The organism is Bradyrhizobium sp. Rc3b (assembly GCF_900114915.1).
In the GTDB taxonomy this organism is placed as follows: Bacteria; Pseudomonadota; Alphaproteobacteria; order Rhizobiales; family Xanthobacteraceae; genus Bradyrhizobium.
Genome location: NZ_FOUS01000024.1, coordinates 57672 through 111578, shown reverse-complemented (window position 1 = coordinate 111578; position 53907 = coordinate 57672). Strand labels below are relative to the sequence as shown.

Sequence of the window (53907 nt, the reverse complement as noted above, 5' to 3'; positions counted from 1 at the left end):
CTCTGCGGTTGCTCCGCGGACGGCCCACGCTCCCGGGTTTGAGCATCCACGGCCAACACCTTTCTCGGGACTCAACCGGCGGCAGGTGGCAACGAGCCGCCTCGCCCGCCGCGAGCCTAACCGCAGCACCGAAGCATGGTTCCGCATCGCGAGAGGCCCGCCGCCATTCGTGAATGCCTGCTCAAAAAGGAAGCGCGGCACAGTTGCGTGCCGCGCTCGTCTCTGACGTCTCACGGGAAGCCCGCCTGTCTCAGTGCGTCTTCGTCTCGTGCCATTTCTCGAGATCGGGCTTCTCCTCGTCCGATCCCTGCTCCTTTTCCGGATTGCCCTTCCAGGGCTTGTCCGTCTGCCGGTGCGAACCCCAGTCGTTCTGCTGCCGGGGATCGTCGTTGGGCCGTTCCTTGCTCATCGATCTCCCTTTCCGGGAACGTCAAGCGAAGGGAACACCGTAATAGGAGTTGATGCCGCGCACAGCTGCGTCATCACCCCAGTTCCAATCGCTTCGTTCGCCATATTTCGGGGCCCCTTCCAGTTCCTTGGTGGTGATGCCGGTGACATACCCGCCAAGCTCCGTGTCGTATTTCAGCGACTGCCAGGGCAACGGATAGTGGTCGTTGCCGAGGCCCAGGAATCCGCCGAAGCCGAGCACGGCGTAAGACACCCTGCCGCTGACCTTGTCGATCATCACGCGTTCGATCGAACCGATCCGGTTGCTGTCGGCGCCGTAGACCGACGTTCCCTCGACCTTGTCGCTGCCGATCAGCCGTCCCATCTCGCTGCGGCCCAGCTCGCCTTGATTCAGCATCTTAATCCTCCACTCAGCCAATATGAATCAACCGGATGAGCAAGCGATCGTTCCGGCGCAGATGTTCCCGGAAGCGAGCCAGGAACATCGCAGGGAAGGAGCCGTTCTCTGAACTTCACGCACAACCGAGAGCCACGCGCGATGTCTCAGACCGTCTCCGACTTCATCGTCCAGCGTCTGCATCAATGGGGCGTGCGACACATCTTCGGCTATCCCGGCGACGGCATCAACGGCGTGTTCGGCGCGATGAGCCGGGCCCAAGGCAAGGCAGAAGAGATCGGCTTCGTGCAGGCGCGGCACGAGGAGATGGCGGCATTCATGGCCAGCGCCTACGCAAAATTCTCAGGGCAGCTCGGCGTCTGCATCGCGACCTCGGGCCCAGGTGCCTCGCATCTCATCACCGGGCTCTACGATGCGCTGCTCGATCACCAGCCGGTGCTGGCGATTGTCGGCCAGCAGGCCCGCAACGCTCTCGGCGGACACTATCAGCAGGAGCTCGACCTTCTCTCGATGTTCAAGGACGTCGCCGGCGCCTACGTCATGCAGGCATCCTCGCCTGCGCAAGTGCGACACCTGATCGACCGAGCGGTGCGGATCGCGCTGGCGCGGCGGACCCCGACCGCGATCATCCTGCCCAACGACCTGCAGGAAGAAGCCTTCGAGAGCCCGCCACGTGCACACGGCACGCTGCATTCCGGCATTGGTTACAGCGCGCCCAGCATTATGCCGCGTGAGGCCGATCTCGATCGCGCCGCGGAAGTGCTGAATGCCGGCAGGAAGGTCGCGATGCTCGTCGGCGCCGGCGCGCTTGGCGCAACCGACGAGGTGATCGCCGTCGCTGACCGCCTCTCGGCCGGCTGCGCCAAGGCGCTGCTCGGCAAGGCAGCGCTGCCCGACGACCTGCCGTGGGTCACCGGCTCGATCGGCCTGCTCGGCACCGAGCCCAGCTACAACATGATGATGGAATGCGACACGCTGCTGATGGTCGGCTCCGCCTTCCCCTACGCCGAGTTCCTGCCGAAGGAAGGCGCGGCGCGGGGCGTGCAGATCGACATCGACGCCGGCATGATGTCGATCCGCTTTCCCATGGAGGTCGGCCTCGTGGGCGACGCCGCCGAGACGCTGCGCGCACTGTTGCCGCGGCTGAAACCCAAGAGCGACGGCGCCTGGCGCCAGGGTATCGAAGACGACGTCACGACATGGTGGAAAACGCTGGATGGCCGGGCACATCAGCCGGCAGCGCCGGTCAATCCGCAGCTCGTCGCCTGGGAATTGTCCCCGCGCCTGCCCGACCGCGCGATCATCACCAGCGATTCCGGCTCCTGCGCCAACTGGTTCGCCCGCGACCTGAAGATGCGGCGCGGCATGACGGCCTCGCTCTCCGGCGGCCTCGCCTCGATGGGCGCCGCGGTGCCCTATGCGCTCGCCGCGAAGTACGCCCATCCGGACCGTCCGGTGATTGCCCTCGTCGGCGACGGCGCGATGCAGATGAACAACATGGCCGAATTGATCACCGCTGCGAAATACTGGCGCTCCTGGCGCGACCCGCGCTTCATCGTCTGCGTCTTCAACAACGAGGACCTCAACCAGGTGACCTGGGAGCAGCGCATCATCAACGGCGATCCCAAATTCGAAGCCTCGCAGCGCATTCCCGACGTCTCCTATTCACGCTTCGCCGAGCTCATCGGCCTGCGCGGCATCTTCGTCGACAGCCCGCAGCTGCTCGGCTCGGCCTGGGAGCAGGCGCTGGGAAGCGAGATGCCCGTCGTGCTGGAGGTGAAGACCGATCCCGAAGTGCCGCCGCTGCCGCCGCATATCACGCTTCAGCAGGCCAAGAACTTCTCGCTCGCCCTCTTGAAGGGCGATCCGAACGAAAGCGGGATGATCAAGGGAGCAGCGCGGCAGGTGCTCGAAACGATCCTGCCCGGAAAGCAATGAGGTCAACCATGAGTGACTTTCGCGACATCCAGCACGGCGTCAACGATCCCGTCGACGGCGTCGACGTGAAATACCATTTCAACGACAACAAGACTCCGCACGAGCGCGCGCAGCACCATGCCGATGTGCGTGCCGACGCCACGGCCGCCCCCGCCGAGCCGTTTCTGCCCGAGCGGCTTCGACGCAAACCGACCGATCCCATCAATCCGCGCACCGGGCGGAATCCGACGGATTAGTCGTTAGGAACCTCGGTGCATGCGACGTGTTGATCGGCGCAACACCACGCGGCAAGAGGCCGCGCGCCCACGGAGGGACCGAACCATGAAACGTACCATCATCGCCCTTGCCTGCGTGCTTGTCGCCGGGCCCGCGATCGCCCAGTCGCTGGGCGAGAAGACCGGCGTCAATTCGGCGCTCGGCGTCGCGCCAACGACTGCCGACTTCGTCAAGCAGGTCGCCATCAGCGACATGTTCGAGATCGAGTCGAGCAACCTTGCCACGCAAAAGGGCAACGCGCAGGAGAAGAGCTTCGCGCAACAGATGGTGACCGACCACACCAAGACCAGCACCGAGCTCAAGGGCCTCGTCGGTGACGGCAAGGTGCAGGCGACCCTGCCGACGGCGCTCGACAGCTCGCACCAGAGCAAGCTCGACAAGCTCAAGAGTGCGAATGGCAAGGACTTCAGCTCGGACTACAATTCCTATCAGGTGAGCGCCCATGAGGATGCCGTGTCGCTGTTCGAGCGCTACGCCAAGGGCGGCGACAATTCCACGCTGAAGGATTGGGCCGGCAAGACTCTGCCGGCGCTCAAGCACCATCTCGACATGGCCAAGGAGCTCGGCAAGGCGCCGAGCGTCGGCCAGGCGAAGTAAACCTCGAACGCGGGCGCCGGCTTTGCCGGCGTCCTCTGCGTCCCGGCACCGATGCCTGTCTCCCGTGGATTGCGATCACGGACGTCGCGGAGAGCATCGTGGCCCAGCAGGACAGGACCCCAATATCCAGCCGGCACGTCGTTCGCGCCGCGAGCATGTCGCTCGCCGCGGCACGCTGGCGTCTTCCACCGCGAAAGGAGATCCGCACATGGCCGAGCAGCCGCTGATCGATCCCGTCGGCCGCTTTCCGAAGCCGCCGTTCAAAAAGCAGTCGCAGCCCTGGCCGGGCCTCGCCGGCAAGATGGAGCCGCGGCCGGACCATGGCGAGACCAGCTACAAGGGCTCCGGTCGGCTCGCCGGCCGCAAGGCGCTGATCACCGGCGGCGATTCCGGCATGGGCCGCGCCGCCGCCATTGCCTATGCGCGCGAAGGCGCCGACGTCGCCATCAATTACCTGGCGGCAGAAGAGCCGGATGCGCAGGAGGTGATCGCGCTGATCAAGAAGGAAGGTCGCACCGGGCTGGCGATCCCCGGCGATCTCCAGGAGGAAGCGTTCTGCAAAAGGCTGGTCGAGCAGACCGTGCGAGATCTTGGCGGTCTCGACATCATCGTCAACAATGCCGCCCGGCAGCAGGCGCGCGCCTCCATCCTCGACGTCTCCTCGGAGGACTTCGACGCAACCATGAAGACCAACATCTACGCGCCATTCTGGATCATCAAGGCGGCGCTGCCGCATCTCAAGCCAGGATCCTGCATCATCGGCACGACCTCCGAGCAGGCTTACGATCCCTCGCCCGATCTCTACGATTATGCGCAGACCAAGGCAGCGACGATGAACTATGTGAAGGCACTGGCCAAGCAGCTGGCGTCGAAGGGCATCCGCGTCAACGGCGTGGCGCCCGGGCCGATCTGGACGCCGCTTCAGGTCTCCGGCGGCGCAACGATGGAGAAGCTCGAGAAATTCGGCGGCATGACGCCGCTCGGCCGCCCCGGCCAGCCGGTCGAGCTCGCCTCGATCTACGTGCAGCTTGCCGCCGCCGACGCCAGCTATGCGACCGGCCAGGTTTACGGGGCGGCGGGTGGATCGGGGCAGCCTTAGCAGAGCTGGGACGCTCGCTGGAGCTCAGGAACCATCTTTGTCTCCAAGCTTTTACAAATCTGTCATGGAGGAAATATCGCCGGCTCACCGATGGCGCTCGTAACAGTCAAACCCACCCGGATCGATACGGCGATCGCGAACGAGATCGCACACAACACCAACTCGGGGCTTGAGCATACCACCCAGATATTGACCTGGGGGGCCGACGAGCATGTGCTCATCGCGCTGGCCGCTGCGGGATGGCTCTACACCCGGCTGCGGCACCCGCAGCAGCGTCCCGTTGCAGATCACGTTCTGATGGTCTCGCTGGCGACGGCCATACTGCCGCACGTTCTGAAGTCCGTGTTCGATCAGACCAGGCCGGACCGGCTGACCGTCACCGGTCATTGGCGCGGCGTCCCCTTCTCGGGGCGATCCCGCGACGCATTTCCCTCCGGTCACGCCGTGCATATGGGCGCGCTCGCCTCGGCGGCCGGCCTGTTGCCGCCTGCCCGGCGTCGGGCGGTCCGCGCCCTTGCCGTGGTGCTATCGTTGACGCGCGTCGTGGTGCTGGCGCATTGGGCCAGCGATGTGGTGGCGGGCTTTACGCTTGGCGTCGCCGTAGAGCGACTGTTCAGGCCGTTCACGCTGGCGAAACGGCGGCCTAAAGCCTCGCGGGTCCGGTCATGACCGAATATCTCCTGCGCTTCATCGCCGGCGGCCTGATCGTCTCTGCCTTCGCGATCCTGGGCGACATGCTTCGACCGAAGAGCTTTGCCGGTCTGCTCGGCGCGGCGCCGTCGGTCGCGCTGGCCACCCTCAGCATCGCCGTCGTCCAGCACGGCCCGCGATATGTCGCCGCCGAAAGCTGGACGATGATCTATGGTGCCATCGCACTCGGCTGCTACAGCCTCGTCGTCTGCCATCTCCTGATGAGGTTTCACTTCTCCGCTCTGCCAGCCACCACCCTCGCTTTTGCCGCATGGCTCGTCGTCGCCTTCGCTCTGCTCGCGGGTTTCGGAGGTGCTGCCTGATGCTGGTCAAACTGTCTACATCGGCGCTCAAACAGACGCGGTGGTACGAGTATGGTATCCGCTTTCTGCTCGGCGGACTGGCGACCGTCCTCGCGGGGGCCGTGACCACAGGTTTCGGCGTCTCCGTCGGCGGCCTCTTCCTCGTGCTCCCCGCCATCTTCTGCGCCAGCGCAACGCTGATCGAAAGCCATGAGCGCCGCGCCAAGGAAAAGGCCGGCCTCAGCGGAGACAGACGCGGGCAGCAGGCCGCGGCGCTCGATGCCGCCGGTGCCGGCCTGGGAAGCATCGGCCTGGCGGCATTTGCTGCAGTCTTTTATGTCGTGGTTTCGACAACCGTGATCGGCGCATTCGTGGCCGCCATCCTGGTATGGGCGGCCGTGTCGGTGTCGGCGTGGTGGCTGCGACGAAAGCTTCGCATCACCTCGCGCACCACGCAGACCGAACGCATGGGGCCATCAGCGAGGGGCCGCGGCCTCTTCCCGTAGCTTCAGAAAACCATACATTTCGGCGGCCGTCTGAAGCTGATCGATGCGCGCCAGAATAACGTCACGCTGGGGGCCGTCCGCCAAGCCCGACAGTTCGTGCTCCAGCCGCAGCTTCTGCGCCCCGAGACGCTGCTCGAATGTATGTGGCTCAGATCGTCTTCGCATCTTCCGTCCTCGGTGGCTGCAGCCCCGGGCTGTTGGCCCAGCGCTCGACTTGTTCGATGACCTTCTGGTGGCTGGGACGCACCGGCTTGGGGGCTTCCGGCTCTTCGGAAAGCTTTCGGGGCAACCTGACTTCGTCCGTCATGGCTTCTCTCCCTTTTCCAAGAGAATGCGCCACCGCCAAAGTCGTTTCAATAATAACCTATTGATTTTGCTATACTTTCTTACTCATTTGGCGTCTTTTTCGACTCTTGTGGAACTCCCGCCAAGTTAGTTTGTTGAGTAACCTACTCAATCTACTCAATTGCGTGATCGACCATGAACGACCTTCGCGCCGAGCGCCTTCAGGTCATGCTCTCGCCGGACGAGTTGGCCGCCGTTGACGATTTCCGGTTCAAACATCGCATGCCGACGCGTGCGGCAGCGGTCCGCGAACTGCTCAGGTTCGGACTGGCCGCCGTCGGCGTCGACGCAGGTGCGGGTGTGAAGTCGAGCAGCTTCGGCGTGTTCGGCCGCGGACTTGACGGACATACTCAGGAAGATCCCGAGAACGGCACAGGGGGCTGACCCGCAAGAACCGTTCATAAGCGAACGACCCCGGCACCGTGGGTGCCAGGGCCGTCCTTGGAGATTGCTTCCGGCGCACCGGGGGCATGACAGCCGGAAGCAACCTATCGACGCCTTGCGCGAGGATTCGTTCCTCGCGCTAATCCGTTGCGTCTAAAGCGCGATGCGATGAGGATGAATCGTCATCGCGCTTTAGGTTGTTGTTTAGGCATGATCCTTTCCGGAAGACCGCTGCGCGCTTCTCCGGATCATGCTTTAGCCGCTCGGCGCGTCGCCGGAATCGTCCGGCGTCATGCCTGAGCCCGGGGTCTTGCTGTTGTCGTTCAGCTTGGGATCGCGCGTCGCCTCCCGCGACGGTGAGCCTTTCGAACCCGTCTTTTGCGGATCCGTCTTGTGCACGGACTGCGCGCGCTGCTTGTCGCGCGGCTGTTCCTCCGCCCGCTTGTCCTTGACGATGCCGTGGTCGGAATGGGCCATGATGTGCTTCGCCTCTCCTGATGTGTCGAAGCGGTTACGCACTGCGGCGTCGAATGTTCCGGCGCGGCGTTAGCTGTGCGCCGCGTGGACCGCAGCCGATGCCTTCTCCAGATGAACCTGGCGCACCGTCGTCACCGTCGCGAACGCAACCGAGACACCAAAGGCGAGAATGAGTGAAAGAAGAGCCAGACGTGGAGCCATCACAAAACCTCCTTCTGGAAGCGAAAACCAACGCGATCGACTATTCCCTGATCATCCTGGATTGGTCACTTGTGTTCCGTGAGCGGCCTCACACGCGGATTCACGAAGAGAGGGCCCTCACGCATCCTGCTTTTGAGGGAAACGGACCACGACGGGAGGAATTTCGCCATCAAGCCAATCCTGCTCGTGAGCGAGCGCCGTCCAGGCGTCCGCCATGCGCGAAAAGCGCTTATGAGCGGGTTGTCCCTCGGCGCGCTCAGCGAGCTGAAGACAGTTGTCGGCATTATCCCTGAAGATGTCAGACTGTTTCATGTTGAAGACGTGGGGACGGAACTCTCGCGTCGCAACCCGCTTTCCGGATCGTAATGTTCAGGGAACTTCGCACGCGATTCGCTGTTTGATATCGATGCGAGTTCCTGTCGCGATCGTCCTGGCATTCATCAGCACCGCCGCGCTTGCCGACAGCACCGGTGAACGAAAGTCTGGCGACCGCCCTCCGAGCGCGACCGACGTCATCAGCGGCCTCTATGATTTCAGCCGCTTCCAGCAGGGCCTCCTTGAGAGCACCGATCTGAAGGGCAACGCCGAGGTCAAGAACCTCGCCGCCTTGCGTGCCGAGGAAGCTGCCAAGCGCGACAAGGCGCTGAAGCAGATCCAGGAGGCGATCGGCGCGGAGCCGCGCGTCGGCAAGACGACGTCCGTCGGCGCCAGCCTGATCGAGCCCGAAACCTCGGACGGACCGACTTACGTCCGAAGCTTCTATGCCTCGCAGATTCCGGAATACGAATCGGCCATCAAGCTGCTCGAAAGCTACCTGAAGGCGCCCGACAATGCGGCGCTCGCAACGTTTGCGCGCGAGCAGCTCCCGATGCTGCGCGCGCAGGTCAAGAACGCCGAGCGCACCATGGCGGACAAGTAGCCTCGTTACTTGGAGTTCTTACTTGGAGTTCGGATGATGTTGCTGGCTCTGCGGCCGCACGGTGCGATCGCTCTCCGGCATCTTGTCCCGACCCGCATCGCCATTGTCATCCTTGCCGCCCGAAGATGAGGTGCCGCTTCCGCTCGGGTTCGACCGGGTCGCCGCCCCCGTGGTCGGTGAATCCGCCTTCGGGCTGGCGGAGCTCGCGGCGGGATCGCCGGTCATCGACCCCCGGCCGCTGGGCGCCCCGCCCTGTGCCAAGGCTGACCCGGCAAACAGCATGACGACGATCGCAGCAAGTCCTGCTTTCATATCCCTTCTCCCTGTTTTGGGGCTAACCGCGAGGCTCGGCGCTCCGTTCCGAAGGGGCCTTCCGGGGACCGACAATGGGGCGGGTCGCCGATGCCGTTTCTTTTTTGGACCCCAATGGAACCAATTCAGCGGATTGCGGTTAATGCCGTCGGGCTGAGCAAGACAGGTTCCATACCTCGCGTCACACGTTGGCGCTTGATTTCGAATTTGGCTGACGCTCTATTTTGACAATTGCGTCTTGCCGTGGATTCGGCCGACACCTGCGGGGGAATCAGTATGAGCGACCTCGATCCCGGATCTGCATCACGGTCCGGTCGTCGCGTCCCAAAGCCAAAACCCAATGGTGTATCGGATCCGGATTCCCGGGCCGAATTGCTGCTCGCCCTGCAGGCCATGCGTAGCGGCGATTTCTCCGTCCGGATGAGCGGCGACTATCTCGGCATCGACGGCAAGATCGCCGACACTTTTAATGAAATCATCGCCGCCAACCAGCGCATGGCGCAGCAGCTCGAGCTGGTCGGCCAGGTGGTCGGCCGCGAGGGCAAGACGCGCCAGCGCGTGAAATTCGGCCTCGCCTCCGGCTCCTGGGCCGACATGGAAGGCTCCGTCAACACGCTGATCGACGATCTGCTGTGGCCGACCCGCGAGGTGACGCGTGCGGTCGCCGCGGTGGCGCAAGGCGACCTGCTTCAGACCGTCAAGCTCGACGTCGATGGCCGTCCGCTCCGGGGCGAATTCCTGCAGTCGGCGACCATCGTCAACACCATGATCAAGCAGCTCGGCGTGTTCACCTCCGAGGTGACGCGCGTGGCGCGCGAGGTCGGCACCGAAGGCAAGCTCGGCGGCCAGGCCCAGGTGCCTGAGGTGACCGGCGTCTGGAAGGACCTTACCGAGAGCGTCAACTCGATGGCGAACAACCTGACCAACCAGGTTCGCAACATCGCCGAGGTGACGATCGCGGTCGCCAACGGCGACCTCTCCAAGAAGATCACGGTCGACGTCCGCGGCGAGATCCTCCAGCTCAAGGAAGCCATCAACACGATGGTGGACCAGCTCCGCTCCTTCGCCTCCGAAGTGACGCGCGTGGCGCGCGAGGTCGGCACCGACGGCAAGCTCGGCGGCCAGGCGATCGTGCCCGGCGTCGCCGGCACCTGGAAGGACCTGACCGACTCCGTCAACGCGATGTGCGGCAACCTGACCGCGCAGGTTCGCAACATCGCCAACGTCACCACCGCCGTGGCGCGCGGCGACCTCTCGCGCAAGATCACGGTGGACGTGCGCGGCGAGATCCTGGAGCTGAAGGACACCATCAACACCATGGTGGACCAGCTCAACTCGTTCGCCTCGGAAGTGACCCGCGTGGCGCGCGAGGTCGGCACCGAAGGCAAGCTCGGCGGCCAGGCGCAGGTGCCTGGCGTCGCCGGCACCTGGAAGGACCTCACCGACAACGTCAACTTCATGGCCTCGAACCTGACCGCGCAGGTCCGCAACATCGCCGACGTCGCCACCGCCATCGCGAGCGGCGACCTCTCGAAGAAGATCACGGTGAACGTCTCGGGCGAAATCCTTCAGCTGAAGGAGACGCTCAACACCATGGTCGACCAGCTCAACGCCTTTGCCGGCGAAGTGACGCGCGTCGCACGCGAGGTCGGCACCGAGGGCCGGCTCGGCGGCCAGGCCAACGTGCTCGGCGTCGCCGGCACCTGGAAGGACCTCACCGAAAGCGTCAATTCGATGGCCTCGAACCTGACCGCGCAGGTCCGCAACATCGCGGAAGTGACGACGGCAGTTGCCGGCGGCGATTTGTCGAAGAAGATCACGGTGGACGTGCGCGGTGAGATCCTGGAGCTGAAGGACACCATCAACACCATGGTGGACCAGCTCAACGCCTTCGCCGGCGAGGTCACGCGCGTCGCGCGCGAGGTCGGCACCGAAGGCAAGCTCGGCGGCCAGGCCGTCGTGCGCGGCGTCGGCGGCACCTGGAAGGACCTCACCGACAGCGTCAACTCGATGGCCTCGAACCTCACCGGCCAGGTCCGCAACATCGCCGAGGTCGCGACCGCGGTCGCCAAGGGCGATCTGTCGAAGAAGATCACGGTGAACGTGTCGGGCGAAATCCTTCAGCTGAAGGAAACGCTCAACACCATGGTCGACCAGCTCAACGCCTTCGCCGGCGAAGTCACGCGCGTCGCCCGCGAGGTCGGCACCGACGGCAAGCTCGGCGGCCAGGCCGGCGTGCCCGGCGTTGCCGGCACCTGGAAGGACTTGACCGACTCCGTGAACTCGATGGCGGGCAACCTCACCGCCCAGGTTCGCAACATCGCCGAGGTCGCGACCGCGATCGCCGGCGGCGACCTGTCGCGCAAGATCACCGTGGACGTGCGCGGCGAGATCCTTCAGCTCAAGGACACGCTGAACACGATGGTCGACCAGCTCAACCGCTTCGCGGGCGAGGTGACGCGCGTGGCGCGCGAGGTCGGCACCGAAGGCCGCCTCGGCGGACAGGCCAACGTGCCCGGCGTCGCCGGCACCTGGAAGGACTTGACGGACTCCGTGAACTCAATGGCCGGCAACCTCACCGCCCAGGTCCGCAACATCGCCGAAGTGACCACCGCCGTGGCGCGCGGCGACCTGTCGCGCAAGATCACCGTCGACGTGAAGGGCGAAATCCTCGAGCTGAAGAACACCATCAACACCATGGTGGACCAGCTCAACGGCTTTGCCGGCGAAGTGACGCGCGTGGCGCGCGAGGTCGGCACCGAAGGCAAGCTCGGCGGTCAGGCCGAAGTGCCCGGCGTTGCCGGCACCTGGAAGGACCTCACCGACAACGTCAACTTCATGGCCTCGAACCTCACGGCCCAGGTCCGCAACATCGCGGAGGTCGCGACCGCCATCGCCGGCGGCGACCTGTCGAAGAAGATCACGGTGGACGTGCGCGGCGAGATCCTGCTGCTCAAGGACACCTTGAACACCATGGTCGAGCAGCTGCGCTCCTTCGCCGCCGAAGTGACGCGCGTGGCGCGCGAGGTCGGCACCGAAGGCCGGCTCGGCGGTCAGGCCGTCGTGCCCGGCGTCGGCGGCACCTGGAAGGATCTGACCGACAACGTCAACCTGCTGGCGGCGAACCTCACCACCCAGGTCCGCAACATCGCCGAAGTGACCACGGCGGTCGCGCGCGGTGACTTGTCCCGCAAGATCACCGTCGACGTGAAGGGCGAAATCCTCGAGCTGAAGAACACCATCAACACCATGGTGGACCAGCTCAACGCCTTCGCCGGCGAAGTCACGCGCGTGGCGCGCGAGGTCGGCACCGAGGGCGAGCTCGGCGGCCAGGCCCAGGTGCCCGGCGTCGCCGGCACCTGGAAGGATCTCACCGACACCGTCAACTTCATGGCGGCGAACCTGACCGAGCAGGTCCGCGGCATCGTCAAGGTTGTGACCGCGGTCGCCAACGGCGACCTCAAGCAGAACCTCACTGTGAAATCCAAGGGCGAAGTCGCCGCTCTCGCCGATACCATCAACAACATGACCGAGACGCTCGCGACCTTCGCCGACCAGGTGACGTCGGTGGCACGCGAGGTCGGCGTCGAAGGCCGGCTCGGCGGCCAGGCCGACGTGCCCCGCGCCGCCGGCACCTGGAAGGACCTCACTGGTAACGTCAACCTGCTCGCGGCCAACCTCACCTCGCAGGTGCGCGCGATCGCGGAAGTCGCGACCGCCGTGACCAAAGGCGATCTGACGCGGTCGATCCAGGTCGACGCCCGCGGCGAGCTCGCCGAGCTGAAAGACAACATCAACACGATGATCACGAACCTCCGTCTCACGACGGACGTGAACACCGAGCAGGACTGGCTGAAGACCAACCTCGCCAAATTCACCAACATGCTGCAAGGCCAGCGCGACCTCACCACGGTGGGCCGGCTGCTGCTCACCGAGCTGTCGCCGCTGGTGAACGCCCATACCGGCGTGATCTACCAGGTCGAGAGCGAGGACAATCCGCAGCTCCTGCTGCTGGCCTCCTATGCCAGTGACGGCATCTACCCGTATCAGCGCGTGCTGCAGTTCGGCGACGGCTTGATCGGCCAGTGCGCGCTCGACAAGCGGCCGCGCGTGGTCGCCGACATTCCGTCCGACGCGGTGCCGATCAACTCGGCGCTGTTCCGGGTCGCGCCGAAGAACCTCGTCGTGCTACCGGTGCTGTTCGAGGGCCAGGTCAAGGCCGTGATCGAGCTCGCCTCGCTCGTCTCCTTCACGACCTCGCAGATGACTTTCCTGGAGCAGCTCACCGACTCCATCGGCATCGTGCTCAATTCGATCGAAGCGACCATGCAGACCGAAGGCCTGCTCAAGCAGTCGCAGCAGCTTGCCGGCGAACTCCAGACCCAGCAGCGCGAATTGCAGCAGACCAACGACCAGCTCGAACAGAAGGCACAGCAGCTCGCCGAGCGCAACGTCGAGGTCGAGCGCAAGAACCAGGAGATCGAGCAGGCTCGCCGCGCCCTCGAGGAAAAGGCGACCGAGCTCGCGCTGACCTCGAAGTACAAGTCCGAATTCCTCGCCAATATGAGCCACGAGCTGCGCACGCCGCTGAACTCGATCCTGATCCTCGGACAGCAGCTCACCGACAATCCGGACGGCAACCTCTCGGCCAAGCAGGTCGAATTCGCCCGCACCATCCACGGCGCCGGCACCGACCTGCTTAATCTCATCAGCGACATTCTGGATCTGTCCAAGATCGAATCCGGCACGGTGACGGTCGACGCCGAGGAAATCCTGACCGCGAACCTGCTGGAGACCGTCGGACGGCCGTTCCGGCATGAGGCGGACAACCGCAATCTGTCATTCAAGATCGACGTCGATCCGGCCCTCCCACGCAGCATCGTCACCGACTCCAAGCGCCTGCAACAGGTGCTGAAGAACCTGCTCTCCAACGCCTTCAAGTTCACCGCCGAAGGCGAGGTGCGCCTCAATGTCGCCGCCGCGGTCGGCGGCTGGGGAACGGATCATCCGGTACTGAACTCCGCGCCGGCGGTGATCGCGTTCGAAGTGTCCGACACCGGCATCGGCATTCCCCTGGAGAAGCAGAAGCTGATCTTCGAGGCGTTCCAGCAGGCCGACGCCGGCACCAGCCGGAAATATGGCGGCACTGGCCTTGGGCTTGCGATCAGTCGCGAACTGGCAAGCCTGCTCGGCGGCGAGATTCATCTGCGCAGCTCGCCAGGCAAGGGCTCGTCGTTCACGCTGTATCTGCCGCTCAAATATTCCGGCCCGACGCTCGCGCCGCGCGCCGCACCCGCGCCGCAGCAATACAACCAGCCGCCGGCGCTGCAGCCGGCCGCGCCGGAGCAGCAGCGCGTCATCGAGCAGCTTCCCGACGACCGGCTCAACCTCGAGCCTGGCGACAGCATCCTCCTGATCGTCGAGGACGACCCGCATTATGCACGTGTGCTGGTCGACCTCGCGCGCGACAAGGGATTCAAGGTTCTGGTCGCCGGCCGCGGCGCCGAGGCGCTGGAGCTTGCCAAGCAGTACCAGCCGAGAGCAGTCTCGCTCGACGTGTTCCTGCCTGACATGCTCGGCTGGACCGTGCTGAGCCAGCTCAAGCACAATCCTCTGACGCGCCACATCCCCGTGCAGATCATCACGCTCGACGAGGACCGCCAGCATGCGCTGGCCCGTGGCGCGTTCTCCTTCGTCAACAAGCCGACGACGACCGAGGGCGTCTCGGCCGCGCTGACGCAGATCAAGGAATATGCGCGTCCCAGGCGCAAGCGGCTCCTGATCGTCGAGGACAACGAGGCCGAGCAGCTTTCGATCCGCGAGCTGCTGCACCACGACGACATCGAGATCGTGACGACCGACACCGGCGCCGGCGCGCTCTCGACGCTGCGCGAGGCGCCCTGCGACTGCGTGGTGCTCGACCTCCGGCTGCCCGACATGAGCGGCTTCGAGGTGCTGGACCAGATCCGCAACGACGAGGCGCTGTCGAACGTTCCGGTGGTGGTCTTCACCGGCCGCGAGCTTTCGGCGGAGGAGGATGCGGAACTCCACACCATGGCGCGCAGCATCGTGGTCAAGGGCGTCGAATCGCCCGAGCGTCTGCTCGACGAGACCGCGCTGTTCCTGCACCGCGTGATCACGGAGCTTCCGGTCGAGAAGCAGCGCATGCTGGAGAAGCTGAACAGTTCCGACGAGGATTTGATCGGCAAGACCGCGCTTCTCGTCGACGACGACGCCCGCAACATCTTCGCGCTGTCGAGCGTGCTGGAACGGCGCGGCATGAAGGTGCTGACTGCCACGACCGGCAGTGAAGCCGTCACCCTGGTCGAATCCAATCCGGAGATCGCCATCGTTCTGATGGACATCATGATGCCGCAGATGGATGGCTACCAGACCATCGGCGTCATTCGCGAAAACCCGGCCTTCGCCCGCCTTCCGATCATCGCGCTGACCGCCAAGGCGATGAAGGGTGACCGGGAAAAATGCCTCGAAGCCGGCGCGTCCGATTACCTCGCCAAACCCGTCAACACCGATCAATTGCTGCTTGCGATCCGCATGTGGCTGCACCGCTGAGTTGGGCCCGCGAATGGACCACGAAAAGGTCAACATCCTGCTTGTCGACGACCAGCCGGCCAAGCTGCTCGCCTATGAGGTGATCCTGAAGGAACTCGGCGAGAACCTCGTGATCGCTTCGTCCGGACGCGAGGCGCTGGAGGTGCTGCTCAAGACCGAGATCGCGGTGATCCTGGTCGACGTCTGCATGCCCGAGCTCGACGGCTTCGAGCTCGCCGCGATGATCCGCGAGCATCCGCGCTTCCAGAAGACCGCGATGATCTTCATCTCCGCCATCCAGGTCAGCGACATCGACCGGTTGCGCGGCTACGAGATGGGCGCGGTCGACTACGTGCCGGTCCCGGTCGTGCCGGAGGTGCTGCGCGCCAAGATCAAGGTGTTTGCCGAGCTGTACCGCAAGACCCGCGAGCTGGAACGGCTGAACCAGGAGCTCGAGGACCGCGTCCGCGCGCGCACCGCGGAACTGGAGAACTCCACCGCGAAGCTGCGCGAAAGCGAGCAGCGGCGCAGCATGGCGATCGCCGCCGGCAAGATGGGCTCCTGGGATTGGGACTGGATCAGCGGCGACTGGATGTGGGACGAGGGGCAATATCGCATCTTTGGCGTCGGCCCGGAGAGCTTCGAGGTCAATCCGGCCAACGTTCAGGCGCTGTTGCATCCCGACGACGTCGATCAGTTGCGCAAGGCGATCGCCGAGTTCAAGGGCACGCGGGCCTATGAGACCGAGTTTCGCATTGTGCGGCCCGACGGTGAGGTGCGCTGGTGCGTCGGCACGGCGGCCGCGACGGTCGACGACAGCGGTCGTGTCGTGCGCGTGAGCGGTGTCACCGTGGACATCACCGAACGCAAGCGAGCCGAGGAACGGCAGAATCTGCTGGCGCGGGAAGTCGATCATCGCGCCAAGAATGCGCTGGCGCTGGCGCAGTCCATCGTGCGTCTCACCCGTGCCGACGAGGTCAAGGCCTATGTCAACGCCGTCGAGGGACGCATCAACGCGCTGGCGCGCGTGCACACCATCCTGTCGCTGTCGAGCTGGCAGGGCGCGGAGCTCTCCAAGCTGATCGACGAGGAGCTTGCGCCCTATTCGCTCGGCGGCCAGATCGTATTGGCGGGTCCGGAGGTCCAGTTGGTGCCGGCGACGGCCCAGACGCTGGCGCTCGCGTTGCACGAGCTCTTCACCAACTCGGCCAAGTATGGCGCACTCTCGACCAGGTCGGGACGGCTCATGATCGGCTGGCAAGTCGAGGACCAGCTGCTGACGCTGAGGTGGGAAGAGTCCGGCGGTCCGCTCGTCATGACCCCGAAATCTCGCGGCTTCGGCACGCGGAGCCTGCTTGCGAGCGTCGAGTCCCAGCTCGGTGGACAGGCGCAATTCGATTGGCGAGCCGAAGGACTGTTGTGCCGCCTCGAGGTGCCGCTGACACGCAAGACGGCGACGACCGCACCCGGAAAATTCGACGCCCCCGGCTCCGCCGAATTGCAACGCGCCTCGGGCTGAAGCGCGATGCGATCAGGATGAATCGTCATCGCGCTTTAGGTCGTTATTCGAGCATGATCTTTTCGGAAAACCGCTGCGCACTTTTCCGGATCATGCTTTAGCCCGACGCCGCCATCCTGGTTTGCCGCGCCGGCCGCGCTTCCTCGGCAAGGCGGCCTTCGAGCCAGGCTTCCGTCTGAGCGAGATCGCGTAGCGCCCTCGCGTAGCGGCGGGCCGCACTTCGCTCCGCGCCGCGCGGCAGTTTGCGGGCCTTGCGCAGCATGTCCGCAGCCGCGTTGCGATAGGCCAGCGAGCGGTAAAGAAAGACTACCTTACCCATATCGAATGTTCCCGTTTTGCCGACGCTTATCCTCGCAGGCCCGGCATGAACGTCGGATGAAGCCGGTGATGACAATTCCTTCATGCGTTTGGAACCGGTGAATATCGTCCGCGTTTGCATGTCAGTTCGGGATGCAGTTCCCATGCGCGCAAAAAAGTCGTCGGACCTGATCTCTCCCACCGGCCTCATCAAGCTGATGACGCATGCGATGATGGGCGCAGCCCTCGGCCTCGCCTTCAGTCTCGCGCTGATCCTGTCCAATCCCGCCGTCGCCAGGCTGCTCGATCACGGCGGAAGCCAGGCCGTAATCGTCTTCGCCCTCACATTGGTGACGACGTTCGCGATCGGCGCGACACTCACCGGCGTCGTGTTCATCCTCGCTGAGGACAAGCAATCTTGAAGCGCGCGTGCGAGCGACAGATGCGTTTGTCGGGAACTCCTTCGGCAAATGGCGGTTGGCTGCCTGCGTCAATTTAACTCAGGGAGTTCCCCGCATGACAACGGCCAAGCTCGTTCTCACCGCAATGTTGGCCACCGGCCTCGCCGCCGCGCCGCTCGCCGCACAGGCCAAGTCGCACAAGGCGAAACACGGATCATCGATGTCGTCCTCGCAGACCACGGGCGCCAACACCAAGGCCTCGAAGGGCGCGGATCCTTCCGGCCAAGGCGGCTCCGGTCCCGGCTCGGACCAGGGCGGCACCATGACGAACCAGAGCAGCAAGGGCATGAGCAATACCAAGTGAGCTCAGGCCGACACGACATCAAAAGCCCCGCCGCGACGCGGGGCTTTTTCTATTTTCTTGATGCCGATCAGCAATCGAGCCGCCACACCGTCGAGCGCCCGCGTCAGCACATTACGGGCGACGCGTTTCAGAGTTGAGCGCGCGGCTCGCAGCATTCGTCTTCACGAGTTGTTCGAGCTGCGCCCGCTTGCGTCCGATCAGAAGTTGGGCCGCAGCATCGTCGAGACCCGCACGCTGCAATTGCCGGATGGCAGAGCCCAATTCGAGAATCTCGGCGCGCAACCTCAAGATCCGGTAAGTGTCCGGGTCTTCCTCCATGGCGCCCCCCCAAAAGGTTCAGCGCCGCGTGCTCGCGCGCTCGGGACTAACGACTGTCTTCACGAGACGAAGGCGCACCCGGTCGCGAACGTCAGGCAGGACATCGCCGCCGCCGGCAGCCTTCCATTCGCCGATCAGCAAATTGACCTTCCGGCGCAAATCCATCTGCGCCAAGGCCTGCTGGACGCAATCGCGGTCGCCGTTGATGAGATCGCGCACGGAGGCCTCGACGCCGGCCATCTCAACCCTCAAGGCGCTGATTTGACGTCGAATTTCATTAATTCTGTTGTCCATGGCTTGTTAGAACAAAATAAGAACATATAGTCAAGTCACGATTTCAGAGCGGAGAAGCGACATGCAGGTTCAAGGCAAATACGACGCCAGGGTTTTCCTTGCCGAGCAGATGACGCGGACGCAGGGGCTCAGGCTGAAACGGCTGAGTGAAGAAGCGTATCAGCCCGCGCAATATGCGCGCGATCTGTCCTTCAGCGAGGCCGCACGTCGCATCCAGGTGCTGGAAGCCGAGATCGAGCTGGCGAATTCCTTCTAGGCTGCGCCTGGAACGCTGTCCGCGTCCTTCGGGAACCATGCCCGTGTCGAATGGTTCTCCCCGGCCAAGGGAGAACATGCATGGCACGCAAGGCAAAGAAGCGCCGCTACTCGCGCAGCTCCGGCAGCGATGTCGAGAGCGAGATGCGCCGCTACAAGAAGGGCACGGCAAAGAGCGGTCGCAAAGGCCGTGGCGGACGCGTGAAGAGTCGCAAGCAGGCGATCGCGATCGGACTGTCGAAGGCACGCAAGAAGGGCAAGAAGGTCCCGAAGAAGGCTGCCAAGAAGACCTCCAGGAAAACGTCCAAGAAGAGGACGACGAAGAAGACAAGCAGGAAATCGTCGAAGCGCAAATCCAGCAAGCGCTGACGCTGACCCGCGTCAGATCATGCTGCCCGGCATGAAGCAGCGGATCGAAACCCCGAACGCGGTCTTCACCGGCCACACCATGGTGCGGCCGGCCCGGTTCGGCTCGGTGATGACGGCTTCGTCCGGCACCTCGATCCACTCACCGTCGAGACGCACGCGATAATGCCCGTTATGCGACTCCCAGTCGGGATCGGCGACGGCAAAGCCATCCGCATCCGAGCAGCACGGACCAAGGTGGCTGCGCAAACTGTCGAACCATGGCTTCAGGGGTGAATCCGCGTAGCGGCCGTCGTCCCGCCCGAGAGCGTCTCCGCCCCACAGCACGAATGGCGCCACGAGCAGCGCCCTCCTCAGCGAGAGCTTCAATCGATCCATGTCGGCACCGATCAAATGCGAACCAGCGGCCAGTTCCAGAAGCCGGCGGCAAGTTCGAAGTTCCACGCTTGCGTCCCGGTGGCATCGTTGCCGCCGGCGACCTGCACAGTTCGGAACTTTGATGAGCGAACACGGCTTTTTCGGACGAACCGCGTCATCGTCGCTGCCGTTAACGAGAATGTTATCGATCACATCCCGGCGAGCCTGAAGGCGAACGGAAAAGGCGGCCACGAGGGCCGCCTTTCTTGATCTATGCCGATCGAGGTTCGCCTCAGGCGAGTGGGACCGCGACGAAGCGGGTCGCCTGCGCGCCTTTGACCTGCAACAGCACGCTGCGCTTGCCGGACGATTTGGCCTGCGCCAGCTCGGAGCGGACGTCGCCGACATTGGCGACGGCCTTGCCGCCGACATTGAGGATGACGTCGCCGGTCTGGATGCCGCGCTGCGCCGCCGGCCCTTGCGGATCGACTTCGGTGACGACAACGCCCTTCTGGCCAGCGCCCTGGACGTCACCGGCCGGAGCCAAAGCAAGACCGAGGCGCGGCGTGCCGGGGCCCGGCTGGTCCTTGCCAACATCGGCCTTGGCCTGCCTTTCGTTCGGCAGTTCGCCGAGCGCGAGCGTCACCGTCTTGCTGTCGCCTTTGTGGAAGACGTCGAGCTTCACTGAGCTGCCAGGCGCAAGGGTCGCGATCGTGCGGGCGAGGTCGCGGGAATCCTTGATCGCGGTGCCGTTGACGGCGGTGATGACGTCACCCGCCTCGATGCCGGCCTTCGCCGCCGGGCTGCCATCCTGGGGATCGTCGACGATCGCACCGCGCGCCTCCTTCAGGCCGAGGCTGTCGGCAATCTCGGCGGTAACCGGCTGCACTTGCACGCCGAGCCAGCCACGGGTCACCGCGCCCTTGTCCTTCAGCTGCGCGACGACGAGCTTTGCGGTCGAGGCCGGAATGTCGAAGCCGATGCCGACCGAACCGCCGGAGGGCGAGAAGATCGCAGTGTTCACGCCGATCACGTTGCCGTTCATGTCGAAGGCCGGGCCGCCGGAATTGCCCTTGTTGATGGGCGCATCGATCTGGATGAAGTCGTCATAGGGGCCGTTGCCGATGTCACGGCCGCTGGCCGAGACGATGCCGGCAGTCACGGTGCCGCCGAGGCCGAAGGGATTGCCGACCGCGACCACCCAGTCGCCGATGCGCGGCTTCTGGTCGGAGAATTTGACGAACGGAAAATCCTTCTTGCCGTCGACCTTGATCAGCGCGAGATCGGTCTTCGGATCGGTGCCGACGACCTTGGCGGTGTAGCTCGTGCCGTCATCCATGGTCACCTGCACCGACTCGGCATGGTCGACGACGTGGTTGTTGGTCACGGCATAGCCGTCGGCGGAGATGAAGAAGCCGGAGCCTTCGCCCGTAATCATCTGATGGCGCTGGCGCGGCATGCCGTTCATGCCGCCCGGGCCGCGGAAGCCGAACTGCCGCGAGAATTGGTCGAACGGGGTGTCCTCGTCCTGATCCATCCGGTTCTGCTGCAGCATCGCGCTCTTGTCGTTGTCCTGGTCGATCTTGACCCGTACCGAGATGACGGCGGGTTTGACCTTGCTGACGAGGTCACCAAAGCCAGGCGGCGTCGCGGCGGATTCGGCGGCCTGGGCCGGGGCAATGAAGGAGCTCGGACCGAACGGCGACGAGCCGGGAGCAGCCGCCAGCACGGCCACGCCGAGCGCGGCCACGGTGCCAAGCAGCGCAAGCCGGCGCGGCCTCAAGATCCTGCGGGACGTCGTGGTGTCGGAATTGACGCGATCGTTCATGTCGAAATGTCCATGTTGGATAAGGTGTCGCCTTGCCTCCAACATGGCCATCGTCACCTTACGACGTCCCGTCCATCCGATTAAATCTTGGCAAACAATGCGCGCGCCCCAGCGGAAGTCCTCCCCTGCGCATTTGATGCAGCTCAACGCGGGCCCTTCCGGCGGTGAAAAACTGCGGCCACCGGCTGATGTTCATCGGAGGCGCGCCATGTACAAAGACATTCTCGTTCACATCCCCACCGAACGTCCCATGCGTTCCGCGATCGACGGCTCGATTTCGCTCGCGGCGCAGTTCAACGCCCATCTCGACGCAGTTGCGATCGGCTATGTCGCAACCAGTGCCGCTTACGTAATGGAGGGCGGCGCCGCGGTGGCGGCCGTGTTCGAACTGGAGCGCGAGCGCGCAGTCGAGCGGGCCGAGGCCGCGCTCGCGGTGTTTGGCATCGAAGCGGCGAACGCCGGCATCTCCTACGGCTGCCGCGCGCTCGGCGCGATCCCGGTGGATGCAGCCGGCTCGCTCGGCGAGATGGCGCGACTGCACGACCTCAGCGTCGTGCTCCAGCCAGATCCGGCGCAAAGCTCGTTCGACAACGACGTGCCGGGCGAGATCCTGTTTCAGGCGGGCAGCCCGGTGCTGTTCCTGCCCTACACCTTCCATGGACCTTTCAAGGCGAACCGGATCGGCATCTGCTGGGACGGCAGCCGCCTCGCGGCTCGCGCCGTGCACGACGCGGCGCCGTTCCTGGCGCGCGCCGATGCGATCGTGGTCATCACCATCAACGAGGCCGCCGCGGTCTCCGACGAAGCTTCAGCGAACGGTCTGGCAAGACACCTCGGCCGGCGCGGACTGTCGACCCGCACGGTCGGCCTGTCAGCGACGCGCGCCGACATCCAGCCGACCATCCTGTCACTGGCGGCCGATGAGGGGCTCGATCTCCTGGTGATGGGCGGCTACGGCCATTCGCGGTTGCAGGAGCGCGTTCTCGGCGGCGTCACCCGCGCCATGCTGCAGGCCATGACGGTCCCGACGCTGATGTCGCATTGAGCCGGGCCGGCCCGGCGCCGTCACGCCGCGACCGGGGTCTCCCACGTCGCGGGCGCAGCGGCGCCCTCGTCGTGCTGCACATTACACGCGTCGAAATGCGCCTTGAGCTCGACCTCGGCGAGATATTCGAAATGTTCGGCCTGGCCGAGGAGTTCCCAGTTCTGTAGCGGCCGGTAGGCCGCCTGCTGACGACAGAGGGACGCCAGCGCCCGGTAGCGACGTACGTTCTCCATGAGACCCTCCCTCGCACTCACAAGGCTTATTGCCCCGATTTGCGTCAGGCCGATGGCGATTGTGCAAAAGATTTGCTGCGCCCGTCGCGCGCCTGACCTCGGCTCGTTCTTGGGAAGCGCGTATCCGGGCCAAGGTTCCAAATGTCGACGACTGACACTCGGTAACCCGCCACCGGAGCCAGGGACTAAAGCACGATCCGGAAAAGTGCGCAGCGGTTTTCCGGATCATGCTTAAATAACAACCTAAAGCGCGATGACGATTCATTCTAATCGCATCGCGCTCTAGGCGTAGAGCCGGCTCTCCACGGTCATGCCGACCAGGTCGAGATAGCGCTCGATCAGGGCGGGTCGGCCGACCAGATAGCCCTGCATCTCCTCGCAGGCCTCCCCCGCCAGGAAGGCACGCTGCGCTTCCGTCTCCACCCCCTCGGCAATGACCGGGATATGCAGCGCGTGCGCGAGGCTCAGGACCGCGCGGACGATCTCGGCCGATTGCGGCGTCGCCTCGAGATTGGAGATGAAGCTGCGATCGATCTTGATCTTGTCGAACGGGAACGACTGGAGATAGGACAGCGAGGAATAGCCGGTGCCGAAATCGTCCATCGCGATGCGGATGCCGAGCGCCTTCAGCCGCCGCAGCAGAGTGAGCGCGCGGGTGAAATCGCCGATCAGCACGCCCTCGGTGATCTCGACCTCGAGCCGCGTCGGCGCCAGCCCCGTCTCCAGCAGGATCTGATGGATCGAACGTTCGAGATCGCCGGCCTGGAACTGGATCGGCGACAGATTGACGGCGACCTGCAGCGGCCGCGGCCAGGATGCCGCCTCGCGGCAGGCTTCGCGCAAGACCCATTCGCCGATCCGGACGATCAGCCCGTTCTCCTCGGCGAGTGGAATGAACTGGTCCGGCGGAACGAAGCCTCGGGTCGGATGGTCCCAGCGCAGCAGAGCCTCGAGCCGATGACCTCGCCATCCACCCGCGCCTGCGGCTGGAAGTAGACCAGGAACTGGTTCTGCTCCAGCGCCTGTCGCAGATCGTGCTGCAACAGCCTGCGGTCGCGCAGCTCCTGGTCCATCTCGGATTCGAAGAAGCGCACCCGGCCCCTGCCCTTGCGCTTGGCACGATAGAGCGCCGAGTCGGCGTTGGCGAGCAGCGTGGCGGCATTCACGCCGTCGTCCGGACAGAACGCGATGCCGACGCTGAGGCCGACATGGGAGAGATAGTCGTCGACCTCCAGCTCCTGGCCGATGCTCTCGACCAGTCGTTCGGCGAGCGCCAGAACGTCATCGCGGCTGATGTCGTCGGGCATCAGGATCATGAACTCATCGCCGCCGATACGGGCGACGAAGGCGCTGTCGGCTTCCTCGGCAAGGCGGTCCGCCGCCGCCCGCATCAGCAGATCGCCGACGGGGTGGCCGAACACGTCGTTGACTTCCTTGAAGCGGTCGAGATCGAGGCTGAGCACGGCAAAACTGGTCGCCGCCTCCTGCGCCCGCTCCAGCCGTTCGCCGAGCACGGCGTTGAAGGCGCTGCGGTTCGGCAGGTCGGTCAACGCATCATGATGCGCAAGGTGGCTGATGCGTTCGCGGGTGGTGACGCGCTCGGTGACGTCCTCGATCACACCGACCAGATATTGCGGATCGCCGGCGCCATCCGCGATCAGCATCTTGCGTGAATTGACCACGCGGTCGTGGCCCTTGACGCCGATGTCGAGCAGATGCTCCTCGAGGAACATCGGCATGCCGCTGGCAACGACTCGACGATCCTGTTCAATGACCACGCGCGCGACGTCGGCCGGGAATATCTCTTCAGGTGTTCGGCCGAGCATCTGTTCGCGCGGCATGCCGTAATAGTCTTCCCCGGCGCGGTTGAGCAGGATATAGCGCGAACTCTTCGCGCATTTCGCGAAGACGGCGATCGGAATGTTCTCGACGATGGTGTCGAGGAATTCCTGGGTTCGCAGCAGATCAAGCTCGACCTCATCGTGCGTGTGAGCGCGTGCGTCGGTCATCCGCTGGCGGTCGCGATCGCTCGCGTCATAGGCCGCGCTGACGAGCTCGCCCAGCTTGAGGACGTCGACATGTCCGGCCGCATCGGTCGCGCAGCGAAGCTGCTCGGCGAACAAGCGATGCATGCTCACGCCATCGCCCCGCGTGCAGGCCTCATGCCTGGCAATAGCCTTGATCCGCATCCCCGCGCTCTCTTGGCATTCCTGCACGCAGGTTGCGATGCACAGCCTTGCGCGGGCGTTAATCGAATTTTCGCCTCGAATGCGTTGGTTACCCCGACCTGAAAGACGCGATCGCTTTTTGCCGCAACCTCCGTGGAACCCCGGAGATAAGTGCCACGCCGTGGGACAACCGGCACGGGCGGATCTTCCACGGCTTGCGCCTTCCGTAGTCTACCGGCTACGGCCTGCCTCGCTGACGCGCAGCGGCTGCGTAGAAATATCTTGCAGCTTAGTAATCCGGCCCGTCTCGGCGGCCATGCGAATGGCCTCGATATTTGCGGCATAGTCGGCAGCACTCTTGCCGCGGAACACGGCGGAACCTGCCACCAGCGTATCGGCGCCCGCTGCCGCCACTGCAGCGGCATTGTCGCGCGTGACACCGCCATCGACCTCCAGCCGGATCGGCCGGTCGCCGATCATGGCTTTGATCCGTTCGATCTTCTCGAGCTGGGATTCGAGGAAGGACTGGCCGCCGAATCCCGGATTGACCGTCATCACCAGCACGAGATCGATGCGGTCGAGCACATATTCGATCGCGCTCTCGGGAGTCGCTGGACAGAGGCTGACGCCGGCTTTCTTGCCGAGGGCACGGATGGCCTGCAGCGAGCGGTCGAGATGGGCGCCGGCTTCGGCGTGAATCGTGATGACGTCAGCCCCGGCCTTTGCGAACGCCTCGAGATAGGGATCGACAGGCGCGATCATGAGATGCACGTCGAATATCTTCTTCGTCGTCGGGCGGATCGCCTTGATGACATCGGCACCGAAGCTGATGTTGGGCACGAAGTGTCCATCCATGACGTCGCAATGGATCCAATCGGCGCCGGCCGTGTCGATTGCGGCGATCTCCTCGCCGAGGCGCGCGAAATCCGCGGCCAGGATCGAGGGAGCGATCATGATCTCTCTGGTCATGGCTTTGCACTCCGCGCATCGGCGCCGCCGCTGAAGACACGGCTCGCCAGGACGTCCATGGGATCGATGGTTTCGAGATCGTCGACATCGAGCATACGGTCGAGGTCGGACACCAGGCGATCGGCCTGCCGCAAGCGGATGCGGTCGACGGCGTTGCGGATCGAACGCGCATTGGAGAAGAACGGCTGAGTCCGACGCAATGCGATGTATTTCTCGAACGCCTCGCGGGCCGTGGCCGAAAAGCGATAGCCCCGCTCCTTCAGCATCAGCTCGGCAATGACGAGCAACTCGGCCTCCGCATAATCAGGGAATTCGATGTGGTGGGCGATGCGCGAGCGGAAGCCGGGATTGGAGGCGAAGAAGCTCGTCATGCGCTCGCCATAGCCGGCGAGGATCACGACGAGGTCTTCGCGCTGGTTCTCCATCACCTGGAGCAGGATCTCGATGGCCTCCTGACCGTAGTCGCGCTCGTTGTCGGGGCGATGCAGATAATAGGCTTCGTCGATGAACAGCACGCCGCCCATCGCCTTCTTCAGGATCTCCTTGGTCTTCGGCGCAGTGTGGCCGATATATTGGCCGACGAGATCGTCGCGCGTCACCGAGATCACCTGCCCGCGCCGCACGAAGCCGAGCCCGTGCAGGATCTTGGCCATGCGCAGCGCGACGGTCGTCTTGCCGGTGCCGGGATTGCCGGTGAACGACATGTGCAGCGTCGGCGGAGCCGATGCCAGGCCCGCGCGCTGCCTGATGCGCTCGATCAGCAGCAGCGAGGCGATCTGGCGCACGCGGTTCTTCACCGGCTTCAATCCGATCAGCTCCTGCTCGAGCTGCTGCAGCGTGTCGGTGATCCCGGCTGCCTCGGCTTCCTTGCGGAGATCGAATTGGGTCTCGTTGGGCTCAGTCGTGGTTGCGTGGGGAACATCGAGCATGGCTACCCTCGAAGAAAAGAGCTTCGCCGCGGGGGAGCGGCGAAGCAGTTGGTCCGCCAAGGATGCGGAGCAGGGAGTGCTCCGCGCGGAAGCGGATCGTTAAGTCGACGCGTGGGCTGGTTTCCGCACAGTGGTGTAACGGATCGCGCGGCCGCCCACCTCTTGCCGCACCAGCTCGAACTCCGCCTCATGCGGAGGCCGATTGACGAGGAAGGAGATCCGCACCGATTCCCAGCCGTGACTGGAATCGAAGCCGCTGATGCGGATGTACTTGTTGCCATACACCCTGCGGCACTCCGCGAGCTCCATCATCACGCCGGCGGCGTCCTGGAGGTCGAACATCGGCAGGCCCCACATTTCCCAATAGGTGTTGCGGGGATGAGGATCGTCGGTGAATTCGATATTCACCGCCCAGCCGTTGCCAAGGCAATATTGCACCTGCTTATAGATCTGGTCGTCGGTCAGATCGGGCAGGAACGAAAAGCAACCCTGAGTGAGTTTCATGCTGCGTCTCCCTAGACGGTTTCGAGCGCGGTCGGCACGAAGTCCGGCGTGTCGGTGGATTGATAATTGAACGTCACGTCCTTCCAGACCTCGAGCGCGGCCTTCAGCGGTGTGCAGGTCTCGGCCGCCCTGGCCAGGATCTCGGGACCCTCGTGGACGTAGTCGCGCCCCTCGTTACGGGCGAGGATCATCGCTTCCAGCGCCACGCGGTTGGCGATCGCGCCGGCCGCAATGCCCATGGGATGGCCGATGGTGCCACCGCCGAACTGCAACACGACGTCTTCGCCCAGGAGATCGAGCAGCTGGTGCATCTGGCCGGCATGGATGCCGCCGGAGGCGACCGGCATCATCTTGTTCAGGCTCGCCCAGTTCTGGTCGAAGAACAGGCCGTGCTCGAGCTTGGTCGGATTGAAGTCCTCGCGGCAGACATCGTAATAGCCGCGCGTGGTGTTGGGGTCGCCTTCCAGCTTGCCGACCACCGTGCCGGCATGGATGTGATCGACACCCGCGAGCCGCATCCATTTGGCGATGACGCGGAACGACACGCCATGGCTCTTCTGCCGCGTGTAGGTCGAGTGACCGGCGCGATGCAGATGCAGGATCATGTCGTTGCGCCGCGCCCATTTGGCCATCGACTGAATCGCGGTGTAGCCGATCACGAGGTCGATCATCACGATGCACGATCCGAGCTCCTTGGCGAACTCGGCACGCTCATACATGTCCTCCATCGTGCCCGCGGTGACGTTCAGGTAAGTGCCTTTGACCTCGCCCGAAGCCGCCTGCGCGCGGTTCACCGCCTCCATGCAGTAGAGGAAGCGGTCGCGCCAGTGCATGAAGGGCTGCGAGTTGATATTCTCGTCGTCCTTGGTGAAGTCGAGTCCGCCCTTCAGCGCCTCGTACACCACGCGGCCATAGTTGCGGCCCGAAAGCCCGAGCTTCGGCTTCACCGTCGCGCCCAGCAGCGGCCGGCCGAACTTGTCGAGCCGTTCGCGCTCGACCACGATGCCGGTCGCCGGCCCCTGGAAGGTCTTCACATAGGCGACAGGGAAACGCATGTCTTCCAGCCGCAGCGCCTTGAGCGGCTTGAAGCCGAACACGTTGCCGATGATCGAGGCCGAGAGGTTCGCGATCGAGCCCGGCTCGAACAGGTCGAGGTCATAGGCGATGTAGGCGAAATACGAGCCCGGCGTGCCCGGCACGGGATCGACGCGGTAGCATTTCGCGCGATATTTCTCTGCCGCGGTCAGGCGATCGGTCCACACCACGGTCCAGGTCGCGGTCGAGGATTCACCGGCGACTGCGGCCGACGCTTCGATCGGATCGACGCCCTCCTGCGGCGTCACGCGGAACAGCGCGATGACGTCGGTGTCCTTCGGCGTGTAGTCGGGCTCCCAATAACCCATGCGCTTGTATTCCATCACGCCGGAGCGATAGCGCTCTTTGCCGCGAACCGTGCCTGCATGTGCGTTCATGTCTCTCTCCTGTTGTTTTCTCTGTTGTTTCCGATTGACTAAGCCGCAACGGGTTCGCGGGCGTCGATGCGCGGATCGAGCTCGCCGGCGCGATAGCGTCGTGCCATCTCGCTTAAGGGAATGACCTTGATCTTGCTGGCATGGCCCGCGGTGCCGAACTGCTCGAAACGGTCGCGGCAGAGCTCGCGCATCGCGTCCATTGCCGGCTTGAGGAATTTGCGCGGGTCGAACTCGGAACGCGTTTGCGCGGCGACCTTGCGGAACACGGCCGTCATCGCGAGGCGGCAGTCGGTGTCGATATTGACCTTGCGCACGCCGCTCTTGATGCCACGCACGATCTCCTCGACCGGCACGCCCCAGGTCTGGGGCATCTCGCCGCCGAACTGGTTGAACATGTCCTGCAGGGGCTGCGGCACCGACGAGGAGCCGTGCATGACGAGGTGCGTATTCGGCAGCCGGCGATGGATCTCCTCGACCACCCGCATCGCCAGGATGTCGCCATCCGGCTTGCGGCTGAACTTGTAGGCTCCGTGCGAGGTGCCCATCGCGATGGCGAGCGCATCGACCTTGGTGGCCCGAACGAAGTCGACTGCCTGATCGGGATCGGTCAAGAGCTGGTCGTGGCTGACCGTGCCCTCGACGCCGTGGCCATCCTCCTGCTCGCCGCCGCCATGTTCCAGCGAGCCGAGCACGCCGAGCTCGCCTTCGACGGAAGCGCCGACCCAATGGGCGAGATCGACGACGCGGCGGGTGATCGCGACGTTGTAGTCATAATCGGCCGCCGTCTTGGCATCGGCCTTGAGCGAGCCGTCCATCATGACGGAGGTGAAGCCGTGGGCAATGGCGGAGGCGCAGGTCGCTTCGTCATTGCCGTGGTCCTGATGCATGCAGAGCGGGATGTCGGGATAGGTCCGCTCCAGCGCATCGATCATGTGCGAGAGCATGAGATCGCCGGCGTAGCTGCGCGCGCCGCGCGAGGCCTGGATGATGACGGGCGCATCGACCTCGGCCGCCGCCTGCATGATCGCGATGCCCTGCTCCATATTGTTGATGTTGAACGCCGGCACGGCATAGCCGTGGCTGGCGGCGTGATCGAGCAGTTGGCGAAGGGTGATACGGGCCACGTGAAGTCCTCCTTATTGTCGCTTGCGAGCGATCGCCCGGCGGGCGGCTTCCGCAATGCTTTGCGGTGTGATGCCGAATTCGCGGTACAGCACCGGCGCCGGCGCCGAGGCGCCGAAGCCGCGCATGCCAACGAATTCGCCCTCAGCGCCGAGCCAGCGCGACCAGTCGCCCTGCACGGCCGCCTCGATCCCGACGCGCGGCGCGGTGCCGAGCACGCTGGCGCGGTATTCGTCCGGCTGCTCCTCGAACAGGGCGAAGCAAGGCGCGGACACCACGGCGGCGCGGATGTGCTCGGTCGCAAGCAGGCGGGCGGCTTCCAGTGCAATCGAGACTTCCGAACCGGTTGCGATCAGCGTCACGTCGCGGCCGCCGTCCGGCGATACGACGAGATAGGCGCCGTGTGCGACGCGGTTTCTGCCGCGGGCATCGCTGCGGAAGGTCGGCAACGCCTGCCGCGACAGGCACAGCACGGAGGGGCGGTCTTCGGAATTCAGCGCGCAGTCCCAGGCCTCCAGCGTCTCCACCGCGTCGGCGGGACGGAACACCAGCAGGTTCGGGATCACCCGCAGCGCGGCAAGGTGTTCGACCGGCTGGTGCGTCGGGCCGTCCTCGCCGAGGCCAATGGAGTCGTGGGTCATCACATGGATGACGCGCAGCCGCATCAGCGCCGCAAGGCGGATCGCCGGCCGGCTGTAGTCGGAGAACGCGAGGAACGTGCCGCCGTACGGGATGAAGCCGCCATGGAGCGCGAGGCCGTTCATCGCGGCGGCCATGCCGTGCTCGCGAATGCCGTAATGGATGTAGTCGCCGGCGAACGCGCCATTCTTGACCGGAGCCTGCACCTTGGCGTGCGTCAGATTCGAATGCGTCAGGTCCGCGGAGCCGCCGACCAAGCCGGCAATCGTCCCGGCAATGCCGTCGAGCACCTGTTGCGAGGCCTGCCGCGTCGCGAGCTTCGGACGCTCGGACGCAAAGCGTTCGCGCAATTTCGCCGCGGCCATCGCATAGGCGGCTGGCAGGGCAAGCGCCTTGCCTTCGACGAACATGTCGCGCTGCTCGGCCGTCGCGCATTCATAGCGATCGAGCCAGGCGAGCCGATCGACCTGGCCGCGTTGCCCGATCATCCGCCACGCCTTCTGGACGGTAACAGGCACCACGAAGGGCTGATAGTCCCAGCTCAACGTCCGGCGCGCGGCCGCGGTCTGCTCGGTGCCGAGCGGCGCACCATGGGCTTTCTCCGTGCCCTGCCGATCAGGCGCGCCGTAGCCGATGATGGTGCGACAGGCGATCAGCGACGGCTTTGCGGTCTCGCGTTCCTCTGCGATTGCCTGCGCAATCGCTTCGGGATCGTGGCCGTCGATGCTGCGCACCGACCAGCCGGAGGCGGCGAAACGCGCGAGTTGGTCGTCGGACGTTGCCAGCGAGGTCGGCCCGTCGATCGAGATCCCGTTGTCGTCGAACAGCACGATCAGGCGGCCAAGCCCGAGATGGCCGGCGAGCGAGATTGCCTCCTGGCTGAGGCCCTCCATCAGGCAGCCATCACCGGCGATGACATAGGTGAAATGATCGACGAGACCGTCGCCATGTCGCGCGTTGGCCATCCTCTCGGCGAGCGCCATGCCGACCGCGGTCGCGATCCCCTGCCCCAGCGGCCCTGTCGTCATCTCGACGCCCGGCGTGTGACCATATTCCGGATGGCCCGGCGTCTTGGAGCCCCATTGCCGGAAGGCCTTGATGTCATCGAGGCTGACGTCGCCGCCGGTCAGATGCAGCAGTGCGTAGAGCAGCATCGAGCCGTGGCCCGCCGACAGCACGAAGCGGTCGCGGTCCGGCCAGTTGGGGTGCGCCGAGTCGAACTTCAGGAAGCGCGAGAACAGCACGGTTGCGACGTCGGCCATGCCCATGGGCAGGCCGGGATGGCCGGACTGCGAGGTCTCGATGGCGTCGACCGCGAGGAAGCGGACGGCGTTGGCGAGATCGTTGTGCGTGACCGCCGTGAGGTCGGCTTCGGCGTGGACGGAGATGTTCATCGGATTCTCTCCTGGTTCACTTCAAGCTGCGCTTGCGCTCGATGAGCTGCATGATCAGCGGCGTCAGGATCAGCTGCATCGCGAGATCGAGCTTTGCGCCGGGGCACACGATCGAGTTCGCGCGCGACATCCAGCTCTGCGGCAGCATCGAGAGGAGATAGGGGAAGTCGATACCGCGCGGGTTCTTGAAGCGGATCACGACCATCGATTCGTCCGGCGTCGGGATCCAGCGCGCGATGAACGGATTGGAGGTGTCCACCGTCGGCACGCGCTGGAAGTTGATGTCGGTCTCGGTGAATTGCGGGCAGATGTAGTGGATGTAGTCGGGCATCCGCCGCAGGATGGTGTCGGTGACCGCCTCGGTCGAATAGCCGCGCGCGCTGCGATCGCGGTGCAGCTTCTGGATCCATTCGAGATTGATGACCGGCACGACGCCGATCTTGAGGTCGGCATAGCGCGCGACATTGACCTTGTCGGTGACGACGGCGCCGTGCAGGCCCTCGTAGAACAACAGGTCCGAATTCTCCGGCAGCCGCTTCCAGTCGGTGAAGGTGCCGGGCGCCGCGCCATGCAGCCCGGACTCCTCGGCGTCATGCACGTAATGCCGTGTCGTCGCCGTGCCGGTTTCGCCATAGTCGCGGAACGCGCGCTCCAGCTCCTCGAACAAATTGGTCTCGGGGCTGAAATGGCTGAAATGCTTGTTGCCGCGATCGGCCTCCTTCGCCATCTGCGCGCGCATCTCGGCGCGGTCGTAGCGATGAAACGCGTCACCCTCGATGTAGGCCGCGTTGACCTTCTCGCGGAAAAATATCTGCTCGAAGGTCTTCTTGACCGAGGTGGTGCCGGCGCCGGAGGAGCCGGTGATGGAGATGATCGGATGCTTCCTGGACATCGGAGGCCCTCCTTACAGCCGGAAGAATCCGCGCCGCGCGAACAGCGGCGCTGAGACGCTGGCAACCAGGAGCGGATCGCAATGCAGTTCCTCGACGCGGCGCACCTCGTTGCTCGATCCCATGATCAGCGGCACGCGCTGGTGCAGACTCTGCGCCGAGAGATCGAGGATGCGCTCGCGCCCCGTCGTGGCGGAGCCGCCGGCCTGCTCGATGATCATGGCCATCGGATGCGCTTCGTAAGTCAGGCGCAGGCGGCCGTCGCCGTAGCCGGCACGCGCGTCCGAGGGATAGAGGAAGATGCCGCCGCGGGTGAGGATGCGGTAGGCCTCGGCGACCAGCGAGCCGACCCAGCGCATGTTGAAATTGTGGTTGGCTGGCCCCTCGACGCCGGCGAGGCACTCGTCGACGAAGGCACGCACCGGCGAATCCCAGTGCCGGCGGTTCGACGCATTGATCGCGAACTCCTCGCAGGCCTCGGCGATCTGCGCGCCGCTGCGCGCGAGGCGGAAGCAGCCCGCCTTGCGATCGAGCGTGAAGATATCGACGCCTTCGCCGAGCGTCAGCACCAGGGAGGTCTGCGGCCCGTAGGTGACGAAGCCTGCCGCAAGCTGCGCCGAGCCGCGTTGATGGAAGGCGAGCGAGAGATCATCGGGCGCCGGCAGGATCGAGAAGATCGTGCCGACCGTCATGTTGATGTCGATGTTGGAGGAGCCGTCGAGCGGATCGATCGCGATGCAGATCTTCGCCTCACGATCGCCGATCTGGGCCTCGCGCATCTCTTCCGAGGCGAGCGCCGCGACCGGCAGCTTGCTGAGGCAGCGGCGCAGGATCGCATCCGCCTGCACGTCGAGATCGCGCTGGACGTCGCCGTCGCTATTGCGGCCGGTGGTCAGGCCGGAGGCATCCGCGAGATCTCCGGTGGCGATCAGGTCGGCGATCTCGATCGCCGCTGCCGCGATGGCATCGACCGCGGCCGCCACGGCCAGCGCGTGAGGTGCGGTCTCGGAATACCGTTGAAGGTGGTCGTCCAGCCTCAGTTGCCCGGTCATCTGCGCATCCCCTTTGCCGGCGCCGTATCCAGTTCCCTCCCCTCTGGAGGTCGGTACGGTCAGTCCCGGCATCAGGAGATTGACAGGGGCAGCTTAATAAGGAAAATTTCTATTCATAATGAGCGTCAAAGAATTTTCTTATAATGGCCCCGGCCACGCGGCGGCCCAGCTCCGGCATCTGACGATCCGGCAGCTGCGCTCGCTTGCGGCGCTCTCGGCCAAGGGCAGCGTGACGGCTGCGTCCGGCCATCTCGGGCTGACCCAGCCGGCCGTGACCCAGCAACTGCGGCAACTGCAGGATCTCGCCGGCCTGCCGCTGGTGCAGCGGACCGGTGACGGCATGCTGCTGACCGAGGCGGGCAAGGAGGTGCTGACGCTGGCCGAACGCGTCGAGGCCGCCATCATGGACTGCCAGGGCGCGCTCGACCTGCTCGCGGGAAGGACCGGCGGCATAGTGCATCTCGGCGCGGTCTCGACCGCGAAATATTTCGTGCCGCATGCGATCGCGGCGTTCTCCAAGCGGTACCCCAAGATCGAGATCAAGCTCACCATCGGCAATCGCGAGGAGATCCGCGAGGCCATGCACGGCTACGACCTCGATTTCGCGGTGATGGGTCGGCCACCGGCCGACGTCACCGTCGACGTCCGCCAGCTCGGGCGCAATCCGCACATCATCGTCGCGCGCAAGGGACACTGGCTGGAGAACGATTCCGGCCTCAACCTGACCGACCTCGTGCACGAGACCTTCCTCACCCGCGAGCCTGGTTCGGGCACACGGACGCTGATGGAGGGCATGTTCCAGAAGTCCGACCTCGAGCCGATCATCGGCATGGAGATGAGCAGCAACGAGACCATCAAGCAGGCCGTCATCGCCGGGCTCGGCATCGCCTTTATCTCGGCCCACACGGTGGCGCATGAGCTCACCGAGGGCCGGCTCATCGTGCTCGACGTCGCGGGCCTGCCGATCGTGCGGCAATGGTACGTGATCCGCCGCAGCGACAAGGTGCTGCTGCCGCCGGCGCAGGCGATGTTCGATTTTCTGGGCTCGGAAGGGTCGAACTATCTGCCCGACGTGCCCGAGTTCGGCGCGCGATAACCAGCCCGCGTTCAGCTCATCAGCTTCATGGCAACCGTCGCCGCCAGAATCACGATGATCTGAAGCAGACGCTCGGTCGTGAAGATGCGGTTGAACGTGATCATTGCTTGCCCCGGCCGACGTGAGGGAGATTTCGGTCGGCCCGTTGCTAGCACAGGCACCCAGCCAGACAACTCCGTAATTGCCACGGGTGCCGCTTGCCGCCGGCCTGTTGCGAGGAGATCGCACGTCATCCCCTCCCCGGCAGACGGTCGATCCACCATGCGAGATCGCGCGCAGCGCCCGCCTCGAATCCGATGATTGGCACGCCCGCAGTCACGCCGCGGAGGTGGCGGACGTCGGCGGCAATGATCGGCTCGGCGTCGACTCCCGTTGCATCGACGGCGCCGAACCTGATCAGATGCCTTGCGTCGAGCAGACCTGCGACATGCTCGATCACGCAGCGCAGGCTGCGCACTTCGCCACTGGCGAGATTGACGACGCCGGAGATTTCGCTGTCGAGCACGGCGGCGATCATCTGCGCGAGGTCATCGACATAGACGAAATCGCGCAGCTGCCCGCCATGCGAGCAATCGAAATTCGCTCCTGCGCGAAGGCTCCGGATCAGCGAAGGGATCAGGCGCGCCTCGGGCTCGTGCGGCCCGAACGGGACAAACACCCGGCCCCAGGCGGCGCCTGCCGCGACATAGGCCTCGGCCGTAGCGAGCTTGGCTTGTCCGTACAATGTCGTCGGACGGCATTGGCTGGTGCGTTCCTCACAGAGGCCGCTCTGCGGTCCGTATTCGAAGCAGCTTCCGATGCCGAGGATGCGCTTGGTGCCGGAGGCTCGCGCCCGTGACAACAGGTCAATGCTCGCCTCTGCCCACAGCCGGTTGACAGGATCCTCGCGATAACGGCCCGGCCGGGCTTCCCAGGCGAGATGAACCAAATGGGTCGGACGCGATGCGGATAGCGCATGCGCGCGGCCGGCTTCGGTGAGAAGATCGACCGCGTGCCACGTTACGCCGGCCATCGTCGGTTGAGCCGCGCGCGCGACGCCGTGGACCTCAAAGCCGCGACCGACCAGCGCAGGCAGCAGCGCACGACCGACGAATCCGGACGCGCCCGTGACCAGCACCCGCCTCATGGGAGACACGGCAGCGCGCGGTCGCGCGCGGACAGGATCGGATCGGCAAGCGGCCAATCGATCGCCAGCGATGGATCGTCCCAGCGAATGCCCGCCGCGCCTTGCGCGTCATAGGGCACATCGATGCAATACATCAGCTCGGTCCCATCGACGAGCGTCTGGAAGCCGTGCGCGCATCCAGCGGGAATGAACACGGCATTGCCACGGTCGGCGGCGAGCTCGACCGAGCACCATTGTCCGTAGGTCGGCAGCGACCGGCGCAGATCGACGATCACGTCGAAGGCGCGGCCGGCCACGCACCGCACCAGCTTGGCCTCCGGCCGGCCCGCCTGGTAGTGCAGGCCCCGCAATGTGCCGGCGCGCTCGTTATGCGAGAGGCTGTGTTGCGCGAAATGCGTCGGCAGGCCCTGCGCCGCGAAGGCCTCAGCGTCGAACAGCCGGGCGAAGAATCCGCGCGCGTCGGTCTCCGGCTCGATCCCAATTTCAACCACGCCTGGGAGAGCCAATGCAGTGAACTTCATCCCGGGCCTCCGCGCCGCGACACCGCCGTTGCGAACGTCGGTTCACCGAAACGCCTTTTCGGTTGCATCATGCGCAACCTTGTCGGAATTTCCGTGGCTTGAGAGAATTCACTAACAGGCGCGGCACGACGGCACAACGGGACGATCCGTTCATGGACAGGCACCGATGCCGCTTTTGCGCGCAGGAGCTCGACGAGACCTTCGTCGATCTCGGCCTGTCGCCTCTGGCGAATTCCTATCTGCCGCCGGAGCGGGCGGATGCGACTGAGCCGACCTATCCGCTGCATGCCCGTGCGTGCGGTGCCTGCGGGCTGGTGCAGCTTCCGCAATTCGAGCCGGCGGCCAACATCTTCGCGCAGTATCTCTACTACTCGTCCTATTCCGAGAGCTGGCTGCGACACGCGGAGAGTTACGCCGCCGAGATGATCATCCGCGCGAAGCTCGGCGCAGCGTCCGAGGTGATCGAGATCGCCAGCAATGACGGATATCTGCTGCAATATTTCCAGCGCGCCGGCATCCGCGCGCTCGGGATCGAGCCGGCCAGCGGTCCGGCGGCCACTGCGATCGCCAAGGGCATCCCGACCCGGACCTGCTATTTCGGCCGCGATGTCGCGACCGCGCTGCGCGCCGAAGGCCACGGGCCCGAGCTGATCGTCGCCAACAACGTGCTGCCGCACGTCCCCGACATCAACGATTTCGTCGCGGGCCTGCGCATTCTCCTGCCCGAGACCGGGCGCGCGACGCTGGAGCTTCCGCATCTGTTGCATCTGATCGAAGCCATCCAGTTCGACACGATCTATCACGAGCATCTGTCGTACTTCTCGCTCGCGACCCTCGAGAGGGTGTTTCGCGCACACGCCTTGCGCGTTTTCGACGTGGATGAATTGCCGACGCATGGCGGCTCGCTCCGTCTGCACGTCTGCAGCGAGACTGCGCCTCCGAGAGCCTCGCCTGCACTCGAGAATTTGCGCCGGCGCGAGACCATGGCGGGGCTCGACCAGCCCGCGATCTATCGTGATTTTCAGGCGAAGGTGGCGGCCAAGCGCGAGACGATCCGCGACTTCCTCGTCGCGGCGGGGCGCGCGGGCAAGACGGTGCTGGCTTACGGCGCGCCCGCGAAGGGCAACACGCTGCTCAATTATTGCGGCGTCACGCGCGAGCTGATTCCGTTCACCGTGGACCGCAATCCGCACAAGCAGGGCCTGCTGCTGCCGGGAACGCATCTGCCGATCCGCGATCCTGCCGCCCTGATCGCGGCCAGGCCTTATTACGTCTTCATCCTGCCCTGGAATCTGAAGGACGAGATCATCGGCCAGCTGGCGGAGGTTCGCGCCTGGGGCGGACAATTCGTGGTGCCCGCACCCGATCTGACGATCATATCGTGAGCGATGGTTAACAATCAGGCTGCGAGCGGAGCGGCGTAGTCCGCGCGCAACGCGAAATAGGCTTCCAGCTCCGACAACGCCCGCGCTTCCCAATCGCTCGCCTGCTCCAGCAGCGACCAGCTCTGGCCCGGGCGGAACGCAGCGGTCTGGCGATAAAGCGATGCGATGCCGCGATAGCGGCGCACATTCTCCAAGATGGCTTGACCGTTCATGTCCGAAAACTCCCTCGTCATTCCCGGGGGAGAACCTGCGGCCAAATCTTTTTCGAAAAGTTAGCGGCGCGCGGCAAGCTTGCGGATGGTTGCCGGACTGTTGCGCGCAGGCAACGCGCACCGTCGTGCAAAGGCGAATTATTGCGGATTCGTTGCCGCGCTCTCGCCCGGGGACTTCAGCCCGCCCTGGCTGACGATCCTCATGGTCTCGCGGCAGAGATCGGCGAGGCCAATCAGCAGCACCGCGAGCAGGCAGAACAGGTTGATGGAATCGGTATTTGCGCTGCTCAGCGCGTTGAACTCGAAGAAGGGCGGAATGAACGCCCACCACACCAGGGGAATGGTGAACAGCGCGGCAAATCCCGCCGCCGGCGTGCCCGCAACGATGCCGAGCATGAACAGGCCGGGCAGGAATGCTGCAAAATAGAGCTTTGCGCCGAGCGCGACGCAAATGCCCTGAAATGCAGCCGACATGGCGACAACGACGCATCCGAGCAGAAACGCCTGCCACGACCATGGCCGTACCCGCGGTACGCCAAACAGCCCCGCACGCCTCATCAGCCTCCCCCTGCCGCCCATTAACCTGGCCCGCTTGAGACCAAAGTACTACAGCGGCACCGAAATCGCGAGACGGAAATTGCGCCGCCCGCGGCTTCGTGTGCGAGCCTTGGTAAACGCCCGCATCGCACAATTGCTGCGGCCGGCGGCTATTCGGTCGCCGCATAGAGCAAGCCGATGACGGGCAGAGCGAGGCCGATGGCCGATGCGAGCGTCCAGCCGCCTTGCGCGAAAGCCCAGGCGCCGACCGCTGAGCCGGCTGCACCGGCCGTGAAGAACGTCGCCATGTAGAGCCCGTTGAGGCGGCTGCGGTGCTCGTGCCCGAGCGCGAAGATAGCGCGGAAGCCGAGCACGACGTTGCCCTGGACACCGACGTCGATGGCAATCGCCGCCGCAACCAGGCAGACCAGGTTCAGCATCGAGCCGGGCGCGCCGAGATAGGTCACGAGGAAGCCCCCGGCCGCGAGCAACATCGCGACCAGCGTCGCGATGCGGCTGTGGCCGCGATCGGCGAGCCGTCCGGCGATGGGCGCCGCGAACACGCCGGCCACGCCGGCCAGCGCGAACAACGCGATGCCGCGCTGGGTGAAGCCGAACGCGTCCGCAAGCTGGAGCGGCGCCACCGTCCAGAACAAAGTGAAGCAGCCGAACAGGCTCGCCTGGTAGAGCGCCCGGCGCCGCAGCAGCGGCGTTGCTCGCACCAGATGCGGCATCGACAGCAACAGTTCGCCATAGTGCATCCGCGTCACCGGCTTGCGGTTCGGCAGCGACATCCAGAGCACGGCCGTCAGCACGATCATCAACGCGGCGGAAGCGAAGAACACGGCGTGCCACGACAGCGCCGCGGTGACGAAGCTCGAAACCGGACGCGCCAGCATGATGCCGAGCATCAGGCCGGTCGAGACGTTGCCGACGACGCGGCCGCGGATGGCTTCCGGCGCCAGATGCGCGGCATAGGGAATGATGATCTGCACCGCGACCGAGCCGAGGCCGATGAACAGCGCGGCGATCAGGAACGGCAGCGCATGGGTGGCGAACGCGGCGGCGAGCAGGGCCGCGGCGCCGAGCGTGATGACGGAGCAGATCAGGATACGGTTCTCGACGAGATCGCCGAGCGGCACGATCAGCAGCAGCCCGGTGCCGTAGCCGATCTGCGTCATGGTGACGATCAGCCCGGCCGCTGCGTGCGACAGGCCGAGCGCGGCGCTGATCGGGGCGATCAGGGGCTGCGCGTAGTAGATGTTGGCCGCGATCATGCCACAGGCCGCGGCAAGCACGAAGGTCAGGCGCTGCGACACCGCATCCGGCCCGGGCGCGGTCTCGATCGTGGCATTCATCGTCATGACGTACGGTCTCCGGAATCGGGAACGATCGTTCCCTAACAAGTCAAAAGTTCAGGCGAGCAGTTTCATCGCGACGCCGACGAGGCGGGTCCCGTCGAGCGGCAGGCGCGCCTTGCCGACGACTCGCAGGCCCTGCGTGATGCAGATCATCAGCCGCGCGGTGTCGTCAGCCGCAACATGACCGGGAATCGAGCCGTCGGCCTGCCCTTCGCGAATGAGGCCGGCGATGAAGTCTTCGTTGGTCTTGAGCTGCGCGCCGACGCGGGCGGCGACGACGGAATCGACTGCCGACAACTCGACCGCGCTGCCGACCACGAGGCAGCCGCGCCGTCCCTCGGTGCCCTGGGACTGCGCGACATAGGACAGCAGCAAATTGCGGACCCGATCGCGTCCGTTTGTGCCGCGCGCGGCGGCACTGCGGGTCTGCTCCTGGCGCCGCGCCGTATAACGCTCGAAGGCAGCCAGGAACACCGCATGCTTGTCGCGAAACGCCTTGTAGATACTCCCCGTCGCCAGCCGCATCGCCGCGGTGAGGTCGCCGATGGAGGTCGCATGATAGCCACGCTCGCGAAACACCCGCACGGCGCGATCCAGCGCCGTATCCATGTCGAATTCCCGGGGACGACCGGGCGGACGGGCGGCAGACGGGGATCGGCGGGCGGCTTTTTGCATTGCGGGTTATTAGGGAATGATTGTTTCCTAATAAAGACAATTGGTTGTGATGCCGTCATCCTGACGCGCGAGTGATGGGGCGCGAAGCGCTCCATCGGGAGCCTCGAAGGATGCACGGCCGAGCTGGCAGCCGGGCCGTCGCCCTTCGAGGCTTGCTCCGCGGCGCGGTTGCGCCGCCGAGCGCGCACCTCAGGGTGACGGTCATGGAGTGAGATCTCGCTGCTTCAGCATCGTCATTGCGATACTCTAGTGCACATCCCAGCGGCGGTGCCGTAGGGTGGGCAAAGGCGCATAGCGCCGTGCCCACGATCTCCCTCCATGAGCGACAAGGCGTGGGCACGCTGCGCTTTGCCCACCCTACGAGATCTGGTTTGTGGCATGCACTCAAGTCGCAGACACGCCTTCCCGATCTCGCGGCTTCATTCGCCCGAGCTTTGCTTCGTCTCGCTCCCCTCTCATCCAAGAGGGCGCAGGGAAGGCCGGGTGCCGGCTCGCACCCGCGGTCTGCTGCGCGAAGAGCGCACGCGCAAAGGAGACCGCACAGCAGCATACAGGTGGTGCCGATCACTCGGCCTTCCCTGCGCGATGGCTGGACGGCTTATGCCGTGATCTCCCGGGAGCCGACCATTCCTTCTGGCCTCCCTCGCCCCGCGAATTGGATGATGCAGTCTGCCCGGTTGGGCTCGCTCGCACCTTCGCAAGGACTTGACCGTAGCAACGACGGCCAGGACCACACGGTTTTGCCGTACGCACGGCCCGCCATTTCGCCGCAGTTTTTCCAGCCCTGTCGACGGAGCCGAAAACTTACAGACGAGACGAAGCCTGGCAGCGCCGCTCGTCCGCACGAAGCCTCGGGCTCACAGGGACTATCCGCCCTGCCCGCACCTCTCGTGCCGACGCTGCCGCGTCCACCGCAACCCCGGCTCGCGACAGTGACGACCACATAGTCGCCCCTCTTGGGTGAGCCGGGATGGACGACACATACGCCGAAACCGAATTTCGGTAAAGTGGAATATTTTCGGCGAAGCGGATTGACAGCGGGCGACACACCGACGCTCATTCCGTCATCCTGAGGTGCGAGACATGGGACGCAAGGCGTCCCATGGGGAGCCTCGAAGGATAGACGGCCACAGTCGGGCCGTCGCCCTTCGAGGCTCGCCAAAGAGGCGAGCACCTCAGGGTGACGGTGATGGAGTGCGCAATACCGGGCGAGCGGCCCCGGATTACGCTTTTCGCTCCATCCGGGCTACGGATATCCCCCTTCGGCAACACCGGCGTCCCATGCGCCGTCATAGTCACATCCTTCCGTTCCACGATCATCCCATAAGCCTGCGGCTGGCGGTGAACGTCGAAATTGAAGGTGGTGCGCTTGTACGAGTTGCAGAGATCGGGATCGCAGCGCGCCAGCGCGATCTCGTCGCCCGTGGTCGCGCATCTCGCGGGTGATCTCCCCCGAGGGCCCGATGATGCAACTGCCGCCGACGTGAGGCACAATCAAATTCCATGCCTGTGGGTATCATTGTGCAGCGGTCGGCGGCCGCGCATCACCCCCCGAAAATCGTTGCGAATTTGCAACGGTTCCCCACGATCTGAAGCCGGACAAGACAAACTCCCATTCCGGCCACGAACCGCTCTCACAAGGCCGTGAGACAGCTAAGGGAACGACGATGCGTGCACAGCGCGTTTGGAAGGTGAATGGAGACGCCAGCATCGGGCAGCTCCAATCGAGACTGGACGATCTGAACAAGCGTCTTGTTCAGCTCGAAAACCAGCATCCGGAGACCTGGAAACTCGAAGAACTGAGAGCGAGCGCGATCAGCCTGTCGCGCGAGATCGACGACATCCGCTGCGCCGAGGCGACGGCGGCATTGAGCGAGTTGCTGCGGAAGTAAGTTCGCCGATTCGCTTCTTGCGCGCAGGAACCAAGATCCATCGCCGCCATTTCCATGCAGAGCATGGAGCACGATCATGACCAGGCATCTTACACGGGCCCATCTCGCACGCGGCATCGCCGGCGCAGTTTCCACGCTGGTCCTGTGCGCGACGGCGGCCTTCGCCGTCGCGCGCCACTTTGCGCTGTGAGGGATTTTGCATGACGTCCGATCCCGAGGAGCAGGTGAGGCTGCAAGGTTTTGGCGAGATGACGTTGCGCACGGCCATCGCGACGCTGACGGCGCTCGCGCCGCGCGAGCGATCGGAGGCCGCGATCTACCGCGTGCGTGATGGCGTGCGCCTCGCGCAAAGCGAGATCGCCGAACTCGCATCAAGCTGGGATATCGAGTCCGCGCCTACCGTACGATCGCCGAGACTGGTCCCCGAGCAGCACTGGCCCGACGTCGTGCGCGGCATGGTGCGCGAGGCCCCGTTGCCGGCGCTGATCGTGGCGTTCCTGGTGGGCGTGGTGGTGGCGCGGCGGTAGGCGGGACCCACACCTGCGGCGCGTCAGCGCCGACAACCAACAAGCCATGTCGCCGCAACAAGCGGCCCTGCCCGGCCAAATCGGCCGTGGACCCGATCCCGAAATCGTTGCAGAAAGGCGCTCCCGAGGCGCCGGCGGCCGGTCCGCCAAGCCTCTGGAAAACGTCGACTTTTGGAAGAATGGTCGGAGTGGCAGGATTCGAACCTGCGACCCCTGCGTCCCGAACGCAGTGCTCTACCGGGCTGAGCCACACTCCGACAAGAAGGCGGCTTATAGCGTCGGGTTTGGCGCACCGCAAGCGGCCGGCATGAGGAATTTTGTCCCTGTGAAAACGGGTCTTGAAACGCTGATTTTACCGGCCGGCGCGGCCGGCGCCGAGGCTGCGGCCCGCACGCTGGCCGCCGGCGGGCTGGTCGCGTTTCCGACCGAGACCGTCTACGGGCTCGGGGCGGATGCGGCCAATGCCGCCGCGATCGCCCATCTCTACGCCGCCAAGGGGCGGCCGGCCTTCAATCCGCTGATCGCCCATGTCGCGGACATTGCGGCCGCGCGGCGGATCGGCCGGTTCGACGCGCGCGCTCTGAAGCTCGCGGAAGCGTTCTGGCCGGGACCTCTGACGCTGGTGGTACCGAAGACGGAGGGCTGCCCGGTGGCCGATCTCGCCACTGCGGGCCTCGACACGGTCGCGATTCGCATTCCCGCGCACCCGGTGGCGGAAGCGATCCTGCGCGCCTTCGGCGGCGCCGTGGTGGCGCCGTCCGCCAACATCTCCGGCCATGTCTCGCCGACGCTGGCGGCCCATGTCGAGAGCGACTTATCGGGGCGGATCGACCTGATCGTAGACGGTGGCCCCGTTACGGTCGGCGTGGAATCGACCATCGTCGGCTGCTTCGATGCGCCGATGCTGCTGCGGCCCGGCGGGCTGTCGCGCGAGCGGATCGAGGCGGTGCTGGGCGCGCCCCTGGCGCGGCCGACTGTGGAGGCCGAGAGCGACGACAGCCAGCCGCTGGCGCCGGGCATGCTGGCCTCGCATTACGCGCCGCGCGCCCATGTGCGGCTTCGCGCGCAGGACGTTGCGCCCGGAGAAGCGCTACTGGCGTTCGGCTCTGAGCGCCTGCCCGGCGTCGATGCGGCCGTCGCCGTCATGAATTTGTCGCCCACCGGTGATCTCGATGAAGCCGCCGCCAATCTGTTCGGCTATCTTCGCAGCCTCGACGCGAAGAGCCCGCGGGCGATCGCGGTGATGGCGATCCCCGAGGAAGGCCTGGGCGAAGCGATCAACGACCGGCTGCGCCGGGCTGCGGTGGCAAGATAGCGCATGATCCGGAAAAGTGCGCAGCGGTTTTCCGATAAGACCATGCGCAAAAGACAAGAGTGGAAGTAGAGACGAGACAATGAATATCAACAAGCCTGCGATCCCTCCACTTGCGCCCGAGCTGATCGAACAATTCCGCAAGATCGTCGGCGAGCGCCATACGATCACCGATGCGAACGACATCGAGCCTTACGTCACCGAGGAGCGCAATTTGTTTCACGGCCGCTCGCCGCTGGTGTTGCGTCCGGGCTCGACGGCGGAGGTTTCCGAAATCTGCAAGCTCGCCTCCGCGCATAAAATCGCGCTGGTGCCGCAGGGCGGCAACACCGGGCTGGTCGGTGGCCAGACGCCGCACAATGGCGAGGTGGTGGTGTCGCTGCGACGCCTGGACAAGATCCGCGAGGTCGACACCGCCTCCAATACCATGACCTGCGAGGCCGGCGTGGTGCTGCAGATCGCGCAAGCGAAGGCGGCTGAGGTGGACCGGTTGTTTCCGCTCTCGCTCGGCGCGGAAGGAAGCTGCACCATCGGCGGCAATCTCTCCACCAATGCCGGCGGCACCGCCGCACTCGCCTATGGCGTGGCGCGCGAGATGGCGCTGGGGCTCGAGGTCGTGCTCGCCGACGGGCGCGTGCTCAACGTGCTGTCGAAGCTGAAAAAGGACAACACCGGCTACAATCTGCACAATCTCTTCATCGGCGCCGAAGGCACGCTTGGCATCATCACGGCGGCGACGCTGAAACTGTTTCCAAAGCCGCGGGCAGTCGAGACCGCCTATGTCGGGCTGAAGTCGCCGGCGGCGGCGCTGAAGCTGCTGACCATCGCGCAGAGCGAGGCCGCCAATGCGCTGACGAGTTTTGAACTATTGTCGGAGATGGCGGTCGATTTCTCGGTGCGACACGGCATCGACGTGCGCGATCCGCTCGCAGAGAAGCATCCCTGGTACGTGCTGATGGAATTGTCGTCCCCCGGCGACGACGCCCGCACGCCGCTGGAGACGATCCTCGCCCGCGCCATGGAAGAGGAGATCGTCGACGACGCCGTGATCGCGGCCAACCTTACCCAACGCAACGGCTTCTGGAAGCTGCGCGAGGAGATGTCGTCGGCACAGAAGCCGGAGGGCGGCTCGATCAAGCACGACATCTCGGTGCCGATCGCCGCCGTGCCCGATTTCATCGAGGAAGCGAATGCTGCCGTGGTGAAGCTGATCCCTGGGGCGCGTCCGGTGCCGTTCGGCCATCTCGGCGACGGCAATCTGCATTACAATGTCAGCCAGCCGATCGGCGCCGACACCGCGGATTTTCTGGCGCGCTGGCACGACATGAACGCCGTCGTGTTCGAGATCGTGCTGCGCATGGGCGGATCGATCTCGGCCGAGCACGGCATCGGCGTGCTCAAGCGCGACGAGCTGCCTGACGTCAAGGACAAGACCGCGATCGAGCTGATGCGCGCCATCAAGGCGATGCTCGATCCGCTCGGCATCATGAATCCGGGGAAGGTGCTGTGACCGCTCTTGCGATCGACGCGATCGGGGATGCGGATGTCGAGGAGGTTGTCGCGCTGTGGCAGCGCTGCGGCCTGACGCGTCCCTGGAATGACCCGCATGCCGACATCGCGCTGGCGCGGCGGCGCGACAATTCCACCGTGCTGATCGGCCGCGATGGCGGCGCGATCGTGGCGACCGTCATGGTCGGCCATGACGGCCACCGCGGCTGGGTCTATTACGTCGCGGTCGATCCCGACGGCCGCAAGCGCGGCCATGGCCGCGTCATCATGGCCGCGGCCGAGGACTGGCTGCGCGCGGCGGGAATTTCGAAGCTGCAACTCCTCGTCCGCCGCGAGAACGCGCAGGCCAATGCGTTCTACGGCTCGCTGGGCTTCGAGCTATCGACATCCGTGATGTTCCAGAAGTGGCTCGACGGCCGCGCGACCACGCCAAGCAACTGAGATCAAGCAAATGACCATTTCCGACCGCGTCCGCATCAAGGACGTCCGCGTGCTCTCGGACGGCTGGACCACGCTGAAGAACACCACGTTCGAGTACCGGCGCGCCAGTGGCGAGTGGCAGACGCAGCACCGCGAGACCTATGAGCGCGACAACGCCGCCGCCGTGCTGCCGTATAACCGCGCTGGGCGTACCGTGATCCTGGTGCGCCAGTTTCGCCTGCCGGCCTTCATCCGCGGCTACGACGATCTCCTGATCGAAGCCGCCGCCGGCGTGCTTGACAACGCCGAGCCCGAAGAGCGCATCCGCGCCGAGGCCGAGGAGGAGACCGGCTACCGCCTGCACCACGTCCACAAGGTGTTCGAGGCCTTCATGAGCCCCGGCGCCATCACCGAAAAACTCCATTTCTTCGTCGCCGAATACGAGCCTTCGATGCGTGTCAGCGACGGCGGCGGCCTCGAGCACGAGGGCGAGGACATCGAGGTGCTGGAGCTCTCGATCGACGAGGCCCTGGCGATGATCGCCGACGGCCGCATCATCGACGCCAAGGCGATCATGCTGCTGCAATATGTGGCACTGCACGTGTTCAAGTGACTTACCCTCCCCTGGAGGGGGAGGGTCGATCGCGCGAAGCGCGAGCGGGGTGGGGTGATCTCTCCACTCGGGCACTGTTGGATGTGGTGAGACCGTCACCCCACCCCGTCTCACATTTTCGCTGCGCTCAATGTGAGCCGACCCTCCCCCTCCAGGGAGGGGTAAGTGGCACCGCGCGTGCCGCACCATCGTCATCTGCAATTCAGGCCTGCATCTCCCCTCCCCCCGTTGAGCAACCCCAAAACTATCTCTAATCTGTCGCCAACCAAGAACCAGGAGACGCGCCATGTCCGCGCCGCGCGACGACGAATTCGGCTTTGCGCCCGATTACGACTCCCCCGTCCCCTACATGCAGCGCACCCGCGATTATTACGCGGCGATTGGCTACACCACCGCGTATCGCTGGGCGCATTACACCGAGGCGCCGTTCCAGCCGCTGAAGAAGCCGCTGGCAAAGTCGCGCGTGACCATCATCACGACCGCTGCGCCGTATGATCCCGCCAAGGGCGACCAGGGACCGGGCGCGGCGTACAACGGCAGCGCAAAGTTTTACCAGGTCTATGACGGCGACACGTCGAAAGAGCACGATTTGCGCATCTCGCATATCGGCTACGACCGTAAGCACACCTCGGCGACCGACAACGGCACCTGGTTTCCGCTGCCGCAGCTGTTGAAGGCGTCCGCCGCCGGCCGCATCGGCGAGGTCGCCCCGCGCTTCTTCGGCGCGCCGACCAACCGCAGCCATCGCGTCACGCTCGACACCGACGCACCGGACATCCTGGCGCGCTGCCTTGCGGACAAGGTTGACGTCGCGGTGCTGGTGCCGAACTGCCCGGTCTGCCACCAGACCACGGCGCTGGTGGCGCGGCATCTCGAGGCCAACGGCATTCCGACCGTGGTGATGGGCTGCGCCAAGGACATCATCGAGCACGCCGCCGTGCCGCGCTTCCTGTTCTCCGACTTCCCGCTCGGCAATTCCGCCGGCAAGCCACACGACGTCGCCTCGCAGGCGCAGACGCTGGAACTGGCGCTCAAGCTGCTGGAGAGCGCGAGCGGCCCGCAAACGACGATGCAGTCGCCGTTGCGCTGGAGCGAGGACGCCTCCTGGAAGCTCGACTACAACAACGTCGCGCAGCTGTCGCCGGAAGAGCTGGCCCGCCGCCGCGCCGAATTCGACAAGCAGAAGGAGATCGCGCGCGGCAACCGCGCCGCCTGACGTCCTCCGACAAAAACAAACAAGGGGAGAGCGACGTGACGCGACCGTTCGAGGGCGTGAAGATCCTGGATTTCACGCAAGTGCTGGCCGGCCCCTATGCCAGCTACCAGCTCGCGCTGCTGGGCGCCGATGTCATCAAGGTCGAGCGGCGCGAAGGCGAGGACATGCGCCGCACCCCGCTCAGCCGCGAATGGGCCGACCGCGGCCTCGCGCCGGCGTTCCAGGCCGTCAACGGCAACAAGCGCAGCCTGACGCTCGATCTGCAGAAGCCGGAGGCGATCGCGATCGTGAAGAAGCTCGCGGCATCGGTCGACGTCGTCATGGAGAATTTCCGTCCGGGCGTGATGGACAAGCTCGGCATCGGCTACGAGGCACTGTCGGCGATCAATCCAAAACTGATCTATTGCGCGGTCTCAGGCTTCGGCCAGACCGGCCCGGATCGCCTGCGGCCCGGCTATGACGGCAAGATGCAGGCGCTGTCAGGCATCATGGCAATCACCGGCCATCCCGAGACGGGACCGACGCGCGCGGGCTTTGCGGTGTGCGACGTGCTGTCGGGCGCCACGGCCGCGTTCGGCGTGTCGAGCGCGCTGTATCAGCGCGACCGCACCGGCAAGGGCCAGCTCATTGATGTCTCCATGCTGGAGGCGACGATGGCGTTTCTGTCGGGACAGATCGCGGACTGGTCGGTCGCCGGCCATCGCCAGACACTCTCGGGCAACCAGGCCGTGAGCCGCAGGACCACGGCGAATTTGTTCAAGTGCGGCGACGGCCACATCCTGCTCGCCGTCAACAACGAGAAGCAGTACCGCGCGCTGATGAGCGCGCTCGGCCGCGAGGACACGCTGAGCGACCCGCGCTTTGCCGACTGGTTTTCGCGCAACGAGAACGAGCCGGCGCTGCGCGCCATCATCGAAGCGGCGCTCGCGGCCAGGCCGGCGCGCGAATGGGAGACGATCCTGGAAGACGCCGGCGCGCCCTGCGCGAGCATCTGGAAGGTCGAGGAGGTGATCGACCATCCGCAGATCAAGGCGCGCGGCGCGATCCAGCAGCTGGACACGCAATACGGCCGCCTGCGCTTTGCCGGCAGCGGCTTCAAGCTCGCCCATGGCGGCGGCAGGCTCGACCGGATGGCGCCGGAGCTCGGCGCGGATACGGACGCGGTGCTGGGCGAGCTCGGATTCGATGCGGCTGAGATCGCGGCGCTGCGGGCAAGGGAGATTGTTTAGAACTCCGCTGTCGTAGGGTGGGCAAAGGCGCAACGCGCCGTGCCCACCAATCCATCCGTTTCCTTCGGTGAGTGATCGTGGGCACGCTTCGCTTTGCCCACCCTACGGCGGCAGAGCTAGAACAACGACCCCTGCCCGTCATCGGCCGGCCCGGCCGCCGCCTTCCGCGCTGCCTTCTTTGGCTTCGCCGCCTCGGCTTCCGCCGCCATCTCCTCCGCGCTGATCGGCAGCAGCAACTGATCGTCGTCATTAGCGACGCGGTTGATGCGGGTGGAGACCGGGTGCCAGGCAAACTCGCCGATGCGCGGCGCGGTCATCAGCGGCAGGATGGCATCGACCTCGTCGCCCCTGATGTCGAGCCAGCGCTCGAAATCGCGCTCGCTGATGGTGACGGGTACGCGGTCATGCAGCGCGGCGAGATCCTCGCCCGCCGCAGCCGTGACGATCGCGACCGTGTCGAGCTCCTCGCCGTTCGGCCCGGCCCAGGTCTCGAACAATGCGGCAAAGCCGAGCGGCGCACCGTCGGCGCGGTGGATGAAGAAGGGCTGCTTGCGGCCGTCCTCCACCTTCCATTCGTAATAGCCATCGGCCGGGATCAGGCCGCGGCGCCGGCGAATCGCGCGTTTGAAGGCGGGCTTCTCCAGCACCGTCTCGGAGCGGGCATTGATCAGGAGCGTAAAGCCCTTGGGGTCCTTGACCCAGCCCGGCAGCAATCCCCAGCGCATCAGGCGGAAATGGCGCGCGCCATTCTCCATCAACACGACCGGAATCGGTTGTGTCGGGGCGACATTGTACCGGGGCGGGAAGTTGGGCTGCTCGACATAGCCGAACAGTTGCCGCAAAGCCGCGGGGGCCGAAGTTATGACGAAGCGTCCACACATCCCAGGGTGTCTATATAGGGTCCGTTCAGGTCCTTTTAACCCCGAACGTTAACACTGCGGCAGATGAGCTCAACGGCCTCCCAACCCGCGCGGACGCATGCACAGACGGGCCCCGAGGCCGCCGACTGGGCCGAACGGCTGCGCGTGGCCAATATCAACCCGCGGACCGGGCTTGCCACCGACTATCTCAACCATTTCAATGAAGCCGTGATGCTGCTGGAAATGGTTCCGGACATGCCGGAATGCGCGGAAGATTTCTTGACCTGGTCGCCGCTGTCCTATGCCGAGCATTTCACGGCGTCGAACTTCAAGGCGCGGGATCTGGCTATCGAGGCCTATGAGAAGGCCAACCCCAACGTGCGCGCCCAGTTCGACCACATCACCGATACCATGACCTCGATCCTGACCGCGGTCGGCTCGGCCATGCGCGAGGTCGAGAAGGACACGACCCGCGTCCGCCTCGCCGAGCAGGCCACGCTCTGGGTCAAGCCGCTGATCGCCGCCTGCGGCGGCATCATCAATGGCGGGGCGGAAGCCGACGTCGACACCATCATGGCGAACTGAGCCAACTCCTTTAAGAATTAGGTCCTTTAAGAATCAGGTCCTTTGAGAAATGGCTTCGGTTATCCAGCCCACCCATCCCCAGCTCGCCGTCAGCGCCGCGATTTTCCGCGACGGCAAGGTGCTTTTGACCCGCCGCGCCCGCTCGCCCGCCAAGGGCTTCTATTCGCTCCCGGGCGGCCGGGTCGAATTCGGCGAATCGCTGCATCAGGCCCTGAGCCGCGAGGTCGACGAGGAGACCGGGCTCGACATCGCAATCGTCGGCCTCGCCGGCTGGCGCGAGGTGCTGCCGGCGACGGCTGGCGCCGGCCATTATCTGATCATGTCGTTTGCCGCCCGCTGGGTGGCCCGGGAGCCGGTCCTGAACGACGAGCTCGACGACTACCGCTGGATCGCCCCCGACGTTCTGGCGGGCCTCGGAGACCTCAAGCTGACCGGGGGGCTGGACGAGGTCATCCAGTCCGCCGCGCGGCTCGTAATAACCTGAAGCCAGCTCCGGGCTCCGCTGCACCTCTTCCGCTTGCGGGGGAGGTCGACGCGCTTGCAAGAGCGCGGCGGGTGGGGCCTTTCTCCTCTTGGGGGTTCTCGCCCGCGGCGACACCCCCTCCCCAGCCCTCCCCCGCAAGCGGGAGAGGGAGCGTACCGCCCTCGCGTCGCCTTGCGTCAACAGCCTCGAAGAGGCATACACCCCGCCGATGTCCACGCGATTTCTGGCCATTTTTGCCCTGATTCTCGCCTGCGCCTCCGGACCCGCGAGGGCCCAGGACGGGGCGGCGCCGTTTGACGGCGATTTGCAGCGGCTGGCGGAGATCCTCGGCGGGCTGCACTATCTGCGCGGCATCTGCGGGTCCAACGAGGGCAACAAATGGCGCAACGAGATGCAGGCGCTGATCGATGCCGAAACCCCCTCCGGGGAGCGCCGCACCCGCATGATCGCCGGCTTCAACCGCGGCTATAACGGCTTTCAGCAGACCTATCGGAGCTGCACGCCGGCGGCGACGGTGGCGATCCGCCGCTATATCGAGGAAGGCTCGAAGATCTCGCGCGATCTGACGGCGCGCTACGCGAACTGAGCTCTCACCAACCGCACTCTCAGCCGTAACTCCTCATCCTGAGGAGCGCGGAACGCGCGTCTCGAAGGATGGAAGGCCCAGCTGCGGCAGCGGGGCCTTCCATGGTTCGAGACGGCGCTGACGCGCCTTATCACCATGAGGATTGGGGCAGTCGGTGGAACCCTGTCATCGACTTTGTTCACAGCCGTTAACCGTTCTTAAAGATGTGGCCTAGCGGTCGTTAATGTGCGTGCTACACCTCTCGCACAGCGCATCGCCGTGGATCGCGCCCCAGCCCTGATCGAGTTTCATGAGCCAGCCGATTTCCTACGCCCCCGACCGCGCGCCGCTGCCCGATCACGAGCAGAAGCAGGCCGCACTGAGCTATCTCAACGAGGCCTGGGCCGAAGCGCGCCATGAGGGCGTCGACGGCGACTGCCTGGCGCAGGCGAGCTTGTTTGCGGCCTTCGCCGAGCTCGTCGGGACCTATGGCGAGGACGCGGTCGCCAAGTTCGTCGAGGGTTTTCCGGGTCGCATCCGCAACGGCGAGTTCTCGGTCACGCTCGCAAGGCAGTGAGCTTTCCGCGAAAATGACCCCGCCACGCGGGCGGGGCCAGTCAACGGATGAATGACTTTGCGAACGGATTTGGCGAAAGCCTTCGCGAAGTCTGCCGCGTTTATCGCACGGAAGCCGCTTGCCGCCGACAAGCATTAGTCTCGCGGCGGCCGGGAGATGTTCCCGCGGCGATCAGGAACCTGCTCCCTCCCCTCACGGCTCGACCTTGAGCGTCGCTTTCATGTTGGGATGATAGCGGCAGTAATAGTCGATCACTCCCGTCTTCTTCAGAACCGATGTCGCCGATTTCTTCGGCGGCAATGTCACGTCGAAGTCGCCGTTCTTCGCCGTGGCCGTGTGGGCGAAGACGTCCTTGTTGACCCAGGTAATGGTATCGCCGATCTTCGCCGATACCTCGGCCGGAGCAATCACGAGATTGTCCATCGTGATCTCGATCGTCGCGGCGTGTGCCGGCGCGACCATCGCCGCAAGGACAAGTGCTATGGCGATCGAAGCCAGTCGCTCCGGCATCATTGCCACTCCCCTATTTCAGCTCTGCCGCGACGTGCTCGGCGTGCTGCTGGTGTCCCTGGAAGATCTTCAGGCCCGTCTGTAGCAGGCTCTTCAGCTCGGCATTGTTCGCGGACGGGATCAGCTGGGTCTCCAGCGCGCCGTTGACCGCCTTGTGGTAGGCGACCTCGTTGGCGACGTAGGCCTTGTCGAAGGCGGCGCCGTCCAGCTTGTCGAGCTCGGCCAGCTTGTCGCTCGCCTGCTTCGACAGCGTCTTGCTGGTGTCGTTATCCTCCGGCGTGACGTTCAGCTTCTTGACCAGCGCCAGCGCCTGCTTGTTGACGGCCTCGTGGTCGCGCAGCATGTCCTCGGCAAATGCCTTGACGTCCTTGCTCTTCGCCTTCTTCTGCGCCTGCTTGGCGGCGTTGATGTCGATCACGCCGGCGGTGTAGGCGATGTGGGCGATCTGAGGATCGGTGGGCTTGTCGGCTGCGCCGGCGCTTTGCAGCAGCGCGGGACTCGACAACAGAATGGCCGCGGCGATCGCCGCGCTCCGTCGGGTGAACATGGCTCGATGCTCCTGTGGTGCCGGACGTTGGCCGGCGCGTTGCTTCACAGGGATTGGATGGGTGTTTTGCGCGAACGTTCCCGAAAAATCATGAGCCGATGCCAAGGCGCCTGAGCACCGCCTCCGTCAGGCACTCGCAGCGCTGTCCGGCGAACGGAAACGCGTCCATCACGACGGGGCCGATCTTCTTCTCGACGTTCTCGCGCAACAGGGTGCGCGCACGGTGCAACCGCGTCTTGACGGTCTCGGGCCTGATGCCGAGCAGTTCGGCCGTCTCCTCCATGCTCATGGCCTCCATCACCCGCGCGATGAAGACCATGCGGAAGGCA

General features: G+C 65.0%; 64 protein-coding genes, 1 tRNA gene and 1 pseudogene (2 of these 66 running past the window's edge). 30 read left to right on the top strand and 36 right to left on the bottom strand.

Annotated elements, in window-relative coordinates; all coding sequences use genetic code 11:
* The 3 genes from BM190_RS37250 to BM190_RS37245 all read right to left on the bottom strand — a co-directional run.
* Positions 1-50, bottom strand: the 5' end (the start) of a protein-coding gene (locus BM190_RS37250) for an HlyD family secretion protein (RefSeq protein WP_092262623.1). The gene continues 1099 nt to the left of window position 1, outside the view; the window shows 50 of its 1149 coding nt (coding positions 1-50); the start codon lies at positions 48-50; the stop codon falls past the left edge of the window.
* A 200-nt stretch (positions 51-250) separates the two neighbouring features.
* A complete protein-coding gene (locus BM190_RS40855; RefSeq protein WP_018321727.1) occupies positions 251-409 on the bottom strand; it encodes a hypothetical protein in 159 nt (52 codons plus the stop codon).
* Positions 410-430: 21 nt separating this feature from the next.
* On the bottom strand, positions 431-805 hold the full coding sequence (locus tag BM190_RS37245; protein WP_092262584.1) for a PRC-barrel domain-containing protein: 375 nt from the start codon (positions 803-805) through the stop codon (positions 431-433).
* Positions 806-946: 141 nt separating this feature from the next.
* On the opposite strand from BM190_RS37245, the gene BM190_RS37240 reads away from it, so the two are divergent.
* From BM190_RS37240 to BM190_RS37210, 7 genes are all read left to right on the top strand, one after another.
* Positions 947-2743 carry a thiamine pyrophosphate-requiring protein gene (locus tag BM190_RS37240; RefSeq protein WP_092262582.1) on the top strand — a complete coding sequence of 599 codons (1797 nt, stop codon included), beginning with the start codon at positions 947-949 and terminating at the stop codon, positions 2741-2743.
* An 8-nt stretch (positions 2744-2751) separates the two neighbouring features.
* Entirely contained in the window at positions 2752-2979 is a 228-nt protein-coding gene (locus BM190_RS37235) for a hypothetical protein (RefSeq protein WP_018321730.1), read from the top strand.
* A gap of 85 nt (positions 2980-3064) precedes the next feature.
* The gene (locus tag BM190_RS37230) at positions 3065-3616 is read left to right on the top strand and encodes a DUF4142 domain-containing protein (protein ID WP_092262580.1); all 552 of its coding nucleotides are present in this window, start codon (positions 3065-3067) and stop codon (positions 3614-3616) included.
* 208 nt (positions 3617-3824) lie between these two features.
* The gene (locus BM190_RS37225; RefSeq protein WP_092262578.1) at positions 3825-4715 is read left to right on the top strand and encodes an SDR family oxidoreductase; all 891 of its coding nucleotides are present in this window, start codon (positions 3825-3827) and stop codon (positions 4713-4715) included.
* 90 nt (positions 4716-4805) lie between these two features.
* Positions 4806-5384, top strand: a complete 579-nt coding sequence (locus BM190_RS37220; RefSeq protein ID WP_092262575.1) for a phosphatase PAP2 family protein — start codon at positions 4806-4808, stop codon at positions 5382-5384.
* Positions 5381-5728 carry a DUF3147 family protein gene (locus BM190_RS37215; protein WP_092262571.1) on the top strand — a complete coding sequence of 116 codons (348 nt, stop codon included), beginning with the start codon at positions 5381-5383 and terminating at the stop codon, positions 5726-5728. The genes BM190_RS37220 and BM190_RS37215 overlap by 4 nt, the downstream gene beginning before the upstream one ends.
* On the top strand, positions 5728-6213 hold the full coding sequence (locus BM190_RS37210) for a hypothetical protein (RefSeq protein WP_092262567.1): 486 nt from the start codon (positions 5728-5730) through the stop codon (positions 6211-6213). The genes BM190_RS37215 and BM190_RS37210 overlap by 1 nt, the downstream gene beginning before the upstream one ends.
* 148 nt (positions 6214-6361) lie before the next feature.
* Here BM190_RS37210 and BM190_RS40850 read toward each other — a convergent pair whose 3' ends face one another.
* Entirely contained in the window at positions 6362-6520 is a 159-nt protein-coding gene (locus tag BM190_RS40850; RefSeq protein ID WP_018321736.1) for a hypothetical protein, read from the bottom strand.
* Between the two features lie 173 nt (positions 6521-6693).
* Between BM190_RS40850 and BM190_RS37200 the strand changes: the two genes are divergently transcribed.
* Positions 6694-6942, top strand: a complete 249-nt coding sequence (locus BM190_RS37200) for a hypothetical protein (protein WP_092262560.1) — start codon at positions 6694-6696, stop codon at positions 6940-6942.
* 255 nt (positions 6943-7197) lie between these two features.
* Here BM190_RS37200 and BM190_RS37195 read toward each other — a convergent pair whose 3' ends face one another.
* From BM190_RS37195 to BM190_RS37190, 3 genes are all read right to left on the bottom strand, one after another.
* Positions 7198-7419, bottom strand: a complete 222-nt coding sequence (locus BM190_RS37195; RefSeq protein ID WP_028144043.1) for a hypothetical protein — start codon at positions 7417-7419, stop codon at positions 7198-7200.
* A 69-nt stretch (positions 7420-7488) separates the two neighbouring features.
* Positions 7489-7620 carry a hypothetical protein gene (locus BM190_RS41670; protein ID WP_283806143.1) on the bottom strand — a complete coding sequence of 44 codons (132 nt, stop codon included), beginning with the start codon at positions 7618-7620 and terminating at the stop codon, positions 7489-7491.
* A gap of 117 nt (positions 7621-7737) precedes the next feature.
* Positions 7738-7932 carry a hypothetical protein gene (locus tag BM190_RS37190; protein WP_092262557.1) on the bottom strand — a complete coding sequence of 65 codons (195 nt, stop codon included), beginning with the start codon at positions 7930-7932 and terminating at the stop codon, positions 7738-7740.
* A gap of 94 nt (positions 7933-8026) precedes the next feature.
* On the opposite strand from BM190_RS37190, the gene BM190_RS37185 reads away from it, so the two are divergent.
* Entirely contained in the window at positions 8027-8539 is a 513-nt protein-coding gene (locus BM190_RS37185) for a DUF4142 domain-containing protein (protein WP_018321740.1), read from the top strand.
* Between the two features lie 18 nt (positions 8540-8557).
* Here the strand turns inward: BM190_RS37185 and BM190_RS37180 are convergent, their stop codons facing one another.
* On the bottom strand, positions 8558-8851 hold the full coding sequence (locus BM190_RS37180; RefSeq protein WP_092262554.1) for a hypothetical protein: 294 nt from the start codon (positions 8849-8851) through the stop codon (positions 8558-8560).
* A 276-nt stretch (positions 8852-9127) separates the two neighbouring features.
* Between BM190_RS37180 and BM190_RS37175 the strand changes: the two genes are divergently transcribed.
* Both BM190_RS37175 and BM190_RS37170 read left to right on the top strand, forming a co-directional pair.
* Positions 9128-15424 (top strand): HAMP domain-containing protein, encoded by a 6297-nt coding sequence (locus BM190_RS37175; RefSeq protein WP_018321742.1) that lies wholly within the window; start codon positions 9128-9130, stop codon positions 15422-15424.
* Between the two features lie 13 nt (positions 15425-15437).
* The gene (locus BM190_RS37170) at positions 15438-16922 is read left to right on the top strand and encodes an HWE histidine kinase domain-containing protein (protein WP_092262551.1); all 1485 of its coding nucleotides are present in this window, start codon (positions 15438-15440) and stop codon (positions 16920-16922) included.
* A 97-nt stretch (positions 16923-17019) separates the two neighbouring features.
* Here the strand turns inward: BM190_RS37170 and BM190_RS37165 are convergent, their stop codons facing one another.
* Entirely contained in the window at positions 17020-17241 is a 222-nt protein-coding gene (locus BM190_RS37165) for a hypothetical protein (RefSeq protein ID WP_026202612.1), read from the bottom strand.
* 142 nt (positions 17242-17383) lie between these two features.
* Between BM190_RS37165 and BM190_RS37160 the strand changes: the two genes are divergently transcribed.
* The gene (locus BM190_RS37160; protein ID WP_092262548.1) at positions 17384-17641 is read left to right on the top strand and encodes a hypothetical protein; all 258 of its coding nucleotides are present in this window, start codon (positions 17384-17386) and stop codon (positions 17639-17641) included.
* 94 nt (positions 17642-17735) lie between these two features.
* A complete protein-coding gene (locus BM190_RS37155) occupies positions 17736-17984 on the top strand; it encodes a hypothetical protein (protein ID WP_018321746.1) in 249 nt (82 codons plus the stop codon).
* A gap of 111 nt (positions 17985-18095) precedes the next feature.
* Here BM190_RS37155 and BM190_RS37150 read toward each other — a convergent pair whose 3' ends face one another.
* Both BM190_RS37150 and BM190_RS37145 read right to left on the bottom strand, forming a co-directional pair.
* Positions 18096-18302: a hypothetical protein gene (locus BM190_RS37150; protein ID WP_091964874.1), complete on the bottom strand. Its 207-nt coding sequence runs from the start codon at positions 18300-18302 to the stop codon at positions 18096-18098.
* Between the two features lie 18 nt (positions 18303-18320).
* On the bottom strand, positions 18321-18542 hold the full coding sequence (locus tag BM190_RS37145; RefSeq protein WP_092262545.1) for a hypothetical protein: 222 nt from the start codon (positions 18540-18542) through the stop codon (positions 18321-18323).
* A gap of 115 nt (positions 18543-18657) precedes the next feature.
* Between BM190_RS37145 and BM190_RS37140 the strand changes: the two genes are divergently transcribed.
* A complete protein-coding gene (locus BM190_RS37140; protein WP_018321749.1) occupies positions 18658-18852 on the top strand; it encodes a DUF3072 domain-containing protein in 195 nt (64 codons plus the stop codon).
* 80 nt (positions 18853-18932) lie between these two features.
* Complete coding sequence (locus BM190_RS37135) at positions 18933-19220, top strand: DUF6496 domain-containing protein (protein ID WP_092262543.1); 288 nt, start codon at positions 18933-18935, stop codon at positions 19218-19220.
* Positions 19221-19232: 12 nt separating this feature from the next.
* On the opposite strand, the gene BM190_RS37130 is transcribed toward BM190_RS37135, so the two are convergent.
* Both BM190_RS37130 and BM190_RS37125 read right to left on the bottom strand, forming a co-directional pair.
* A complete protein-coding gene (locus tag BM190_RS37130; RefSeq protein ID WP_092262621.1) occupies positions 19233-19595 on the bottom strand; it encodes a hypothetical protein in 363 nt (120 codons plus the stop codon).
* Between the two features lie 271 nt (positions 19596-19866).
* A complete protein-coding gene (locus tag BM190_RS37125; protein ID WP_177237514.1) occupies positions 19867-21402 on the bottom strand; it encodes a Do family serine endopeptidase in 1536 nt (511 codons plus the stop codon).
* 208 nt (positions 21403-21610) lie between these two features.
* On the opposite strand from BM190_RS37125, the gene BM190_RS37120 reads away from it, so the two are divergent.
* Entirely contained in the window at positions 21611-22447 is an 837-nt protein-coding gene (locus BM190_RS37120; RefSeq protein WP_177237513.1) for a universal stress protein, read from the top strand.
* A 20-nt stretch (positions 22448-22467) separates the two neighbouring features.
* On the opposite strand, the gene BM190_RS37115 is transcribed toward BM190_RS37120, so the two are convergent.
* The 11 genes from BM190_RS37115 to BM190_RS37070 all read right to left on the bottom strand — a co-directional run bounded on the left by BM190_RS37115 (position 22468) and on the right by BM190_RS37070 (position 33819).
* Positions 22468-22680, bottom strand: a complete 213-nt coding sequence (locus BM190_RS37115; protein WP_063203548.1) for a hypothetical protein — start codon at positions 22678-22680, stop codon at positions 22468-22470.
* A gap of 282 nt (positions 22681-22962) precedes the next feature.
* The gene (locus tag BM190_RS41435; protein ID WP_244550883.1) at positions 22963-23622 is read right to left on the bottom strand and encodes a putative bifunctional diguanylate cyclase/phosphodiesterase; all 660 of its coding nucleotides are present in this window, start codon (positions 23620-23622) and stop codon (positions 22963-22965) included.
* Complete coding sequence (locus BM190_RS41430) at positions 23547-24869, bottom strand: GGDEF domain-containing protein (protein ID WP_244550882.1); 1323 nt, start codon at positions 24867-24869, stop codon at positions 23547-23549. Before BM190_RS41430 ends, BM190_RS41435 begins: the two co-directional genes overlap by 76 nt.
* A gap of 210 nt (positions 24870-25079) precedes the next feature.
* On the bottom strand, positions 25080-25817 hold the full coding sequence (rpe, locus tag BM190_RS37105) for a ribulose-phosphate 3-epimerase (protein ID WP_092262538.1): 738 nt from the start codon (positions 25815-25817) through the stop codon (positions 25080-25082).
* The gene (gene cbbX, locus BM190_RS37100) at positions 25814-26746 is read right to left on the bottom strand and encodes a CbbX protein (protein WP_018321759.1); all 933 of its coding nucleotides are present in this window, start codon (positions 26744-26746) and stop codon (positions 25814-25816) included. The genes rpe and cbbX overlap by 4 nt, the downstream gene beginning before the upstream one ends.
* A gap of 99 nt (positions 26747-26845) precedes the next feature.
* On the bottom strand, positions 26846-27250 hold the full coding sequence (locus tag BM190_RS37095; RefSeq protein WP_018321761.1) for a ribulose bisphosphate carboxylase small subunit: 405 nt from the start codon (positions 27248-27250) through the stop codon (positions 26846-26848).
* A gap of 11 nt (positions 27251-27261) precedes the next feature.
* Entirely contained in the window at positions 27262-28722 is a 1461-nt protein-coding gene (locus BM190_RS37090; RefSeq protein ID WP_018321762.1) for a form I ribulose bisphosphate carboxylase large subunit, read from the bottom strand.
* A 38-nt stretch (positions 28723-28760) separates the two neighbouring features.
* On the bottom strand, positions 28761-29846 hold the full coding sequence (fba, locus tag BM190_RS37085) for a class II fructose-bisphosphate aldolase (RefSeq protein ID WP_092262535.1): 1086 nt from the start codon (positions 29844-29846) through the stop codon (positions 28761-28763).
* A 12-nt stretch (positions 29847-29858) separates the two neighbouring features.
* Positions 29859-31877 carry a transketolase gene (tkt, locus tag BM190_RS37080; protein ID WP_092262531.1) on the bottom strand — a complete coding sequence of 673 codons (2019 nt, stop codon included), beginning with the start codon at positions 31875-31877 and terminating at the stop codon, positions 29859-29861.
* A 16-nt stretch (positions 31878-31893) separates the two neighbouring features.
* Entirely contained in the window at positions 31894-32769 is an 876-nt protein-coding gene (locus BM190_RS37075) for a phosphoribulokinase (RefSeq protein ID WP_092262527.1), read from the bottom strand.
* A gap of 12 nt (positions 32770-32781) precedes the next feature.
* Positions 32782-33819, bottom strand: a complete 1038-nt coding sequence (locus BM190_RS37070; RefSeq protein ID WP_018321766.1) for a class 1 fructose-bisphosphatase — start codon at positions 33817-33819, stop codon at positions 32782-32784.
* Between the two features lie 118 nt (positions 33820-33937).
* On the opposite strand from BM190_RS37070, the gene BM190_RS37065 reads away from it, so the two are divergent.
* On the top strand, positions 33938-34915 hold the full coding sequence (locus BM190_RS37065; RefSeq protein ID WP_092262524.1) for a LysR family transcriptional regulator: 978 nt from the start codon (positions 33938-33940) through the stop codon (positions 34913-34915).
* 229 nt (positions 34916-35144) lie between these two features.
* Here BM190_RS37065 and BM190_RS37060 read toward each other — a convergent pair whose 3' ends face one another.
* Together BM190_RS37060 and rfbC are read right to left on the bottom strand one after the other, a co-directional pair.
* Positions 35145-36041, bottom strand: a complete 897-nt coding sequence (locus BM190_RS37060) for an NAD-dependent epimerase/dehydratase family protein (RefSeq protein ID WP_092262521.1) — start codon at positions 36039-36041, stop codon at positions 35145-35147.
* Entirely contained in the window at positions 36038-36562 is a 525-nt protein-coding gene (rfbC, locus tag BM190_RS37055; protein ID WP_092262518.1) for a dTDP-4-dehydrorhamnose 3,5-epimerase, read from the bottom strand. The genes BM190_RS37060 and rfbC overlap by 4 nt, the downstream gene beginning before the upstream one ends.
* Positions 36563-36714: 152 nt before the next feature.
* Here rfbC and BM190_RS37050 point away from each other — a divergent pair, with 152 nt between their 5' ends.
* A complete protein-coding gene (locus BM190_RS37050) occupies positions 36715-37947 on the top strand; it encodes a class I SAM-dependent methyltransferase (RefSeq protein ID WP_092262516.1) in 1233 nt (410 codons plus the stop codon).
* A gap of 14 nt (positions 37948-37961) precedes the next feature.
* Here BM190_RS37050 and BM190_RS37045 read toward each other — a convergent pair whose 3' ends face one another.
* The 5 genes and pseudogenes from BM190_RS37045 to BM190_RS41425 all read right to left on the bottom strand — a co-directional run.
* Positions 37962-38159 carry a hypothetical protein gene (locus BM190_RS37045; protein ID WP_028144073.1) on the bottom strand — a complete coding sequence of 66 codons (198 nt, stop codon included), beginning with the start codon at positions 38157-38159 and terminating at the stop codon, positions 37962-37964.
* A 138-nt stretch (positions 38160-38297) separates the two neighbouring features.
* Entirely contained in the window at positions 38298-38717 is a 420-nt protein-coding gene (locus tag BM190_RS37040) for a hypothetical protein (RefSeq protein WP_018321773.1), read from the bottom strand.
* Between the two features lie 149 nt (positions 38718-38866).
* Positions 38867-40060, bottom strand: coding sequence for an MFS transporter (locus BM190_RS37035; RefSeq protein ID WP_092262514.1), 1194 nt, complete (start codon positions 40058-40060; stop codon positions 38867-38869).
* 51 nt (positions 40061-40111) lie between these two features.
* Positions 40112-40732, bottom strand: a complete 621-nt coding sequence (locus BM190_RS37030; protein WP_092262511.1) for a TetR/AcrR family transcriptional regulator — start codon at positions 40730-40732, stop codon at positions 40112-40114.
* 1269 nt (positions 40733-42001) lie between these two features.
* Positions 42002-42224, bottom strand: a pseudogene (locus BM190_RS41425) (N-carbamoyl-D-amino-acid hydrolase); the annotation flags it as partial.
* 175 nt (positions 42225-42399) lie between these two features.
* Between BM190_RS41425 and BM190_RS37015 the strand changes: the two are divergent.
* Both BM190_RS37015 and BM190_RS37010 read left to right on the top strand, forming a co-directional pair.
* Positions 42400-42624, top strand: coding sequence for a hypothetical protein (locus BM190_RS37015; protein WP_092262508.1), 225 nt, complete (start codon positions 42400-42402; stop codon positions 42622-42624).
* A 200-nt stretch (positions 42625-42824) separates the two neighbouring features.
* On the top strand, positions 42825-43151 hold the full coding sequence (locus BM190_RS37010; RefSeq protein WP_092262505.1) for a hypothetical protein: 327 nt from the start codon (positions 42825-42827) through the stop codon (positions 43149-43151).
* Between the two features lie 180 nt (positions 43152-43331).
* Here the strand turns inward: BM190_RS37010 and BM190_RS37005 are convergent.
* Positions 43332-43408 (bottom strand) — tRNA-Pro (locus tag BM190_RS37005).
* A 50-nt stretch (positions 43409-43458) separates the two neighbouring features.
* Between BM190_RS37005 and BM190_RS37000 the strand changes: the two genes are divergently transcribed.
* The 6 genes from BM190_RS37000 (at position 43459) to BM190_RS36970 (ending at position 49450) form a co-directional block, all read left to right on the top strand.
* Positions 43459-44466, top strand: a complete 1008-nt coding sequence (locus BM190_RS37000) for an L-threonylcarbamoyladenylate synthase (protein WP_143109169.1) — start codon at positions 43459-43461, stop codon at positions 44464-44466.
* A gap of 79 nt (positions 44467-44545) precedes the next feature.
* The gene (locus BM190_RS36995) at positions 44546-45973 is read left to right on the top strand and encodes an FAD-binding oxidoreductase (protein WP_092262500.1); all 1428 of its coding nucleotides are present in this window, start codon (positions 44546-44548) and stop codon (positions 45971-45973) included.
* Positions 45970-46413: a GNAT family acetyltransferase gene (locus BM190_RS36990; protein ID WP_092262496.1), complete on the top strand. Its 444-nt coding sequence runs from the start codon at positions 45970-45972 to the stop codon at positions 46411-46413. Before BM190_RS36995 ends, BM190_RS36990 begins: the two co-directional genes overlap by 4 nt.
* A gap of 10 nt (positions 46414-46423) precedes the next feature.
* The gene (locus tag BM190_RS36985; protein WP_092262493.1) at positions 46424-47005 is read left to right on the top strand and encodes an NUDIX domain-containing protein; all 582 of its coding nucleotides are present in this window, start codon (positions 46424-46426) and stop codon (positions 47003-47005) included.
* A 286-nt stretch (positions 47006-47291) separates the two neighbouring features.
* Positions 47292-48221 (top strand): glycine reductase, encoded by a 930-nt coding sequence (locus BM190_RS36975; protein WP_092262485.1) that lies wholly within the window; start codon positions 47292-47294, stop codon positions 48219-48221.
* A gap of 35 nt (positions 48222-48256) precedes the next feature.
* The gene (locus BM190_RS36970; RefSeq protein ID WP_092262482.1) at positions 48257-49450 is read left to right on the top strand and encodes a CaiB/BaiF CoA transferase family protein; all 1194 of its coding nucleotides are present in this window, start codon (positions 48257-48259) and stop codon (positions 49448-49450) included.
* Between the two features lie 116 nt (positions 49451-49566).
* Here the strand turns inward: BM190_RS36970 and BM190_RS36965 are convergent, their stop codons facing one another.
* A complete protein-coding gene (locus tag BM190_RS36965) occupies positions 49567-50331 on the bottom strand; it encodes an SOS response-associated peptidase (protein ID WP_092262479.1) in 765 nt (254 codons plus the stop codon).
* A gap of 63 nt (positions 50332-50394) precedes the next feature.
* On the opposite strand from BM190_RS36965, the gene BM190_RS36960 reads away from it, so the two are divergent.
* From BM190_RS36960 to BM190_RS36940, 4 genes are all read left to right on the top strand, one after another.
* A complete protein-coding gene (locus tag BM190_RS36960; protein ID WP_018323385.1) occupies positions 50395-50895 on the top strand; it encodes a hypothetical protein in 501 nt (166 codons plus the stop codon).
* A gap of 49 nt (positions 50896-50944) precedes the next feature.
* Complete coding sequence (locus BM190_RS36955) at positions 50945-51379, top strand: NUDIX hydrolase (RefSeq protein WP_092262476.1); 435 nt, start codon at positions 50945-50947, stop codon at positions 51377-51379.
* Positions 51380-51587: 208 nt separating this feature from the next.
* The gene (locus tag BM190_RS36945; protein ID WP_018323383.1) at positions 51588-51965 is read left to right on the top strand and encodes a TIGR02301 family protein; all 378 of its coding nucleotides are present in this window, start codon (positions 51588-51590) and stop codon (positions 51963-51965) included.
* Positions 51966-52254: 289 nt separating this feature from the next.
* Positions 52255-52521: a hypothetical protein gene (locus BM190_RS36940; protein ID WP_018323382.1), complete on the top strand. Its 267-nt coding sequence runs from the start codon at positions 52255-52257 to the stop codon at positions 52519-52521.
* 192 nt (positions 52522-52713) lie between these two features.
* Here the strand turns inward: BM190_RS36940 and BM190_RS36935 are convergent, their stop codons facing one another.
* From BM190_RS36935 to BM190_RS36925, 3 genes are all read right to left on the bottom strand, one after another.
* The gene (locus tag BM190_RS36935) at positions 52714-53034 is read right to left on the bottom strand and encodes a cupredoxin domain-containing protein (RefSeq protein WP_092262473.1); all 321 of its coding nucleotides are present in this window, start codon (positions 53032-53034) and stop codon (positions 52714-52716) included.
* Positions 53035-53044: 10 nt separating this feature from the next.
* Positions 53045-53578, bottom strand: a complete 534-nt coding sequence (locus BM190_RS36930) for a DUF4142 domain-containing protein (protein ID WP_177237512.1) — start codon at positions 53576-53578, stop codon at positions 53045-53047.
* Positions 53579-53666: 88 nt separating this feature from the next.
* On the bottom strand, positions 53667-53907 hold the final stretch of the coding sequence (locus BM190_RS36925; RefSeq protein ID WP_177237511.1) for an RNA polymerase sigma factor. 452 nt of this gene lie beyond the right edge of the window; the window shows 241 of its 693 coding nt (coding positions 453-693); the start codon falls outside the window, past its right edge; its stop codon occupies positions 53667-53669.

Bases quoted from the DNA above. Each gene is read 5' to 3' on its own strand.
- BM190_RS40855 (WP_018321727.1), bottom strand. From the start codon at position 409: ATGAGCAAGGAACGGCCCAACGACGATCCCCGGCAGCAGAACGACTGG.
- BM190_RS37245 (WP_092262584.1), bottom strand. From the start codon at position 805: ATGCTGAATCAAGGCGAGCTGGGCCGCAGCGAGATGGGACGGCTGATC.
- BM190_RS37240 (WP_092262582.1), top strand. From the start codon at position 947: ATGTCTCAGACCGTCTCCGACTTCATCGTCCAGCGTCTGCATCAATGG.
- BM190_RS37235 (WP_018321730.1), top strand. From the start codon at position 2,752: ATGAGTGACTTTCGCGACATCCAGCACGGCGTCAACGATCCCGTCGAC.
- BM190_RS37230 (WP_092262580.1), top strand. From the start codon at position 3,065: ATGAAACGTACCATCATCGCCCTTGCCTGCGTGCTTGTCGCCGGGCCC.
- BM190_RS37225 (WP_092262578.1), top strand. From the start codon at position 3,825: ATGGCCGAGCAGCCGCTGATCGATCCCGTCGGCCGCTTTCCGAAGCCG.
- BM190_RS37220 (WP_092262575.1), top strand. From the start codon at position 4,806: ATGGCGCTCGTAACAGTCAAACCCACCCGGATCGATACGGCGATCGCG.
- BM190_RS37215 (WP_092262571.1), top strand. From the start codon at position 5,381: ATGACCGAATATCTCCTGCGCTTCATCGCCGGCGGCCTGATCGTCTCT.
- BM190_RS37210 (WP_092262567.1), top strand. From the start codon at position 5,728: ATGCTGGTCAAACTGTCTACATCGGCGCTCAAACAGACGCGGTGGTAC.
- BM190_RS40850 (WP_018321736.1), bottom strand. From the start codon at position 6,520: ATGACGGACGAAGTCAGGTTGCCCCGAAAGCTTTCCGAAGAGCCGGAA.
- BM190_RS37200 (WP_092262560.1), top strand. From the start codon at position 6,694: ATGAACGACCTTCGCGCCGAGCGCCTTCAGGTCATGCTCTCGCCGGAC.
- BM190_RS37195 (WP_028144043.1), bottom strand. From the start codon at position 7,419: ATGGCCCATTCCGACCACGGCATCGTCAAGGACAAGCGGGCGGAGGAA.
- BM190_RS41670 (WP_283806143.1), bottom strand. From the start codon at position 7,620: ATGGCTCCACGTCTGGCTCTTCTTTCACTCATTCTCGCCTTTGGTGTC.
- BM190_RS37190 (WP_092262557.1), bottom strand. From the start codon at position 7,932: ATGAAACAGTCTGACATCTTCAGGGATAATGCCGACAACTGTCTTCAG.
- BM190_RS37185 (WP_018321740.1), top strand. From the start codon at position 8,027: ATGCGAGTTCCTGTCGCGATCGTCCTGGCATTCATCAGCACCGCCGCG.
- BM190_RS37180 (WP_092262554.1), bottom strand. From the start codon at position 8,851: ATGAAAGCAGGACTTGCTGCGATCGTCGTCATGCTGTTTGCCGGGTCA.
- BM190_RS37175 (WP_018321742.1), top strand. From the start codon at position 9,128: ATGAGCGACCTCGATCCCGGATCTGCATCACGGTCCGGTCGTCGCGTC.
- BM190_RS37170 (WP_092262551.1), top strand. From the start codon at position 15,438: ATGGACCACGAAAAGGTCAACATCCTGCTTGTCGACGACCAGCCGGCC.
- BM190_RS37165 (WP_026202612.1), bottom strand. From the start codon at position 17,241: ATGGGTAAGGTAGTCTTTCTTTACCGCTCGCTGGCCTATCGCAACGCG.
- BM190_RS37160 (WP_092262548.1), top strand. From the start codon at position 17,384: ATGCGCGCAAAAAAGTCGTCGGACCTGATCTCTCCCACCGGCCTCATC.
- BM190_RS37155 (WP_018321746.1), top strand. From the start codon at position 17,736: ATGACAACGGCCAAGCTCGTTCTCACCGCAATGTTGGCCACCGGCCTC.
- BM190_RS37150 (WP_091964874.1), bottom strand. From the start codon at position 18,302: ATGGAGGAAGACCCGGACACTTACCGGATCTTGAGGTTGCGCGCCGAG.
- BM190_RS37145 (WP_092262545.1), bottom strand. From the start codon at position 18,542: ATGGCCGGCGTCGAGGCCTCCGTGCGCGATCTCATCAACGGCGACCGC.
- BM190_RS37140 (WP_018321749.1), top strand. From the start codon at position 18,658: ATGCAGGTTCAAGGCAAATACGACGCCAGGGTTTTCCTTGCCGAGCAG.
- BM190_RS37135 (WP_092262543.1), top strand. From the start codon at position 18,933: ATGGCACGCAAGGCAAAGAAGCGCCGCTACTCGCGCAGCTCCGGCAGC.
- BM190_RS37130 (WP_092262621.1), bottom strand. From the start codon at position 19,595: ATGGATCGATTGAAGCTCTCGCTGAGGAGGGCGCTGCTCGTGGCGCCA.
- BM190_RS37125 (WP_177237514.1), bottom strand. From the start codon at position 21,402: ATGAACGATCGCGTCAATTCCGACACCACGACGTCCCGCAGGATCTTG.
- BM190_RS37120 (WP_177237513.1), top strand. From the start codon at position 21,611: ATGTACAAAGACATTCTCGTTCACATCCCCACCGAACGTCCCATGCGT.
- BM190_RS37115 (WP_063203548.1), bottom strand. From the start codon at position 22,680: ATGGAGAACGTACGTCGCTACCGGGCGCTGGCGTCCCTCTGTCGTCAG.
- BM190_RS41430 (WP_244550882.1), bottom strand. From the start codon at position 24,869: ATGCGGATCAAGGCTATTGCCAGGCATGAGGCCTGCACGCGGGGCGAT.
- rpe (WP_092262538.1), bottom strand. From the start codon at position 25,817: ATGACCAGAGAGATCATGATCGCTCCCTCGATCCTGGCCGCGGATTTC.
- cbbX (WP_018321759.1), bottom strand. From the start codon at position 26,746: ATGCTCGATGTTCCCCACGCAACCACGACTGAGCCCAACGAGACCCAA.
- BM190_RS37095 (WP_018321761.1), bottom strand. From the start codon at position 27,250: ATGAAACTCACTCAGGGTTGCTTTTCGTTCCTGCCCGATCTGACCGAC.
- BM190_RS37090 (WP_018321762.1), bottom strand. From the start codon at position 28,722: ATGAACGCACATGCAGGCACGGTTCGCGGCAAAGAGCGCTATCGCTCC.
- tkt (WP_092262531.1), bottom strand. From the start codon at position 31,877: ATGAACATCTCCGTCCACGCCGAAGCCGACCTCACGGCGGTCACGCAC.
- BM190_RS37075 (WP_092262527.1), bottom strand. From the start codon at position 32,769: ATGTCCAGGAAGCATCCGATCATCTCCATCACCGGCTCCTCCGGCGCC.
- BM190_RS37070 (WP_018321766.1), bottom strand. From the start codon at position 33,819: ATGACCGGGCAACTGAGGCTGGACGACCACCTTCAACGGTATTCCGAG.
- BM190_RS37065 (WP_092262524.1), top strand. From the start codon at position 33,938: ATGAGCGTCAAAGAATTTTCTTATAATGGCCCCGGCCACGCGGCGGCC.
- BM190_RS37060 (WP_092262521.1), bottom strand. From the start codon at position 36,041: ATGAGGCGGGTGCTGGTCACGGGCGCGTCCGGATTCGTCGGTCGTGCG.
- rfbC (WP_092262518.1), bottom strand. From the start codon at position 36,562: ATGAAGTTCACTGCATTGGCTCTCCCAGGCGTGGTTGAAATTGGGATC.
- BM190_RS37050 (WP_092262516.1), top strand. From the start codon at position 36,715: ATGGACAGGCACCGATGCCGCTTTTGCGCGCAGGAGCTCGACGAGACC.
- BM190_RS37045 (WP_028144073.1), bottom strand. From the start codon at position 38,159: ATGAACGGTCAAGCCATCTTGGAGAATGTGCGCCGCTATCGCGGCATC.
- BM190_RS37040 (WP_018321773.1), bottom strand. From the start codon at position 38,717: ATGAGGCGTGCGGGGCTGTTTGGCGTACCGCGGGTACGGCCATGGTCG.
- BM190_RS37035 (WP_092262514.1), bottom strand. From the start codon at position 40,060: ATGACGATGAATGCCACGATCGAGACCGCGCCCGGGCCGGATGCGGTG.
- BM190_RS37030 (WP_092262511.1), bottom strand. From the start codon at position 40,732: ATGCAAAAAGCCGCCCGCCGATCCCCGTCTGCCGCCCGTCCGCCCGGT.
- BM190_RS37015 (WP_092262508.1), top strand. From the start codon at position 42,400: ATGCGTGCACAGCGCGTTTGGAAGGTGAATGGAGACGCCAGCATCGGG.
- BM190_RS37010 (WP_092262505.1), top strand. From the start codon at position 42,825: ATGACGTCCGATCCCGAGGAGCAGGTGAGGCTGCAAGGTTTTGGCGAG.
- BM190_RS37000 (WP_143109169.1), top strand. From the start codon at position 43,459: ATGAGGAATTTTGTCCCTGTGAAAACGGGTCTTGAAACGCTGATTTTA.
- BM190_RS36995 (WP_092262500.1), top strand. From the start codon at position 44,546: ATGAATATCAACAAGCCTGCGATCCCTCCACTTGCGCCCGAGCTGATC.
- BM190_RS36985 (WP_092262493.1), top strand. From the start codon at position 46,424: ATGACCATTTCCGACCGCGTCCGCATCAAGGACGTCCGCGTGCTCTCG.
- BM190_RS36975 (WP_092262485.1), top strand. From the start codon at position 47,292: ATGTCCGCGCCGCGCGACGACGAATTCGGCTTTGCGCCCGATTACGAC.
- BM190_RS36965 (WP_092262479.1), bottom strand. From the start codon at position 50,331: ATGTGTGGACGCTTCGTCATAACTTCGGCCCCCGCGGCTTTGCGGCAA.
- BM190_RS36960 (WP_018323385.1), top strand. From the start codon at position 50,395: ATGAGCTCAACGGCCTCCCAACCCGCGCGGACGCATGCACAGACGGGC.
- BM190_RS36955 (WP_092262476.1), top strand. From the start codon at position 50,945: ATGGCTTCGGTTATCCAGCCCACCCATCCCCAGCTCGCCGTCAGCGCC.
- BM190_RS36945 (WP_018323383.1), top strand. From the start codon at position 51,588: ATGTCCACGCGATTTCTGGCCATTTTTGCCCTGATTCTCGCCTGCGCC.
- BM190_RS36940 (WP_018323382.1), top strand. From the start codon at position 52,255: ATGAGCCAGCCGATTTCCTACGCCCCCGACCGCGCGCCGCTGCCCGAT.
- BM190_RS36935 (WP_092262473.1), bottom strand. From the start codon at position 53,034: ATGATGCCGGAGCGACTGGCTTCGATCGCCATAGCACTTGTCCTTGCG.
- BM190_RS36930 (WP_177237512.1), bottom strand. From the start codon at position 53,578: ATGTTCACCCGACGGAGCGCGGCGATCGCCGCGGCCATTCTGTTGTCG.